The following is a 46,278-nucleotide window of genomic DNA, read 5'->3' on the forward strand; positions in this document are numbered from 1 at the left end:
TCGACTTCCACGGCACCGGCTACACCGTGGACGGCGCCTGCGCCTCCAGCCTGCTGGCGGTGATGACCGCCGCGCGGGCGCTGTGTACCGGCGAGTTGGACGTCGCGTTGGCCGGTGGTGTCGACCTCAGCCTGGATCCTCTGGAACTGGTGGGCTTTGCCCGGCTCGGCGCGTTGGCCGGCACCGAGATGCGGGTCTATGACGCTCACCCCACCGGCTTTCTGCCCGGTGAGGGATGCGGGGTGGTGGTGCTGGCCCGTGCGACCGACGCACACCGGCTGGGCCTGCGGGTCTATGCGTACCTGGCCGGCTGGGGCACCTCCTCCGACGGCTCGGGCGGGCTGACGCGCCCCGAGGTCGCCGGGCAGGCCGCCGCGTTGCGTCGGGCCTACCGCATGGCGGCGATGGACCCCTCGGCCATCACCCTGGTGGAGGGCCACGGCACCGGTACCGCCGTGGGCGACCAGGTGGAACTGGCCGCGCTGGCCGAGGTACGCGGGACCACCGCGCCCCGTGCCGCCCTGGGCAGCATCAAGGCGAACATCGGCCACACCAAGGCCGCCGCGGGCGTTGCCGGGCTGATCAAGGCCGCACTCGCCGTCCACCACCGCGTCCTTCCGCCCACCACCGGCTGCCAACAACCACACGAACTGCTGCTCCGGCCCGACACCCCACTCCGCGTGCTCGATGAGCCGCTGCCCTGGGACGACCACGTTCCTGCGGCAGCGGTGTCCGCCATGGGATTCGGCGGTATCAACACCCACGTCGTGCTCACCGGCGCGCCAGCCGCCGCCCGCACCACCCTGCCCGCGACCGCGTGTCGGTGGGGACAGCGTCCGCCCGCGCACGACATCGTGCTGGTGGAGGCCGACAACGCCGTGGAACTGGCCGCACAGTTACGCGCCATCGCGGAGCAGGCTGGCGCTCTCAGCCTGGCGGAGCTCCACGATCTGGCCTGCACCCGGCACCGCACCGCCACCGGAACAGCCGCCGTCCGTGCAGCACTGGTCGCCGACCGCCCCGAGGAGCTGGAGCGGGTCGCCGCGGCCGCCGCGCGGCGGCTCCCCGACGTCGGCGAACGCCTCGTGCTCGACGATGCGGGCGGCTTCGTGCTCGCCCACGGTGCCGCACGCCCGGTGGGACTGCTGTTTCCCGGCCAGGCCGCGTCGGTGCGAGCGCGGCTGAGCGCGTGGGCTGGCCGGATGGATGTTCCCGATCCACCGCCCGACCTCGAGGTACGGGACGGTGACACCAATACCGCCGTCGCGCAGGCGGCGATCGTCCGTCAGTCCCTCGCCGGGCTCGCGTGGTTGCAGGCACTGGGCTGCGAGCCGGTGGCCGCGGTGGGACACAGCCTCGGTGAAATCACCGCCCTGGTGTGGTCGGGCGCGCTGGATCCCGAATCGGGGCTGCGGCTCGCCGCCGAACGTGGTCGCGTGATGGCTCGACATGGCGACCGCGACTCCACGATGGCCAATGTGGACGCTGACGCGAACCGGGTTGCCGACCTGGTGGCCGGTACGTGTGCCGTGGTGGCCGGCCGCAACGCGGCGGATCGGACCGTCGTGTCCGGCCCCACCGCGGACGTGCGTCGGGTACTGGCAAAGGCGGCGAAGGCTGGAATCCCGGCGACACCGCTCCCGGTGTCGCACGGGTTCCACAGCGCCGCGATGCACCCGGCCCGGGACCCGCTGCGCGCGGTGTTGGCCCGCACCCGGTTCGGGGCACCCGGGCAGGTGGTGATCTCCACCGTCACCGGGCGGCCGTTGTCCGCGTCGGACGACCTGCGCCAGCTTCTGGTCGACCAGCTCACCGAGCAGGTGCTGTTCACCGATGCCCTGACCGAGCTCGCGCACCGCTGCGAGCTGCTGGTGGAGGTCGGCCCCGGAACCATCCTCACCGCCCTGGCCGCCCGGACCGCTCCCGACCTTCCCGCGGTGAGCCTGGACTGCGGTGGTTCGACCCGCCGACACGCCCTGGCCAGTGCGGCGCTCGCCGTGGCCGGTGGCGCGAGCCTGGAACCCTGGTTCGCCGGCCGTGCCTTCCGCCCACTACGGCTCACCGACCCGCTCGTCTTCCTCACCAGCCCCTGCCAGACGCGACCGGCCACCCGGTCCGAGCCGAACCCGGCCACCACACCCGTCGTGGCACCGGAACCAGTTCCCGAGGAGGTGGACTCGCCGGTGGCGGCACTGCGGGCACATCTGGCCCGCACCCTCGAACTACCGCTCGCCTCGATCCAGGCGGACAACACGCTGCTCGGCGACCTGCACCTCAACTCCCTGCAGGTGGTCCAGACGGTGGCGGCCGTAGCGAACAGCCTGGGCAAGACGTCGCCGGCCACGCCCCTGCCACTTGGTGACGTCACGGTCCAGCAAGCGGCGGACGTGCTCGCCGAGCTACCGGATGCCGCGCCGGCGGAGGACTGCGCCCAGGTTCCCGGTGTCCGCGACTGGGTGGCCATTTTCGCTCACGGATGGAAGCCCTACACCAAGCGGGCCAACGAAAAACCCGCGAACTGGCGAATCGATGCACCCGACGGACACTGGCTGCACGGGCTCGCTCCGGCCCGGGAGGACAACGCTCCGGCCGGGCTCGTCGTAGCCCTCACCGGCAACGACCCCGTAACAGCCGCTGAGCTGCTCCGACGCATTGACGAGGCACGCCCGGACCGGCTGCTGGTGGTGCACGAAAAGCACCCCGCGGCGGTGGCCATCGGGCGTAGCGTGGCGGCGGAACAGGATTCGTGCGCAGTCACCGTGGTTCAGCTCCCACCGGACGCGCAGTTCACCCTGTTCGATCTCGCGATCAACGAGGGCTACCTAGAACTCCGGATAACCCCCGATGGCACGATTGAAGAGGCCGTCACCGAGCACCGACCTCTCCGGAGCGGCACAGAGATCCCACTCGGCCCCGGAGACGTCTGCCTGGTGACAGGCGGGGCACGAGGCATCAGCGCACACTCGGCGGCCGCGCTGGCCGAGCGAACCGGCTGCATTCCGGTGATTCTCGGCCGTTCCGCAGAGTCCGACGACCACGTCATGGTGGGAATGCGTGACCTGCGGGAAAAGGCGCTCGCCCATTACCGGCAGTGCGACGTCACGAACATCGAGGACGTGCGGGAGGCGATCACCTTCGCGAGAACCCTCGGGGAAGTCCGTGGCCTGCTGCACGGTGCCGGCGTGAACGAACCCCAGCGCATGGGAACCGTCACGGATGTGTCCCTGCGTCGGACGCTCGCCCCGAAGGTCGACGGTCTGAGCACACTGCTCGGTGCGCTCGGCGATCAACTCCGGCTCGTCGTGGCATATGGCTCGGTTATTGGTCGGTGCGGTTTGGCCGGGCAGGCCGAGTACTGCGTCGCGAACGAGGTGATGCGCCTCGAACTGGAGCGGTGGGCAGCCGAACACCCCGAATGTCGAAGCCACGTACTGGAATGGTCGGTGTGGTCGGACATCGGGATGGGTGTCCGACTCGATGTGCTCGACAACCTCCGGCGGCTCGGTGTCCGGCCCATCACCCCGACGGAAGGGGTCACCGCCCTACTCGACATTCTCGGCGATCCCGAGGCACCGGTGACGCTCCTCGTCTCCTCACGCTACCCGGCGAACCGGACCCTGCCGCTCACCGGGGCAGCGCATCCGCTTCTGCGGTTCGTCGAGCACACTCGCGTGTACACCCCGGGCGTTGAGGCGGTCATCGATGTCGAGCTCTCCACCGGGACCGATCCCTACCTGATGGACCACCGCATCGATGACGTGGCGGTTCTGCCCGCCGTCATCGGGCTGGAAGCACTGGCACAGGCAGACAGTGTTGTCGCGGGCGAACGTGATGCGTGGGCATTCGCGGACGTGGACCTGCGCGCCCCGGTCACCGTGCCCGACCGAGCTCCGCGCACGCTGCGGTTAGCCGTGCTGCGGACCGGGGCACAGGATGTCGACGCGGTGCTGCGCGACGACTCCGACCGGTTCGCCTCGGACCACTTCTCCGCCCGGATCGGCCTCGCCGGGCGACCACCCACCCGGACGGAACCCCGTCTCCCCACGCCACCCCCTCGCACCGTCGACCACCCGTACTACGAGTCGATCTTTTTCCACAGTGGACGTTTCCGTCGTGTACTGAACTACGAGACCCTGACCGCATTCCGTGTCAGGGCACGGGTCGAGGCACGGCAGGAGCCGTGGTTCTCCGACTTTCACGAGCCACGGCTGCTCCTCGGCGATCCCGGAGCCCACGATGCTGCGATCCACGCCCTACTGGTGTGCGTGCCACACCGCAGGGCACTGCCGGTGAGTGCGGAACGAGTGACGATATGGCGCAAGCCGAACGGCATTCTCACCGTTGAAGCGGTGGAGCACAGCCACACCTCGGACGACTACCTCTTCGACGTCGACGTCCGCGGGCCGGATGGCGAACCCGTGGCACGGTGGGAGGGCCTGCGACTTCGCGCCGTCGGCGCCGCTCCCAAGACCGTGCCGCTACCGGCAGAACTCGTCGGACCCCTGTTGAGTCGCCGGCTGATCGAATGCAGCGTCGCCGACCACGTCGAGCTGGTCGTCACGCACAGCGCCGATGAATCGGACGACTCGCAACACCTGTCCGGACATGTGCTGCGAGTGCTCGGCGAACCAACCGTGGGAATCAACTGGGAGGGCGTTGACGGAAGTCGCGCGTGGCCGGTGTTGTTGGGTGACCACGGATGGCAACTCGCCCAGGAACTTGCGGACAAGGCGGACGAGGCCGGGGCCGAGTCGGCGTCCCGGGTTCACACCGCCCGAACTGCTCTCGGCACGCTCGGGTTCGACCCGAAACTGCCGCTGCAGATCGACCAGGTGGCCGAGGACGGCGTGGTCGTCCTGCGTGGTAGACATACGCAGGTCCTCACCGCGCGCCTGCGCCTGGACCTCGTTCCGGAACCGGTCACCGTCTCGATCGCCGGCCGGGGGTGAGTCATGCGTGTTTATCGCCACCGGCACGTCGTCACGTTCGCGGAGACCAATCTCGTCGGAAACGTCTACTTCGCGCATTACCTGCACTGGCAGGGCGAGTGCCGGGAACGGTTCCTCGCCGAGCACGCCCCCGGTGTGCTCGACGCGGTGCGGACCGGCACCCTCGCCCTGGCCACCGTGTCGTGCTCGATGAGCTACTACGCCGAGTGTTTCGCCCTGGACCAGGTCGAGGTCGTCATGACGCTGCGGGCCCGAGGTGCCGGCCGGATCGCCATGGACTTCGAGTTTCTGCGCAACGACCAAGTCGTGGCACGTGGTGATCAGGTGGTTGCCTGCCTTCGAAGGGACAATGGGGTCGCCCGACTGATAGCGATCCCACAGGAGCTGGACGCCGCACTGTCAGCGTTCGCCTGAGCACCCTTGCGGCGCTCCCGCGGCCGAGGAGGACCATGACCACCCTCGCTACGCCCGGCCTGGCCACCAGGATCACTTGGGTCGGCACACTCCTCGCGACCGGCGCCGCGCTCTTCGGTTTCATCCGCGAACTGTTGATGGCTGGCACGAGTATCTCCGACCACCACGCGATGTCATCGGCCACGAACCCACTGCACGGCATGCCGCTGGCCGACATGCCCGAGATGGTCGTGGCAGTGGCTGGAGTTCTGCTGGCACTCGTGGGTGGTGTGGCCGCGCAGGCGACCGGGCAGAGTGCCGTTGCACGATCCGGCTGGCAGCCGACGACCCGCGGTGCCCGGATCCTGGTGATCACCCTTCTGGCCGCGGCACTGACGATCGACGTCAGCAAAACCTCGACGCTCGGCTTCGTTATTCCGGGCATGCGGCAGGAATACGGGCTGGAGCCGCGCACTGCTTCCCTGCTAGCGGTTGCCGGGCTCACCGGAACCGCGACCGGCGCCCTGCTGTTCGGTGTACTCGCCGACCGACTCGGCCGCCGTCATGCCTACCTCATCGCGACTCTCGGCTTCACCGTGACGAGCATGTGCGGCTCGATGACCACCTTCACGGGCAATGTGGTGATGTGCCTGCTGATGGGCGTCTCGGTCGGAGGACTCGCGCCACTGCTCATCACCATGCTTGGCGAGTTCTCCGGCAACTCCGCCCGCGGTCCACTCACCACCGCGCTCTCGGTGGTCGCCACCGCCGTCGGCTACCTCGTTGCGGCGGGATCCGCGCTCTGGCTGGAGCCCATCTACGGCTGGCGGATCATGTGGCTCATCGGTGCACCTACCGGGGCGCTCCTCGTCCTGGCCACACCCCTGGTTCCGCAGCACTGCGTTACTCCCCCCGCGCCTGTGGCGAACCCGGCGCACATCGCCAGCCAACGGGCATTGAGCACCCCGGTTCAATGCGCTTACGCCATGCTCATCGGCGTGGTCACCTTCGGATTGACCACCTGGTTACCCACGATCGCGCGTGCCGGTGGGGTCTCGGCCGGTACAGCTAACCTCCTGCTCACCACGGCCGCGCTGGCGATGGTGCCGTTCGCGGTTCTCCTCGCGTTCACCTACCTCCGGCTCGGCCCGGTGGCACTGGCGGCGGGGCTCGCCTCGGCAACGGCCCTGGTCCTGCTCCTGCTGGCCGGGTCCGGTGCCGCCGCCCACCACGGTTGGCTGTGCGCGGTCGCGCTGCTCGCCGCGTTGTTCTCGGTCAACACCATGGCCGCCGTGTTCCTTCCCATCGCTGCCGATCTCGCGGATCCGGCACGACGCGGCCGCGTCACCGGCACCGTGTCCTTCTTCAACCGGCTCGGCGGACTGACCGGCCCCATCCTCCTGGCCGGCCTCGTTGCCTCGGTCACCGATGTCCTGGTCGCGATCGCCGCGCTGGCGACGGCATGTGCGGTGGCGTCCGCCGTGATTGGACGTCGGTACCGGGCGGCCGCACGGATGGCCGTACCGGCTACTCCAAACAGCAGTACCAACCAGTAGCCAGCCACCGTGACGCAAGCCTCGTGATCGGGTGTGGATGCGGTTCACGCCGTGCGTTTTACTATGTGACGGAACAGTGATCACGGTCATGGATGAGGCGCGATGGCCGACAAGCGGTACTACGGGCAGTTCTGCGGGCTCGCCGCCGCGCTGGACGTGGTGGGTGAACGGTGGACGCTGCTGATCGTGCGCGAACTGTTGCTCGGCCCAGCACGGTTCAGCGAGATGATGGAGAACCTCCCGGGGATCGGGCCGAACCTGCTGTCCGAACGGCTACGCGCGTTGACCGAGCAGGGAGTCGTCACGAGCGCACCGGTTCCCGGGGACGGCCGTGGTAAGCAGTACCGGCTGACCCCGCTCGGCGAGCAGCTACGCGGCCCCGTGCTGAACCTCGCCCGCTGGGGGATGGGTTTCCTCACCGAGGACACCGTCGGCACCAGCCGCGCCACCTGGGGATTCCTGGCTGTCCAGGCGATGATCCGGCAGAGCGAGGTACCCGAGGTCGACGAGACTTACGAGTTCGTCGTGGGCGGCGAGATCTTCCACATCGCCGTGCGGGACGGCGTCGCGCACGCCAGGCGCGGTCATGGCACCGACCCGGTACTGGTGATCGACACCGACACCGACACGTTCATCCGCGTGGGAGCCGAGCTGCTCAGCCCCTTCGAGGCATTGGCCACCGGCAAGCTCGCCATATCCGGCGACCACGAGGCGGTGCAGCGCTGCAGCCGGCTGTTGGGGCTGGCCGAACGGCGGACCCGCCCGGTCGGCTGAGCGGTGGCGCGGCAACCTCAAAGAAGCTGGTCCTGGCACACACCACTACTTTCTCGTATACCGATCCATCTGGATGCGGGGAGGACGTGCCAGTATGGCTATTGATCTTTGTAACAAGTCGCCCGCCGGCCTTGCCGAGCGCGATCCGGGGTCGTGGGAGCACGCGGTCGACGAGCCCGCGTTGCTGGAGGACCTCGGCTCGGAACAGCGGGACGCGTTGAACTTCGCGTACCGCACCACACTCAGCAACGTGGACCCCCGGTTCGTCGCGGGCGATCCGGCGGCCTGGTCCAGCGACTTCGGCTACGCCCTGGACAAGGTTGCCATCCGGCTGGACAACCGGCCGAACGACGTGCTGCGGGCGCAGGCGCTCAACCATCCGGACCCGGTGCTGCGGGAACAGGCGTTGTTCGAGTACGCCGACCGGGACCACTCCGACGCCATCGAGCTGCTGGTACAGGCCGCACGACAAGACTCGAACCGCGAGCTGCGATGGGACGCGTTGTGGGCGATCGAGAAGCTGGGTGGGCCCGAGGCCATCACCGCGCTGCGGAAGTTCCTCGCCGACGACGACCCGGAGATCGCCGAGTGGGCCAAGCTGTTCATCAGCGAGCTGCAGACCGGTGACCCCGCGTTCGACGCCCGGACCGGGCGCCACACGCCGGGCCGGACCTTCGACGAGACCATCTACCTGCTGATCCACTGCGACCTGTACGTGCGGTTGGACGACTCCAACCAACACTGGGGCAAGATCTCGCTGTCGCCACAGGGGCTCGCCCGCATCTACGGCCAGGCCCACGCCTGTCCCAACGTGGCCACCCGCGAGAAGCAGCTCGTGATCGCCAAGACGATCTCCGGCCTGCACGCCGACGGCTCGCCGCACTGCGACAACTACCTTTTCCGCGGGTTCACCGACCGCACGCGCCGGGATCGCGGCAACTTCTTCTTCGAGTCGCTGGTACCCAGGACGTTCTTCAAGTCCGGGCACGCCGACGACCCGAGCCAGGGCGTGCGACAGGCCAACATCGGCTTCGCCCGCTACGGCACGTGGCACCTCGAGCCGGCCTTCCAGGTGCACAACGAGCCCGCCATCCGCTACGTGCGCGGCCGGTTCCAGGGCTGGGGATACCTCAACCTGGCCCGGATCGCCGGGAAGCCGCTGGAAGAGGTCCTCACCCCGGGCAACGGCGTGCTGTCGACGTTGCACGACCCCGAGGTGGGCCCGATGACCAACGCGTTCATCCTGGGCACCTTCAAGGGCAAGCTCAACGACTGGGACGGGGACGGCGTCATCGACCTCAACTCGCGCGACGTCTACTCCACGGTGGACGGCGAGATCGACTCCGACCAGGACGGCGTGCCCGACGAGCCCGGCCTGACCTGCTGCGACTACCGGACCCAGGCGTTGATCTGACCCGCTGGCCAGCCGTACGACCGAAGGGAAGACCATGTCCGCACCAACACAGAATCCGTCGGTGCGCTACGGCCGGAAGGTCGAGACCGACGGCGTCCCGAACCTCTACGCGGGTACGAAGGTCACGCCGTGGACCCCACCGGAGCCCGGCATCGACAACCTCGGCATCAGCTCGGTGGACACCTTCGCCGTACCCGGGGTCGGCGAGTTCACCGTGCAGTTCGACGGTTACGTCCGGGTTGTGCGCTCGGCACCGACCGCCGGTGAGTGGGCACCCGCCGAGGTTTACACGAACCTCATCGAGATGAAGATGGTGGGGGAGTCGCCCGAACTGGGAACGATCACCGTTACGCTCAACCCGGAATGCCTGTCCGCCGGGCAGATCCGGACACCGTTCGACCCTTATGCGGGCGAGGGGCCCGCGGCCAAGGCATGCCGGATGGCCGTCGGCGCGATCTTCGACATGCCCAAGCTGGGCATGCAGCTGGTCAACCGGGAGCCCATCATCCTGACTATCGACGACGTGCGGACCATCCCGCCCGCCGGTGCGCCGGGCAAGGGCCAGATCTACCGCATGCTGCCACTGCACGACCGCAACAACCTCGAGGGCGAGCCGGTCGCCTACATCACCAGCCTCCGCTTCAACATGGGGGGCTACCTTGAGAAGAGTGTGATCAAGAACTAGCGCAGAACAGGACGATAGGACGGGCCGGGATGCAGCGATGCCCGGTCCGTCCCACACCCATGGTGATGTCCACGGCCGTGATCTGTTCCCGCGGCACAGGTTGAACGGCTCGGCAACCTTCCGGAGTCCGTGTGCGGAGCGGCTGCCCCCTGTTCGACGTCATCGGCTCGACAGTTGTTGCAGGTCTCGGACGTACCACGTTGCGGGACGGACTTCGGTTAGCGGTTCAGCGCTCGGCCACCGGGACCCGAAGACGTGTGTTCCCCAGCACGTCCATGGCCATCAGGAGCGGAACGGCAAGCACGATCGGAGGGTCGGTGGGTTGTGGTGCCCGCAGCCGCACCCCGACACTTTCCGGTGCCGATTGTCCGGCGGCCACATGGACGGGAGAGGAACCCGCACCGACGAGGACCGCCGGCCTTCCCTGCCCCCGTAGCATGTCCGCGACGGTGGCGGCGGGATCGAGAACAGTGGCGAGAACGTGGTAATGGCCTTCGGTCAGCCCGGTGAATGCCACGCTCTCCGGTGGCACAACAACTGCCGAGGTAGCCGGCTTACCTTGGGGCACACCGGAAGGAAACAGGCCGACGACAGCGGGTGCGGCGGGGTCAGGACCTCCGAGAACGGTCGCCACCACCTGCGGTTCGCCGCGCACGGAGCGTGGTGGTGGCACGGCCCGGTCCAACAGGGTGCCCATCAGCAGGTCGCCGAACGTGGTAACTGCGTGTCGGAACCGACTGGGGGGTGTTCCGACGAGCCGGGTGAACTGGGTCGTGAACGTGCCGAGACTCGAGTAACCCACCGAGAAGCAGACGTCCGTGATGTTCATGTCCGTTGTCACGAGCAGTGACCGCGCCTCGGCCATCCGTAGTGCGGTGAGGAAACGGGACGGCGTGGCGCCCGTGACCTGACGGAAGGTGCGGTGGAAGTGGAACGGGCTGAGTAACGCCACCTGTGCCAGCTCGGTAAGGGAATGCCGGTCGCCGAGCGCGTTGCGCATGCGACGAACGGCCCGCAGGACCGCGGCGAGCCGATCCTGGCTGGCCGGGCGGGAAAGGCACGAGCGGGTGGCCGCGCAGGCGTCGGCGGCTGGGCACAGCCCGTGCGGGCACGGGGATCGTCCACTGGTGGCACGCAGGTCGGCGATCACTCCGCGGAGCCTGCCTACGTGGTTCGACGGGAACGTCATCTGCACGGTCTCCTGCGACTGCGTGCGGGGACAACAGCGGGGCGAGCGGCGACTCCGGCCGGCGAAACGCGGAAGCGGGCGTGGCGGTCACCTCTCTGTCCGGGCCGTCGTCGGCAAATATAGCTTCAGAAAAATGGAGCGAACAATCGGCCGTGTCGGTGGTCGCCCTCCGTGTTCACCCAGGAAGAGTGGGCTGAGCAAGGTTCGAGAAGACGCCTTTCTGCGCAGACTACTACGTTTCTTCAGTACCGATCTGGCGCGGAGGATGCGATGACGACACAAGCATCAGGTTTCGGAAGTGCCCCGCTTGCCGGAGGCCCGTTCCCCGCCGCGCCGGGCCTGGCGAACGCCGACGTCGCGTTCCCACCGCTCGCCGCGAGCGCCTTCCCGGTTGTCGCCGACCGCTGGGAGCGCCTCGTCGCCATGGGAAGTACGACGTTTCCGGCCGACCAGGTATGGACGGCCCTGACCGAACCCGAACACGTTCGGCACTGGCTGGCCGTCTGCCGCGGCTCCTGGGCGAAACGGGACGCCGAGTCCATGTTGGACTTCGAGGACGGCGAGTTCTTCTGGTGCCGCACGCTCCACAGCACGCCACCCACCATGGCCCGTCCCGGAACGTTGCGTTATCTCTGGCGCTGGCTCGGTATCGGTCCCGCCACCGAGGTGACCTGGACGATCGCCCCCTCGGAGAGCGGAACCACCATCACCGTGGTGGAGGAGGCGCAGAACCCGGCGTCGGACTGGCGATCGTGGAACGGCATGGGCTGGCCGGGGATCATCGACCAGCTCTCCGGCTACCTACGTACCGGAGCCTCGTGGCGGTGGCCGTGGCGTCGGATGGGACCGTACGTCCAGATTCCGCTGCCGGCGGCGCCGTTCGAGGCGTGGGATGCGCTCACCAGCCCCGCCGCCGTCAAGCACTGGATGGGTCGGTCGGCCGGCTCGCTCAGCCCGGGGGACGAGATGACCCTGGTGATGGGCGACGCCAGCGGTACCGCGCTGCTCCGGGTGACCAGGGCCGTGGACGCCGGCCAGGAGTTCCCCTCCTACCTGCCCTACCTGGAGTTCGAGCTGCGGCGCCGGTCCTGGACGGCGGCGCTGGGCGGACGGATGTGGGTCGAGCCGGCCGGGCTCGGCGCCTGCGTGCTGCACGTCTTCCACCACAACTGGGAAGCCCTCGGCCTCGCCGACCCCCTCCCCGAGCGGCGCATCCTGACGAACTTCTGGGCTTCCGCGGCAGCGCGGGCCCAGCTGCTGTTCCGCCAGCAGGGGAGTCCCGGTGGACCGCACGGATGGTCCGTCGCGGCCGCCGACCCGGCCGAGCAGGGTGGCGCTGCGACACCGCAGGGAATGCCGGGGCACGGCGGAGCCGGCCCGGCGATCGATGTCCGGGCGGCGATGGCGTTCGCCGGACGGGTCATGGGAGATCTCAGCGGCGCCATGGTGAGCCTGATGGCCGTTCTTGGTGTCCGCCTCGGAATTTTCGCGGCGCTGGCCGGCGGGCCGGCCAACAGTGCGGAACTCGCCCGGCGGACCGGACTCGCCGAGCGGTACCTGCGGGAGTGGCTGTGGTGTCTACACAGCGCGAACTATCTCCAGGCCACGCCTGACGGCCGGTTCTCGCTGCCGCTCGAGCACGCCGGGGTGCTCGCCCGGACCGACTCACCCTTCTCACTCACCGGGGGCCACCGCCTGTTCGCGGCCATGGCCACCATGCTCGATCCGATTACCGAGGCGTTCCGCACGGGTGAAGGTGTTGCGCACGGGCGCTATCCGGAGGAGTTCGCCGCGGCCATGGAGCAGATGAGTGCGACCTGGGTCGACCACATGCTCGTGGACCAGTGGCTACCGGCGGTTGACGGCCTCACCGAGCGGCTCGCGGCGGGCGGGTTCGTCGCGGACGTCGGCTGCGGCAGCGGTCGCGCCCTGATCCGCATGGCAGAGCGGTTCCCGAGCGCCCGATTCGTCGGCTACGACCTTCACGAACCAAACCTGGAACGGGCGAGGGAGGCCGCCGACCGCTCCGGTGTCGCCGACCGGGTCCACTTCGAACGTGCCGACGCCGCCGAAGCTCTCGCGGCGCCGACCGACCTGGTGACGATGCTCGACGTGCTCCACGACGCACCGGACCCCGAGGCGACCCTGCGCGCGGCGCGGGTGGCGGTGGCCGAAAGCGGGGGAGTGGTGCTCGTTTTGGAGAGCAGCGGGGCGGACGACGCCCGGGACAACACCGGCGCGCCGGCCAGCATCCTCTACGCAACGAGCACCCTGTACTGCGTGCCGACCGCGTTGGCCGACGGTGCTCCCGCGCTCGGCACTTTTGGGCTGCCCGCGCGGGAGATGACCCGGCTCGCGGACCGCGCCGGCTTCCGCGAGGTCCGCGAGTTTCCCGTCCAGAGCCCCTTCAACGCCCTCTACGTCCTTCGTCTCTGATGAGCCGGGACACCGGCTCCGGTCCTCGCCGTCGTCGGCGGGATGTTGCAGCTCGGTCCCGGCTACCCGGGAGCCTGGTCAAGCTTCGCGGGGAGGTTGTCCGTTCGCTGGTGAGCGAACATCTGCCTCATCTGGTTGACTTGCAACTGACGGGGTACTGCGCTGATCAGTCGGTTACGGAGCCAGCAGGCCATCGGGTGACTCCACTGACCGAGCCTGCCCATCAGGTGCGCCTGTCTCGTCAGCGCATTGGCTCGCCTGCGTCGACGAGCCTCGTAGCGCAGTAGGGCTGCGGGGATGTCGGTCGACTCGTGTGCCAGGCAACTGGTGAGCGCGATCGCGTCCTCCAACGCCTGGCAGGTTCCCTGTCCCAGGGTCGGGGCGCTCGGATGCGCGGCGTCACCGACCAGGGTTGCCGCTCCCCGGCTCCAGCGTCGCAAGGGAGTACGGTCGACGATCTCGGACACGACCATCCGGTTCGGATCCGTAGCCGAGATCAGCCGGCCAACAGGTTCGTGCCAGGAGGAGAATCTCCCCAGGAGCCAGTCCTTGTCGATCGAAGAACGTGACGCCAGGTCTCCCCGTGAGCCGAACGCGGCGAACCAGTAGACCCGCCCGCCTGTCATGGGGAACATGCCGAACTGCTCGCCACAGCCCATCGACAGCTGTGCCGGGAGCTTGGGCCCGGCATACGGGGCTACACCACGGACAACGGCATAGCCGAGGTGACGGAGGTCGTCTCCGTCGAACAGCCCGCGACGGACAGTGGAACCAATTCCGTCGGCGCCGACGAGTAGGTCTCCTCCGAGCACGTCACCGTTCTCCAGGACAGCACCTACTGATACCCCTTCTTGCAGCACCTTTGTGCAGCGGCTGCCCAAGCACAGGTTGGCCCTAGCCCGGACCAGAAGTGGCCGCATCAGGTCACCACGCAACAGGGCACGGCCGTTGCCGCCGCACCGGCCCACCATCACCTCCTGCGGTACGAACTGCATGGTGTCGCCCGTCGCGGTCCGCATCGCCAGACCCGCTGCCGGCTCGCTCACCGCACGTACTTCGGCACCGGCATCAATGACGTCCAACGCCGTCAAAGCGTTCGGCCACAGCGTGAGGCCGTTGCCGCCACCAGGTCCGGCCGGGTCCCGATCCGCCACAACCACGTCCCAGTTGAGCCGTCGAAGCAGGACCGCCGTGGCGAGACCAGCAGGTCCTGCTCCCACAATGACCGCTCTCCGTCGGCGTCGCGAGTGGGTCATCGCACCCTCCCGGACCGGTCGGGGACCGGCCGAGGCGGATCGGCCGGCATGGAGAGGGGAGCGGACGGAGCGACTGTCGGCAGGTGCATGATGGCCCCCAGACCGGGTTCGGTCGTGGTCGACCGACGGAACGTCGCGCCAGCGTTGTCGCCGCTTCCGTGCTTGCTCGTCGCACGAGGTCGGCAACCCCGGTGCGGAGATCAGTAAGGAACGAAGCCGGCAAGAATCTGGCGGAGCGATGCCGAGCGTAGGGGAAGGCGACGGAACTGATCTTCTCTTCCCTTGCGCGAGACGCCGACAAGCATCCGCAGTGTAGGTTCGAGGGTCTCCCCGACCGCCCGGGCCGACGTTGTCAGGAGTCCTCGAAGAGCTCGGCGGCGCCAGGGCTGCGCGCCCACTGGTCGCCCCGCTCCTCCAACTCCGCGACGGACAGATTTTCGTTCTGCTGGGCCAGGGACCAGTGATGACCGAACGGGTCGCGGACGACCGCGTACCGATCGCCCCAGAACGCGTTCTGGGGCGCCACCAGCTCTTCCGCGCCTGCCGCCACCGCAGTGGCGAACGCCGCGTCGACGTCCTGCGTGTACAGGTGCAGGACCACGGGCGTTCCGCCGAGGGACACCGGGCTGAGGTTGCCGTGCTCCCGGAACTCGTCGTGCACGAGCAGTCTGCCGCCGGCGATCAGCAGCTCGCAGTGGATCACCCGTCCGTCCGGTCCGTGATTGCGCAGCAACTCGTCCGCACCGAACGCCGCCCGGTAGAACCGCACGGCGGCGTCGGTGTCGGACACGGTGAGCTGCGGGGTCACCCCGGGAAACTCGTCGTCCGCCCCGCTGCGGGACATTTAGTTATCCTTCCTGTCGGCGCGGAGCAATTTCCGTGCGGTGTCGCTGTCGACGAGGGTAGCGAGACGACGAGCTTCCTGGCGGACCGCTGCCAGCCCCGTCGGGGTGATCCGGTAGCTGCGGCGGCGTTCGGCCCTGCGGTCGGCACGCACGGCTTGCTCGTCGATCTCCACTTCCTCGACCAGCCCCTCCACCCGCAACCGTTGCAGGGTGCGGTACAGCGTGCCCGGACCGAGCACCAGGTGGCCGCCCGTGAGGTGTTCGACGTCGGCGATCAGGCCGTACCCGTGCCGATCCCCCTCGGTCAGCGCCAGCAGCAGGGCGAATGCCGCCGGGGTCAACGCGTTGGTCATGACGAGGTTGTGTCGCTCGTGGCCGCGTCACTCCTGGCTGACGATGAACTGGTGGCCGTCGGGGTCGGTGACGGTGAAGAAGGTCCCCCATGGTTGCGTCTGCGGCTCGGTGACCTGGACACCCATGTCCACCAGGGCCCTGTGCAGCGCCTGGACGTCCTTGCACCGCAGGGTCACGTCCGCCGAGTTGCCGACCCGGTCCTGCTTCTCGTACGTCGCCGCGTCGGCGAGCACGAACGCCGTTCCCGACCCCTTCGGAGCGACCTCGAGCCAGCGGCCCATCTCACCGGCGTCGGCGTCGGTGGTCACCTCGAACCCGAGTGCATCGACGTAGAACTGCTTCGCACGCTCCTGGTCGGTGACGTAGAGCGCGACTGTGTTCAGCTTGGTGATCATCACTGCGCCTCCGTACGGTCCCACTTCCGTGGCAAAGAATAGTCCACGCTGGATATAAGATGCCATACTGGTGCCCATGACAGCTGAGGTGGGTCTGGAGAAGTTACGAGCGTGGTGGTCACACCGGCAGGGCCTGGACGGGACGCTGGCCGGTGCCTCGGCCGCCGAGGTGCTGGCCCGCACCGGATGGGCGCGCTCCGTGGGTGGCTGCGGTCCATACCTGGGCCTGTTCGCCCGCGCCGGCCTGGACCGTCGGGCGGTGGACGAGGCCGTGGCGAACCTGGAGATCCACGAGCTGCCCTCCGCCCGCGGGTGCACCTACGTCCTGCCGAAACAGGACTTCGCCCTGGGCCTCACCGTCGGTGCCGGGGCGCCCGAGGGGGAGATCGCGGCGGCGGCCAAGCACCTCGACGTCACCCGAGCCGAGATCGACGAGCTGTGTGACGCGATCGTCGACGCCCTGCAGGCGGCCGCGGAACCGCTGGAGGCGGCCCAGATCAGGCAGGCCGTCGGTGACGCGGTCCGCAACCTGGGGGAGGCGGGCAAGAAGCGCGGCCAGACGACCACCCTCCCGATGGCCCTGGGCCTGCTGCAGGCACAGGGCAGGATCCGGCGGGTGCCGGTGAACGGACGGCTCGACCAGCAGCGGTTCGGCTACGTGGCGTGGTCCTCCTCACCACTGGTCGAGCCCGCGCCCGACACCGAGACGGCCCGGACCGAGCTGGCGAAGCGGTACTTCGCGTGGGCGGGGCCCGCATCTTTGAAACACTTCCGGTGGTTTTCCGGCTTCACCGCCGCCCAGGCCAAGAGCGCGGTCGCACCCCTGGACCTGCAGCCGGTGGAGGGTACCGACCTCCTGCTGCTCCCGGACCACGTCGCGAAGTTCGAGAGCTTCTCGGTACCACGCAAGCCCTCCTACTCCCTGGTCGCCGGTATCGACGGGATCCATCTGCTCCACCGCGAGATGAGCCGGCTGCTCGATCCGGCCGACGCTGCACGGCAGTCGCCCGGGGCCCGGGCCGGCCGCACGCTGGGGGGCGAGGCGGATCCACAGTCACCGATCATCGTCGACCGCGGACGCATCGTCGGCCTGTGGGAGTACGACCACGACACGGGCAAAATCGTGTACCAGTCGTTCGGCAAACCGGACAAGGCGCTGAGCGACGCGGTGGCCAGGACGGAGCAGTTCGTCCGCGACCAGCTCGGCGACGCCAGGATGACGAGCCTCGACTCGCCCAAGAGCCGCGCGCCACGTATCGCGGCGCTCCGCGGCTCGTAACCTCCCTGAAGGCCGTCTTGACCAGGAAGCTCGTGACCACCTGGTTTCCGGCGGGCGAGGTCGCGGACCGCTGCCCGACATCCCGTTGCGGAGCATGATCTGGACACCAGTGGCACGAGTTCCCGAGCAGACACCGAGTGCGATGCTGTTCCTCCAAGACGCGAGGCAGCAGCTGCTCGCGTGCTCTTCCGCGGAGGGGTCCAGGACATTGTGGACGATGGGGCGGATGTGCTCTCATCCCAGGCGCGTCGAGCACGAAAGCAGAGCACCATGATGGGTCCCGGGGCCGCGGTCAGCCGCCCCGGGACCCACAAAGCCCTCGTGCTGCCATCCCTTCAGTGTTGGTCCTCCTCGTTCCCCTCGGGGCGAAGGTAGTTCTCCGCGTCGGTACCGACTCGCGCGGCGTCCGCCTCGGTCATCTTGACCGCCCATGGCACCACCGGACGTTGCGGTTCGCCGGAATCGTCACGGCGTACGAAGGTGAGGTTGCTCCCGATCTCCTCCGCAGTGCGCAGGAAGTCGTAGATGCCCCAGTGCTCGGCGATCTTGCCGTCCCGAATCCGGACGACCTCCATGCCGGGGATGACCACCTCCCGCCCGGTCGGCGGGATCCCCATGAACTGGCCGTTGTGTTTGGCGTGCAGGTTGTACATGACACCGAGGAGGTCGCCCTCGCCGATGATCGCGATGTTGTCCTCCAGCGGGTCCTCGAAGGCCGACGCCCACGCGGAGAACCGCATCTGGACGCCCTCCAGGCCCGGCGGGTCGCCCGGCATGGCGGCGTGGTCGACGAAGTCCTCGGTGAGGTTCCGCCGCAACGTCTCGGCGCTCCAGTCGTTCGCGTTGAAGACCTCACGCTGGAAACGCAGCAGTACCTTCTTGTTCTCCTCGATGCGCGGAACGTCCAGCACCGCTTGGACAAGCTGTTCGATGCTGACGTCGACACCCAGCAACTCGCGAAGTCGGCTGGCCGCTCGCTCCACCTCGACCTGATGCCGATCCTGCGCAGCGGTGGCGGGTTTGCCGGAAGCCATCCTCTTCTCCTCATCCTGGACGAAAACTGGCCGAGCTAGCTCGGCGCGTCCTGCGCACTGGCGGGACGATGTCACTCCAGGCCATCGATGCCGTATCCGTGCTTCTGGTGGTGTTCGCAGTAGATCTCGCCCGGCGGTGCGATCATCGCGCAGCGACGGAGGGTGCCCTTGAGCAGGGTCTGACACTGCCGGCGCTTGAGCTCGATCAACGTCTTGAGCTCGGTCAGCTTATCCTCGGAGGCACCCGCGGCGAGCGCCGCCTCGTAGGCACGCTGCGCCATGCTGCTGTCGAAGCCCTGCTGTGCCCGGACCGCCATGACGTCCTCGGTGAGCGGCGCCATGATCTGATTGGCGAAGATGTCCTCGAACGGGTTGATGTGGCGGTGTTCCACGATCAGGTCGTCCCGCACCTTGATGGCGTGCAGGGTGGGGATCGCGATCTGATGGTCCTTGGGCGGCCGTCCCGCGAACTCCTCGTACTGCGTCCCACGGCCGGTGATGAGACCGACCACCGCTTCCTCGTCGGCCGAGATGATCTCGTTGATGACCATGAACCAGTCCGGGAACGCCCGGAACAGTCCCTTCAGCATACGGGTGTGCGCTCTCGGGCTGATCGGGTCGTTACCGAAGTAGGTCTTGCTGCGGAACTCCGTGGGATGGAAGAGCTTCTCCATGTTCTCGTAGTCGCGGGCGTTCTCGTACTCGATGTACCGGTAGAAGATGTCGATGTTCTTCTGCCGGAGATCTCCGTCGACCCGCGACTGGTACACGGTCATCGTGCCGTTGATCTGGCCGGAGACGGTGGCCAGGAAATGGTCGAACAACTGCTCCCGCGCCGACGGTGGCAGCCGGGTGATGAGCGACAGGTTCTCGCGCAGGGTTGTGTTCCACTCCTTCGGGTCGTCACGGTGGAGCGTGGCGACCTCGCTGGAGGGCCTCCCCGCGGTCGTCCCCGCACCGCTCGAGCTCCCTTCGCCCCTCTCGAACCAGCGGCCCTGAAGTTCCTGAAGCGCAACCTCGTCGAGCTGGTGCCCACCCTTCTCGATTCCACCGCTCATATCCGTCCTCCCGGAGTGCAGGATGGTGTGCGGCCGCTCCGCCCGCGCCGGCGACGGGAGAGCCGTCTGCCGGCGTGGCGGGAAATCTGGCCTCCTCGGTCCTGTGCCAAGGTGCAGAACGCTTCGCCAGCACCCTCGGAACCCACTCTTTCACTGGCGACCCGGGAGCACTTCTTCGTTGTTGCTGGGCATGCGGCAGCAGCACGACCGGCGGTCGGTGAACGAGCAGGTCCTTGGCTGGCGGGTCAGCCAAGGTCGACCATCCGGCGAACGTTGCCCAGAATTTCCACTGCTCGTACGGGTTCGCACCGGGATCGGACCAAGGCCGGCAGACCGTGCTTCGGTTGCGACACCATCAGGCCGCCCCGGTCGACACGTAGCCGCGGGTACAACACCAGTCGCCAGTGGTGGAGAAGAACGGCGAGGACGAGCTTCATCTCCATCATGGCGAGCCCCGAACCCAAGCACATGCGTGGTCCCGCCGAGAACGGCAGGTACTCGAACGGATCGCGGTTTCCAGTCAGCCAACGATCCGGATGGAACCGGTTGGGTCGCGGGTAGAGTTCGGGCCGGCGGTGGGTCACATAGGGGCTGAAGATCACGTGTGCGTCTTGCATCAGTCGGTAGGGGCCGAGCTCGGTGTCTTCCATGCTCACCTTGCTCCACCAGGCGACCGGAGGGAACAACCGCAAACTCTCCTTGATCACCCGCTCCAGGAGCGGTAGTGCCGGGAGCGTGGACGCGTCCGGTGTCCCGTGGCCCAGAACACCGTCCACCTCGTCCAGCACGTCGCGGAGAATGCCGGGATGTGTGGACAACAGGAGCAGAGTCCAAGCCAGCGAACTCGCGGTGGTGGCGTGGCCGGCCATGAACAAGAAGGTCGTCTGGCCAACCAACTCGTCGTCGGTGAGCGGTGCCTCATCCTCCTCGGCGTGCATCAGGCGGGATAGCGCGTCCGTGCCACCCGGCCCGCTGGAGCGACGCCGGGCAATGACAGCTCGGACATCGCGTTCCAGCTGTTCGGACAGCTCCAGTAGCCGACGGTACGGAAAATTGGGTAGGTTGACCGGGAACGAGATCGCCGGAACGGAGAAGACGGAGTCCATCCAGTCCTGCAGGAGGCGGCTCACCTGCGTTCCCGCACGATCCGGCTCGAGACCAAGAAGCGTCTTGATCGCGATCGCCATTGTGAGGGCCCGCATCTCGGTAAGGATGTCGATCCGGGCGTCAACCTTCCACCGAGCCACGTGCTGTTCGGCGAGTCTGACGATGTCCGTCGCATACTTTTCGACATGCCGGCGGCGGAGCGCCGCGGCCACGAGCTTGCGGTGCCGCCTGTGCCGGGCGCCGTTCATGTTGGTGAGGCCGGCATAGAGGCGGCTGAGCGAGCTACCCTCCGGCATCCGGAGCGGTGACGAGGCGGCGTCCAGGTTGCGGAACAGGTCGGAGTTGGCCAGGACGAGCTGGTTGTAGCGCGGCGAGAACACAACCACGTAGTCCGCAGTCCCACGGGCGAGTGATGCGACTTCTCCATAGCGTTCGTGCAACTGCTGGAGATAGCTGATGGCATCCCGCAGGAACATCGCGAGGTTGCCGCGGAACCCCAGCAGCGGCAGCGCCCGTGGTCCGGGGATGAGCTCCGAGGTCACCGGCCCACGCTGTCATCGGCCAACCTCCGCTGGCTTCTCTCCGGTTGCTGCTGCGGACAGGTTCCGAACCCGCTCAACCCGGTTGTCCGGCACGAAGCTCGTCAATGCATTCGGCAAGACCCGCCACGGTGGGGGACTCGACGAGCGTGAGCAGGGAGAGCTCTATGCCGAAGCGGTGGTTGATTCTCCGGATCACCTGCGTGACCATCATGGAGTTACCACCCAGCTCGAAGAAGTCGTCGTGGCGGGAGATATCAAGCGTACCAAGAACCTCCCGCCAGATTTCAGTCACCTGGTGCTCCGTCTCGCTCGGCTGCGGATCCCTACCGCGCACGGTGGACGCGTGACGCGCCGAAGAGCGGTGAGCTGGTATCCGGTGTCGCGCTCGGCGAACTTTCGAGCTGACTTTGGCCTTGCCGTTCCGCATTATCTCCCACAGCCGATGCCCGAGGAGGCGAGCTGACCCAACCGATGGCGCGCCATTTCCGTCCAACCAGTGTCGTTGTCGCTGGAAAGGGTAGGTGGGTAGCGGTACCCGATGTCGCCGTTCCTGAGCCCAGAACTCGGTCCAATCGATGTTGACGCCGGCCAGCCAGAGCTGGCCCAGCGTGTCGAGCAGGGATGCGAGGCTCGGCCCGGTGTGCGCCGACAGCGGGTATGAGGTCAGCGTCGGGTGCCTGTGCTCGTGACGGAAGTGGAACCGCACCAGGGTGCTCAGTGCGCGTCCCGGACCCACTTCGAGGAAGAGCCGGCCGGGGTGCTCCAGTAAGACCCCGATCGCGTCGCTGAGACGTACGGTGGAACGTAACTGCTGCGACCAGTATGCAGGGCTCGTCGCCTCCGCGGCCGTGATCCACGTTCCCGTCACGTTGGAGAGGAACGGTACCGACGGTGGTGTGAGCGTCAGGCCGGCGACATGTTTCTCGAAGGAGCGCAGAACCGGGTCGAGCAAGGATGAGTGGGCCGCGGCGCTGAGCGGGAGACGCAGCACCTCGGCGCCGTCCGAGACCAATCTCGCACCCAGCCTGTCGATCGCTGTTACCTCGCCGGACACCACGCAGGTGTCCGGCGCGTTGACGCTGGCAAGGTCGAGTTCGGCGTCGAGGAGCGGAACCAACTGCTTCTCAGGAAGGTTGACGCTCAGCATCGCGCCGGGCCCGACTGCCTCGAGCAGGCGGCCCCGGACGACTGCGATGCTCAGGGCGTCCGTGCGGCTCATCACGCCGGAAATACACGCGGCGGTGATCTCTCCCAGACTGTGCCCGACCATCGCCGAGGGCCGCACACCCCACGACATCCACAGAGCAGCGAGTGCCTGCTCGACGAGGAGGACTGCCGGAAGCTGGACCGAAGGGCGGGAGAACTGGTCGCGCTCGCCGTCCTCGTGGTCCAGCAACAATCTACGGAAGTTGGTTTTCGAGAGTTCCTGCAGCTCCGCGAGCCCGCGGTCCATCTCATCGCGAAACACCGGTTCGACGGCGTACAGTTCGGTGAGAGCGGGTATGTTCCGGCTTCCGCCACCCGGAAACATGAACACGACGCTCCTGGTTGTTGCTTCCCCGGACCGTACCCGTTTCGGTGGCAGAGTACCCAGGACTTCGGCAGCGTCCGCCGCATTGCGACACACCACTGCTCGTCGATGACGAAACCCTCTACGACCGAGTTGGAGCGTGTATGCGACGTCGGCGAGGCTCGCCGGAGGTGCGTGCCCGAGCCGGTCACTGAGGTTCCTGGTCGTGGTCTCGAGTGCGCTGGTCGTCCGAGCCGAGAGCAGGAGAAGCTGGAGCGGCCTGCTGGGGCCGGAGGCCATCGTGGATGGCGCCTCTTCCAGAACGACATGGGCGTTCGTGCCACCGATACCCAGCGAGCTGACCCCGGCCCGTAGGGGGAGCGGACCGTGCCAGTCGGTAAGACGTGTGTTGACGACGAACGGGGTGCGGCCGAAGTCGATCTCCGGGTTGGGGCTTTCGAAGTGGAGACTCGGCGGTATCTTCCTGTGTTGTAGGGCGAGTACGGTCTTGATCAGCCCCGCGACACCGGCCGCCGCGTCGAGGTGCCCGATGTTCGTTTTCACCGAACCGATCGCGCAGAACCCGTTACGGCGGGTACTGCGATTGAAGGCTTGGGTGAGCGCCGCGATTTCCACCGGGTCGCCGAGCGCCGTACCCGTCCCGTGCGCCTCCAGGTATGAGACGGTTTCCGGGTCCACACCGGCGTTGGCCAAGGCTTCGCTGACCACCTCGGCCTGGCCCGTCACACTGGGTGCCGCGTAGTCGACCTTGCCGGCACCGTCGTTGTTCACCGCCGAACCCTTGATGACCGCTCGCACGTGGTCACCGTCGGAAACCGCCTGGGCCAGCGGCTTCAACACAACCACCCCCACCCCGCTGCCGAACAGGGTTCCGGCCGCCCGCGCATCGAATGCGCGGCAGTGCCCGTCCGGTGATAGCACGCCGTCCGGCTCGTGGACGTACCCCTCCTTGTGGGGAACCTTCACCGCGACCCCTCCGCAAAGCGCCATGTCGCACTCACCGTTGAGCAGGCTCTGACAGGCGAGATGCACGGCGACCAACGAGGTCGAGCATGCGGTCTGCACCGTCATGCTCGGCCCCGTCAGGTTGAGCTTGTACGACACTCGTGAAGTGAGAAAGTCCTTGTCGTTGGCGACGAGACCGAACAGGTAGTTGTCCCTCATGGCGCGCTGTGCGGCAGTGGACAGCAGATAGGTGTTCATCGCGGCGCCGGCGAAGACACCGACCGCACCCTGGTACGCGCCGGGTTCGTAACCGGAGTCCTCCAGCGCGCTCCAGGAACATTCGAGAAAGACCCGCTGCTGGGGGTCGAGCAGGGCGGCTTCCCTGGGCGAGTAGCCGAAGAACGCCGCATCGAACCTGTCGTGATCGTCGATCACAGGGGCGGCACGCACGTAGTCGTGGCGCGACCAGGTATCCCGCCCGACACCGGACTCCCGTAGGTCGTCGTCGGTGAAAAAGGTGATCGACTCGACTCCGGCCACGAGGTTGTCCCAGAACCGGGCGGCGTCGGGAGCGCCGGGAAAGCGGCACGCCAGACCGATCACGGCGATGTCCTGGTCGTCAACCATCATCAGGTCGCCTCCGCCGCACACCACGTCCACCCGCTCGATGCACCGCACGTCGGCGCCGCCCACGGGCATGTCCGACCTCGCCCACTCGGTCGGAAGGGTCCTCGCCATCCCGCAGCATGCTTGCCATCGCCGCGACCGTGGGTCGCTGGAAAAGATCCGCAACCGGCATCGTCCTACCCACGCGGTCGCTCAGTTCGGACATGACCTGGACTGCGCGTAGCGAGGTGCCGCCGAGCTCGAAGAAGTTGTCGTCAACGCCGATCTCCTCGGTACCGAGAACGCGACGCCACAGGTTCACCAGCTCCTGCTCGACATCGTCACGAGGGACGGTGATGATGCGTCGCGTCGTCGGCTTACGCCGAGTTCGCCAGTTCTCGATCGCCGAGACGATGGAGTCCAGGTCACGGAGGTCATCTGCGATGTGTTGGTAGAGCGAGGACGGTAACCGGTACCCGCGAGCCGCCGTCGTAGCGGGCTCGGCCCGGTTGGTGTCCCGGGGCATTGCCGCTTCCGGCCGGAAGGTGAGGTGAGCCGCGGCGGAAGCGGCAACTATGAAGAGCGCCGTAGAACCGTCGTCGTGGAGTGTCTCGGCCGTGTCCTGGAAGAAGCGGCAAGCCGGTTCGTTCCGCCCGGAGTACTCGAAAGGGACCTCGACTTTGGCCAGTCCGCCCGCCAGAGCAAGCTCTCCCAGCTTGGAGAGCATCCGGTGCTCCACACCGCGGCCCAGTGCCCTGCAGCTGAGAAGGAACGTGTTGACCGTCAGCGTGTCGTCGACGGGCCGGTAGAGCATCGCGCCGACCAAACCGTAGTCACCGAACCGGTCGGTGACGCGCACGGCGAGACACTCGACGCCCGATGCGAGTAGGTGATGCAGGTCGGTCTCGCTATGTCGGACGGCTCGTGTCGTGAACTGGTTCGTGCGTAGCGTGAGCTGCGCGACACGCGGGTAGTCCTCGGGAGTACAGCGCCGGATCTCTACCCGTAGATCCAGGCTGGTGAGGAAACCCTCGAAAGTCAACGATGAGTTTCGAAGGGAGCTCCGCCGTTTCTCCGCCAGGTAGCGGGCGGCTCTCGTGCGGTCCTCATCCGTGACCCGGGGACGGTCGAAGGCCCAGACGTGCTCCAAAAAGTCTGGAACCTCCGCCGCCACGTCCGGAATGCGTAGCACCACAGCATCCGGGCAATTCGCCAGCACCTCAGCACATTCGACCGGATCGTCATCGAGCAGCACGAAGCTGTCCGAGCTCAGGTTGAGCTCGTTGGCCAGCGACACGATGTTGGTCGATTTCGGCTTCCAGTTGAGCCGATGTGCCGTTAGCCGCTGGAGAGTGAGGGGCATGTCCATTCGGTGTGCGAAGACGGACAGCACGTCGCGACTGTCGTTTTTGCTGCAGAGTACGAGTAACGTTCCTTGCTCTTGCTGCCGAATGGCGAATTCTTGTACCTTCCGCCTGGGTGTGTCGATCACCAGCTCAGCAGGGCTCTCCTCGCCACATGCGCCGGTCCACAATGTGTGGTCGCAGTCCAGCGCCAGGACCTTCACCGGGAGCTGGCGGGATGCAACGTACTTGCGTGCGATCACGGTGCCGAGTGCCGCAAAGTAGCGGACGGTGTAGGGGACGCGGCCGAGCTGGTCAGTGTACTCGTCATGCGGATTAGCCACCGGGTACAGGTCCTGTATCTGCTCCGGGGTGACCACGATGACGTCCGACTGGCTTTTGAGCCTGTCGACCATTTCCTGCTCCGCTATGCGGACCACCGCCTTGCGTCCGGGATCACTCGTGGGAACCGGCGACGATGGGCATACGACGACGATGCATGGTGCTGAGCTGAGCTGACGGTGGGTTCGCAGAGCTCGGACCAGATCTCGTGCGTTGCGTTCCATAAGCGTCGCCTCTGCGGAGCCACCGATGCGTGGTGGGGCTGCAGTGGGGCGCCGCGCGAAGACGTTGGTGAACCCCGTTCCCGTCAGTACGTCGTGCTGGTTGTCGACGACGACGTTGTATCCACGGTCAAGGAGCGTGGTACGTATCTGTTCGACATCCTCACGGCGATGTACCTCGATCACGATCTGGCGTATGAGTGGCCAGTGCTCGTCCTGGATCCCGGAGAGGATGGCGTTCTCGCTTCCCTCCGTGTCGATCTTGAGCAGATCGACGCATTCGATGCCGTACTGCGAGATCACGCTGGACAGCGTCCTCGTCTCTCGTAGCGAGACGTCGGCGTCGAGACGCTCCTGTGTGAGCTGCTCTACGAGGGGGGCGAGGTGGGGGGAGTGCTCTGGGAGGCGGGGGCGCAACATGTTTCGGACGATGGTCCGGATGGCAGCACCATCCCGTGACGGATCCGCGACAAAGCTCGAGAAAGCGGGTGAGTTGCGGTAGAAGGTGAACGGTCTTCTCTGTGCCCTGTCCGCGAGCCCGAAGTTGAAGACCTTGGTGCCCGGGCAGTGCGCCGACGTGTTCATGCGCAGCACCTCGTACACCGGGGGCGCCGGTTCGAAGGCGTACACCCAGGAGTTCGGATAGTGGGCGTGAACGAAAAGGGTGAAAAGTCCGATGTTCGCGCCGACGTCGAGTACGCAGCACCCCTCGTGAAGCTCAACCCCGTGCTGGAGGTAGGACCGCCGAGAAAAGATCTCGTCGTAGAGGAAGTCGGTTTCATGGGAGACGAGATGTGCGATCTCGCCGATTCCTGGCAAGGTTCGGCGGGGCCAGTGGGGGGGAAGGGGCTGCCGGGGCTCGGCGGCTGACGCGAGGGGAGTAGCTCCGTTCCGGAGCCAGTCCGTGGGGCGAACCAGGACGACATTGGCGCCGTCCGTGTTGGTGGACATCGGGCTACCCGGGTCCAGCAGCTGCTGGAAAACCTGGTTGTATCCGGCGAACTCGATGTCTGCGGGCGTGTCGAGGGCGTGGAACCAGAACGACAGCGGTTCCTCGAGGGGTTCGGCGGTGAAGGTGGCGGCGACGACGATCCTGGGGCGGACAGTGGCGGGAGGGTCGGCTCGTTTGGGCAGTGGCAGCAGGCGCAGTCGGAGACCGGACATCTCGACGAGCGGACGCCCGTTGTCGTCCGTGATCAGGACGTCACCCTCGAGTTCGTCCGAACCGGGGGCGTGGGTGCGGATCCGGGCGTAGGCCCTACCGGTGGCGCCCGGTGACCGGTGAAGGAGAAGCTGGTTGCAACCGACGAGCGCGAAGGTGCGATCGGCAACATCAGCCGCGGCGGCGAGCACGTGTGTTGCGCTGTCGAGAACCGTTGGATGAATCAGGTAGCGGTGCAGCTCCTCGGCAACCCGTGCTGGTGCGCGCAGAACGCCCATGGCGGCTCTGTCTCGGACGTAACAGCGGCTGACAACTCGGAATGCCGGTCCGTAGTGGTTCCCGGTCCCACGTAACCGGTCGTACATCGCGTCGCCGGTCAGCTCCACGCCCTGTGTCCAGTACGGTTGTGTTGGATCCAGGATTCCCGCTGTGTCCCCGCCCGTCCTCGTGGCAGGGCTACCGACCAGCGCTGTCGCGTGACGGACTCCGGTGCCACTGGAGATGACACACTCCCGTCCGTTCTCGATGGGGGTTGAGAGCTGGACACGGACTTCGCGTGTGCCATACGGGGGAACGATGAAGACGTGCTCGAATGAGATGTCGTTCACGACGGGCGGTGGTCGACGGTCGAGGTCGGTGGTGGCGGCCAGGGCCATCTCGAGATAGACGGAGCCGGGAAGCACCACCGCTTCCTGGAGCCGATGGTCCACGAGGTACGGAAAGCGATCGACGCCGATATCGAGGACCCAGGGGCCGTTCGGGGACGTTGACCGCCCGCGCAGTGGACTGGACAGCGTCATTGACGCGACTCCTTCAGACCCGCACAGACCGCCGGCACGAATACGCGGAAAATAGCCTTCATCCCCGTCCCCATGTTCGGGTTGACGGCAATATTGGGCAGACGTTGACTGAAGAAGACACCGAGCAGCGGCTCTTCGGAACGGAGTTCCATCCAGCAGTATGTCATCTTGCTGCCGAGATGTTCCAACGTGTCGCGGCCCTGTCCGTAGGGCGTGCCGGAGCGCCGGTAGCCGAACCCCAAGGTGTGACCGAAACCGTGGTCCTCGACGAGCAGCCGGACGATCTCCGGAGACAGCACCCTCCGGCTTCCCAGATAGCCGCCGTCGCGAAGCACCCGGAGAAAGGTCAGCAGGTCGGAGACGGTTGTATACATTCCCCCGTCCGGGAAGACGTAACGCCAGCCGCGACGGAACTTGTCCCAGCCACCGTTCGGCCCGGGAGCGACCTCCGGCGGCATCGCGCCGTCCCGGGTGATCAGCGTGACGTCGGCGATCCTGGACCGCTGGCTCGCCGAGACCCCCTCGTCGATCCGCTGGTCGAGCAGGACGTCACCGGTCTTCTGGGCCACGAAGAACGAATCGGTCATGCCGAGCGGGCCGAACAACCGCTCCTTCACGAAGAGGTTGACCGACTGTCCGGACAGCATCTCGACGATCCGTGCCGCCACTACATGGTTGATCGGGCTGTAGAGGTACTCTGTGCCCGGTGCGGTGAGCGGCTCGTAGTATTCCATGAAGTACCGGCTGACCTGCTCAACCGTCTGTGTTCGGGCGGGACAGCAACGACCATCGACAAAAACGTACTCGTTGGTGCCGCCCGGGTAACACGTCCACGCCGAGGTCGGACCGAGTTCTGTGCCGGCTTCCGGGCAGTGGGGTAGTGGTCCGTCCGGGTCGTTGCACGGTGTCCTGGGGCTCTTGGTGTAGTGCTGAATAGTGGGCAGGCCGGAGGTGTGCTGCAGAAGGTGCCGTACGCGGATCTGCCGCTTGACCGGACTCCATGCGTACGCCTCCATTCCGGGGAGCCGCCACACCTCGGCCTCGACGTCCAACCGTCCGCGCTCCTGCAGGGCCAGCAGGACCGCGGTGGCGGTGAACGCCTTGGACATGGTGCCGATCTCACAGATCTTGTCGGGGGGCCAGTCGCCGACCGTCCCGACCAGGGGACCGTCCGACCGGGTCTCGACGGCGAAGACCGCGCCGGGCAGGTTGGCCGGGTCGTTGCGATGCGCCGCCCGGACCTCGTCCACAACTCGGTCCCACCACACGGGTTCACCCATCCTGTCCTCCGAGACGTTCTCGCACTGTCGCGACCTCCCGGGACAGCCGGAACACCTGCTCGATTCGATCTGCCAGCTCCTCGACCGTCGGTGCTTCCACGAGTGCAAGCACGGGAAGATCGATCCCGAACGTGGTACTGAGCCGCCCTACGACGTCGGGAAGCATCACCGAGTGTCCACCGAGGTCGTAGAAGTTGTCCCGCACGCCGATCGGGACGTCTCCGAGAACGGCTCGCCACACCGCGGTAACGGCTGCTTCCGTGGGTGTTCGGGGTGATTGCGTGGCGACCCGCTGGTCCTCTGCCCGTTGATCGGGGGCGGGAGCAGGTTCGGGAGGTGAGGAATCGACGGCAGGTATCGCGGCGAGGCCGGCCGAACCGCCGGACTGGTACCAGAAGCGTCGATGCTCGAAGGGATAGGTGGGGAGCGGCACCCTGTTCCGGTGTTCGTCGGCGGTGAAAGCCGACCAGTCCACCTCGGCTCCCGCGAGCCAGAGCCTGCCCAGGGCACCGAGTACGTCGTCAAGTTCCGTCCGTCCGGACCGTGACTCGGGCAACGACGGCAGCACGCGGGACGAGATCCGCTGTTGCCGGGCGATCGAGGAAAGAACGTGGCCCGGCCCGACCTCCAGGAGAATGGACGGTCCCAGCTGTGTCAACGCCTGGAAGCCGTCGCGTAGCCGGACCGGATGCCGGAGTTGTTGTGCCCAGTAGTCGGGAGAGGTCGCGTCCGTCGGACGGATCCAGGTACCATGAACATTCGATACGAACGGAATTTCCGGCTCTCGCAGGGAAACTTGCCGAACCTGCTGCGCGAAGGGTTCGAGTACCGGGTCCATCATCGGCGAGTGGAAGGCCCGAGAGACAGCGAGCGGTTGAACGGGAACCGTGCGCTCGCGGAGAATTCGCTCCAGCCTGCGAACCGGGCCCGTTCCGCCGGAGACGACGCACTGGGACTCGCCGTTGACCGCCGCGAGCGTTACCTCACCGTCGAGGTGAGGTACCAGTTCCTCCGCCGGAAGCTGGACGGCGAGCATCGCCCCCGCAGGCTGTGCCTGCATCAGCCTGGCTCGTGCAGCGACCACCGACACGGCGTCCTCGAGTGAGAAGACCCCGGCCAGGCATGCGGCGGTCAGTTCGCCGACGCTGTGGCCGATCATCGCCACCGGACGTAGGTCCCAGCGGAGCCACAGACCGGCCAGCGCGTACTCCGTGGTGAACAGTGCAGGTTGGGCGAACAGGGTCTCGTCGAGTCGTCCGTCCTCGGAGTAGAGCACTTCTCGTAGATCAGCTGAGAGGTAGGGCTCAAAAAGCTCGGCACATCGGTCCACCCTGCGGCGGAACTCCCGCTCGAAGCGGTACAGGTCCCGACCCATCGCGGTGCGCTGGGCGCCTTGGCCGGGAAACATGAAGACCACGTTCGGGGTTTGTGCCGGACACATCTCCGTCCATACGCCCTGCGAGTTGGGATCACGCAGCTTTCGCCCCGCGTCGTCGCGGTCGCATACGACGGCACGGCGGTATGAGAGCGGTGTCCTACCGGAGCGCAGGGTGTGAGCGACATCGGCAAGGTTTCCCTGCGGGTTTCGGGAGATGTGGTCGGCGAGCGCGACACTGGACGCGTGGAGAGCGGTAGCGGTGCGTGCGGAAAGCAGCAGCAGTTGACGCGGTCGCGACGGACTCGACGAACGAAGCCGCGGTGGTTCCTCGAGAACCACGTGGGCGTTGGTCCCACCGACCCCGAGCGCGTTGACAGCAGCCCGCCGGCGAGCGTTCCCGGCAGGCCAGGGCGACAGCTTGTCGTTCACCTGGAAGGGTGTGCTGTCGAAGTCGATCTCCGGGTTGGGCCGGTGGAAGTGCAGGGTTGCGGGAATCTCGCCGTGCCGCAGCGCGAGGATCGTCTTCAGCAGCCCGGCCACACCCGCAGCGGCATCCAGGTGGCCGACGTTCGACTTGACGGATCCGATGGCGCAGAAGCCGCTGTCCGGGGTGAACATTCGGTAGGCACGTGTCAATGCAGCTACCTCGACAGGGTCACCCACGGCCGTCCCGGTTCCGTGTGCCTCGATGTATGAGATGGTGCGTGGGTCCACGCCGGCGTCACCGAGGGCCTCCACCACGGCGGCCGCCTGGCGTTCGACACTCGGCGCTGCGTAGCTGACCTTCATCGAGCCGTCGTTGTTGACCGCCGAGCCCTTGATGACCGCGTGGATCGTGTCCCCGTCAGCCACCGCGTCGTCGAGTCGCTTGAGGACGACGAGACCAACGCCGCTGCCGAAGATCGTTCCTCCTGCCGCCGCGTCGAAGGGGCGGCAGTGCCCGTCCGGACTGAGGATCCCTCCCCTGTCGTGCAGGTATCCGGCGCGGTGCGGGACACGTACCGACACCCCCCCGGCCAAGGCCATGTCGCATTCCCCGTACAGCAGGCTTTGTACGGCGAGATGCACGGCGACCAGGGAGGTGGAGCATGCGGTCTGCACCGCGAGGCTGGGACCGGTTAACCCGAGCTTGTACGACACGCGGGTGGTGAGGAAGTCCTTGTCGCTACTCGCCAGCATCATTACGTAGTCGTCGACGAAGCGAGGTTGCAGACCACTGTGCATCAGGTAGGTGTTGAAGGCGGCACCACCATAGACACCAGTGCGGACATTCTGTTGGCCGGGGGTGTAGCCGGCGTTTTCGAGCGCGGTCCATGCACACTCGAGGAACAACCGGTGCTGCGGATCGATGAGTTCTGCTTCCTTCGGGGTGTAGCCGAAGAAGGCGGCATCGAAGAGCGATGGATCGTCGAGAACAGGTGCGGCACGTACATAGTCGGGGTGTGCGAGGAGTGTCGGGTCGACGCCGGCGCTGGCCAGGTCCTTGGTGCTGAAGAAGGAGATCGACTCGACGCCCGACCTCAGGTTGGCCCAGTACCGGTCCAGGTCGCTGGCGCCGGGGAAGCGTCCGGCCATCCCGACAACTGCGACCTCGGGGTGTCCGTCTTGCGGCGGTTCGGGGTGGCGGCGGGTCGCGCGTTTCCGCGCCCGCCGCCTCTCGCCGAAATGTTGTTCCGCCACGAGTGGCTGGGACGCCTTGTTCTCACCGGTGAGCGCCGTGCTCAGTGCGCGCACGGTCGGCCGGTCGAACAGTCGGACGAGTGGGAAGTCAGGGTCGAGGACGCGGCGCAGCTCCGCGACGAGCTGGGCTGCCTTCAACGAGTTGCCACCGATTTCGAAGAAATTGTCGGACGGGTCCACGTCCGGTAGGTCGAGCACCCGTTTCCAGATGTCGCTGACGATCTCCTCGACCCTGGAACGGGTGATCGGTTGTGGACCTTCCGGAACCGGAACGGGCTCGGGTAGCGCCCGGTGATCCACCTTGCCGTTCGGGGTCAACGGAAGCTGTTCCAAAATGACGAACGAGGACGGAACCAGGTAGTCGGGCAGTATCTCCCGAAGCCGACGGCGAAGCTGTGGCCCCAGCACCCGCGCGGCTTCGGCGGCGCCCGGGTTGCTGGTGTAGCCAGGGGGGAAGAGCCTGCGGCCTCCCTGCATGGGCAGCGGACACCGCACCGAAACGGACCCGTCGTGGAAGACGACGTCGTATCTGTCCAAGTCGCTGCCCCAGCTGATTTCCGTGGCCAGGGAAAGGCGGTCACCAAGGAGCCAGAACTCCTCGGCATCGGCACCGGTGACAGCACAGTGCCGGCTTTGCGCCTTCAGCTGTCCGACGGTGGCTGACTTCCTTTCCGTGACCAGTTGACGGGCGCGGACTAATGAGCGGACGCGCTCGTTCGGTACGCCACGGATTCCCAAAGGGTGTTGGCCTGCGGCCAAGATGTGCTCGAGCCGGGCTAGGTCCAGATCCGCGGACCAGTCGTGCCAGGCGGGCTCGGCCTCGGGGGCAGCCTTGCTGCCGGAACGGAGCATCACGTCGTAGCGGAAGCATGTGAGTTCGTTGACGTAACACCCGCGCTTGAGCTGCACGCTGATGTTCCGGATGTCGGGTATCCGTGTTGGCAGCGCGCGGAACAGGTCCGGGTCGACAACCAGTTCCTGCTCCCGGTTCATCCGCCCGGCGACCCGGCGACACAGCTGCTCGACAGGGAGCGAGTCGGGTGCCCGCTCCAGTTCCACCGACAGATGGAAGACCTCGAGTAACGGAAGGCTCCGGACGTCTCCGATGAAGATCGAACCGCCGGGACATAGCAGACGGACGGCTTGGTCCAGCACGTCGACGAGGTACTCGGCGCTGGGAAAATGCTGGGCAACCGAGTTGAGGATGACCGTGTCGAACGTTCCTGGTTCCAGCCCGGAGAAGTCGTGTGCCGGCCGCTGGAGCAGTCTCACGTGGGGCAACGAAGGCTCGTGCGCTTCCAGTAGGCTCCGAAGATGACCGATCGCTACCGACGAGAAATCGGTCCCGTGGTAGAGGTCGCAGTGGGGAGCGACACGGAAAAGCAGCAGACCGGTACCGCACCCGATCTCCAGTACCCGGCGAGGCCGTAGGGCAAGGATGCGACGGACCGTGTGGTCGACCTGTTCCCGCATCTCTTCGGGTGGGAATGGACGCCGGGTGTAACTGTTGACCCAGCCGGTGATGTTGAACGACGGGTCCTTCCGCGCGTGGGGGTCGTCGTCGATTCCCCGGTAGATCACGTCCTCGTACAGGTCCCGCCAGCGGCCGAGGACATGCCGGTCCTGGGCGGTTCGTCGGTCCCGCTCCGGCACGACGTAGGCGACCAGTTGCTTCTCTCCCGACGGCTGCTCCCGGACCAGGACGACGCTCTGCCGCACCTCGGGAAGCCCGTGCAGGGCGGCCTCGACCTCGCCCGGTTCAACGCGGAACCCGTGCAGCTTGACCTGCCGGTCCCGCCTCCCCAGGAACTCCAGGACCCCGTCCGTGCGGTACCGTGCAAGGTCTCCGCTGCGGAACAGACGGGCATCAGGAACATGGCTGAACGGGTTCGGGACGAAGCGCTCCCGGGTCAGCTCCGGCCGGTTCAGGTAGCCCAGCGCCAAGCCGTCACCGCCAAGGTACAGCTCACCCGTCTCGCCGACGTCCACCGGTCGCAGTTGCTCGTCGAGCAGGTAGACCTGCGTGTTGGAGACCGGGCGCCCGATAGGAACGGTTGTGTCACCCTCGGGAACCTCTCGCACCAGCTGCCAGGTGGAGAACGTCGTGTTCTCCGTGGGCCCGTATGCATTGAGGAAACGGCGAGGTGGGCCGGACACCAGCACCCGCCGCACCCACCGGGCATCCAGGGACTCACCTCCGACGAGTAGATGGGTGACCGTGGCGAAGGCGTCCGGTACTGCAGCGGCAATGACGTTGAACAGCGCGGAAGTCAGCCACAATACGCTGATCCGCAGCTCGCGAATACGGGAGGCGAACTCCTGGGGTGCGAGGAGCCAGTCGGGTGGGATGATGACGAGGCTGGCACCGTTGGACAGGGCACCCCAAATCTCGAACGTGGCCGCATCGAAGGACACGTTCGACGCGTGCGCGACGCGGTCCCTGGGGTTGATCTGGATGTAGTTCGTCTCCCGGACCAGACGGACAATCGCCCGATGGGGTATCAAGCTTCCATTCGGACACCCGGTTGACCCCGAGGTGTACATGACGCACGCGACATCATCCGCACGTGCGCTCTCATCCGGATCATTGGTGACAGTGTCCCCACCGTTGGTGTTTGCTTGGTCGACGCACACGACCTCACCGGCGAAAGGGGGAAGCAGGTCGGCAAGGTCACTTCTACTCAAGACCAGTGAGATCCCGGCGTCCTTGAGCAGGAATCCCAGGCGTCGCTGTGGTGCTGTGGGGTCGAGCGGTACGTAGGCCCCGCCCGCGCGCAGTATGCCCAGCATGGCGGTCACCAGGTCGATGGACCGTTCGATACAGATGCCCACGGGCGTACCGTGCTCCACGCCGTGACGGCGTAAGCGATGTGCCAGAAGGTCCGCACGACTGTTCAGATCCTGGTAGGTGGTGCGGGTACCGCTCTTCGCGTCGATTATTGCCGCAGCATCTGGCCGACGTACCGCTTGCTCAGCGACGAGCTCTTGAACACCGGCGTTTCTCGAGTATTCGGTCCGGGTGTCGTTCCACGACGCCGGCACGGGAAAGTGTGCCTCGAACTGTGGCGTCACCGCTGACTCCCGCACGCAAGAGGTACGAAGTGGCGGAATATGACGCGCAGGCCGTCAACCATGTTGTTGTTGACGACCGCGTTGGCCAGACGCTGGCTCAGGAAGACGCCCAGCATTGGCTCGTCCCGGCTGGGGTCATACCAGAAGTAGGTCATGATGTTGCCGAGATGGTCTAACGTCCCGGGCCCCTGGCCATAAGGGGTGGTGGACGCACGGAAGCCGAAGCCCATAGTGTGGGAGAAGCCGTGATCCGTCACGAGAAGCTTGATCACTGCTGGCGAGAGGACTTGGGCGTCCCCGCGTAGTCCACCGTCCCGAATCACCCGCAGATAGGCGAGGAGATCACCGGCGGTGGTGTACATCCCACCGTCCGGATAGATGAACCTCCACCCACGCCGCAACTTGTCCCACGTGCCGTCGGGACTCGGGGCCACCTCCGCCGGCCATCCTCCGTCCCGTGTGATCAGCGAGACCTCGGCAACACGATCGCGTTGCTCGTCGACGACTCCCTCATCGATGCGCGCGTCGAGTGCTGCGTCGCCGGTCGGTTGCGCGACGAAGAAGGAATCCCGCATATCGAGCGGGTCGAACAGCTTCTCCTTCAGGTACAGATTCGGTGACCGTCCGGTGAGCTGCTCCACGATCCGGCCGGCCACGATGTAGTTCGCGGAGCTGTAGGAGTACCGGGTGCCGGGCTCGTGGACCAACGGGTAGGTTCGCATGATGTGGTCGCTGACCTCGTCGAGTGTCGCCAACCTGCCGGGTCGGCACGTCCCGGTGACCGGCACGGGCTCGTTGGTGTATCCGGGTGACCCGATCCAGGGCACGGTTGGGCCGACCAACTCGGCCCCGGGGAGGTCGGGCGGTGGCTTCGTCGGGTCGAGGCAGGGTGATGCGGGTGCTTCCGCGTAGGGGAGAAAAACCGGCATACCGCTGGTGTGCTGCAGGAGATGACGCACCCTGATCCGGCGCTTCGTCGGGTCCTCTTCATAGGTGGTCATGCCCGGGAGCGCCGTCACCGGAAGATCGATGTCCAGGGCACCCGTTTCCTCGAGCGCCATCAGCAGGGCCGTCGCCGTGAACGTCTTGGTCATCGAGCCGATGTTGCAGATCGTCCCGGGTGACCAGTCCTCGCCCACGCAGCTGACCAGCGGGCCCTCCGACGGTGTCTCCACCGCGAAGACCGCGCCCGGCAGGTTGGCCGGGTGCGTTCGCTGGAAGTCGACCATCTCGGCGACGACGCGTCGCCACCAGCTGCCGCCGTTCATCGTGATGCCCCAGACCCAGCAGACCTACCGAGGTTTTTTGTCGATGAGGTGACCCTTGTCGCCGTACATCAGGCGCCGCACCATCCCGCTGGCGAGGAAGTCGTGGGGGAAGCCGAGCTTGATGCGACTGACCTCGGACAGCCGGGCGAGCTGTTCGTCGGAGAGTTCCACCTGGAAGCAGGCGACGTTCTCCTTCACCTGGACCACGGAGGTGGCACCGAAGATCGGGATGGTGCCGCGGGACCTGAGCCAGTTGAGCGCCACATGCGCGGGAGAACAACCGACCTCGTCGGCGATCGAGCAGACCTCCTCGGCGATCGTACAGTTGCGTTCCGTACGGGGGAGGAAGCGCGTCATGACCGGATCGTCCAACCGGCGCGGTGGGCCGCCGGGAGCAGGACCGTGCCCCTGGCGGTACTTTCCGGTGAGCCAACCGCTCGCGAGTGGTGTCCATGACGCGATGGCGAGACCGAGGCTGTCCGCCATGGGGATGAGCTCGCGGTCGGGTTCGCGCTCGACCAGGCTGTACTCCACCTGGATCGCGCAGAACGGGGTACGGTCGCAAAGGTCGGCGAGAGTGTTGAACCGCGCCACCGCCCATGCCGGCGCGTTCGCAACACCCAGGTGGAGCACCTTGCCCGTACGGACGAGGTCGTCAGTGGCACGAAGGAGTTCGTCGATCGGCGTGAGGTTGTCCCACGCGTGTAGCCACAGCAAGTCGATGTAGTCGGTCTTGAGCCGTCGCAGGCTGTTCTCTACCGAGCGGATCATGCTCTTGCGATGGGCTCCGGACGCGTTCACGTCATCATGCGCGAGTGTTCCACCGTACTTCGTCGCAACAACCACACGATCCCGGTGGCCGCTCATGTACTCACCGAGGTAGTCCTCCGTCGGCCCGTACGTATGCGTGTCGACGAAGTTTCCACCCTCGTCGAGGAAGGCCTCGAAGATCCTCCGGCCTTCCTCCTTGGAGACGCACCAGCCTTGGCCCTCCTCATCGAAGGTCATCGTCCCCAGACACAGGCCCGACACCCGGAGCCCACTCCTGCCCAACACCACGTACCGCACGTTGCCTGCCTTGGCTCGAAGATGCAGTCGACAACGGTCCCGCCAGAACCACCCGGTACTACTGTCCCGCTGGTTTGCGAACACACCAGGCCGCGAGGTACCGCGCAGAGAACCACCGAGGTGTCCTCGTACCGCGCTCCAGCTGAGCCGGCGTCCGGTATGACACAGTGAGGAACGGCGGCGATACGTCTGCGCGTGGCCAGCTCACCGGCTGAACGGGCGCGAGCACCAGTCCTTCCCAGCAGCTTGTCGTCGTAGGCAGGACAACGTTGCGCCGGCCCGGTGGCTCCGGGTGCTCTTCCGGGGTACTTGCCCCGCTCTCCCATGGGGTCAGGTACCCCGGGGAGCTGTTACTGCTGGTCCTCGGGTCGCCAGTCGGCCGGGCGGTCCGTCCCCGGTCCGGTGGCGAAGCGGACCGGCGGCCGTCGTAAATCGGTCATCTGGGACGCGGTGATCTGCCAACGGCCGTTGCGGAAGGTGAAGCTGTGCATGGTTCGGTAGGAGAATTCCCGAACCTCCTCGGTGATCTCTCCGGTGGCCTCGTGCTCGGTGAGCCACTTGCCCTTCATACGGAAGGTGCCCACGGAAACCGCGGTGTTCCCGTGCACCTGGAGCGTGTCCTCGGTGGTCTCGAACCCGTCGGGGCCGAGCGACTGGGGCCTGATCGCCCCGTGCAACATCCGGTTGATGCACTTCTCCTTCCCGACGATCTCCCCGTGCGGTGCCACCAACCGGTACTCGTCCGCAACGATGCGGTTCAGTACCGCGCGGTCGGCACTGAACTCCTCGGGATCCACCAACTCCTCGAAACTTCTGCCGGACTTCTTGGCGAAGTCCTTGATCTTGATGTACTTGTCGCTGATGGTCGCCGCCTTGGCAACCAGCTTCTTGATCGCCTGGCGGACCTCGGCGACCTGCTCGGCGGTCACGCCCGAGTCGGGCGTGACCCCGGAGTCGACGGTGAAGTCGCCGATGGCCCGCTCGAGTGCCTCACTACTTAGGCTCGTCCATTCGGTGTCCCGGTGCTGTTGCTTGCGCTCCACTGGCATGACCGGCTCCTTCGTCAGCCCGCATGCGTCAATCCCTCCATCCGCAGTGTCTACCGCCTCGTGCCCGCCTGCTTCTTCGGCATTGCTGAGGGCGGGGTTGTTGGGCCGGCAAGGAGGAAGAAGCCTTCCTCCGCACGGGTAGGGAACATTTGCGGTGGCAGATGGGGCCGTACCGCTCCCCGAAGCGGGGCAGGGGTGCTCGGGAGCACGAGGAAGGCGACGCACGATGTCGGTTGAGGCGAACAAGGAGCTGGTCCGGCGCTACATCGCGACCTGGAACAGCGGAGATCTCCAGGGCATGGCCCGGTTCTGGGCGTCGGACATGGTCCACCACACCCGGAGCGGTAGCCATGGGTTCGAATCCGTGGTGAACATCGTCTCCAACTTCATGAAGGCGTTCCCCGATCTGCACTTCGAGATCGAGGACATGGTCGCCGAGGGGGACCGGGTCGCGACCCGGATGACGGCCACGGCCACGCACACGGGGGAGTACATGGGCGCGGCGCCCACGAGGAAGCGGGTCGCCTGCTCGGTGTTCGGCATCGCCCGGATCGCCGATGGCAAGCTCGTCGAGCACTGGGGTGTGACGGACGAGCTCCACCTGATGGAGCAGGTCGGGTTGGTGGCCGAGGAGTACCTCGCCGCGATGGCCTGAGCGGGACGCCGGCGCAACGGAGTGGTGGTGGGACACCGCTCCGTTGCGCCATGTTTCGGGTAACCGCTTAACCCGCCGGGGCGGATCCACCCCCCGGTGAGGAAGATTGAAGAACAACAGCGACCACAGAGGACCCTCACCATCTGAAGCCCCTCCGTCTCGCCCGGCAAGGGAGCGGTGGAGGGCCACGCTTGGCGTCACGATCGGCGCCGACGGTAGCGGATGACGCACGGAGAGCGCGGCCGGGTTACCCCCAGCTCGAAGTCCGGCTTGGGCTCGCTGGCAAGAGGAGCCAGGTCGTATCTGGAGAGCAGCGCGCCGAGCAGGATCTTGACCTCGTTGGTCCCGAACGCTTGACCGGGACAACGGTAAAAACCACCGCTGAAACCGATAAGAGCATGTGGATGCTGCTTGTCCTCGGCCCGTTTCGGGCTGAACCGTTCCGGATCGTACCGTTCGGGATCAGTGAACACTTCGGGCAACCGATGGGCAACCCCGGGGCAGAGCATGGTGGTCCATCCGCGCGGTACGTGGAACCCGTCGATCTCGTAGTCTCGGGCGTTGACCCTGGCGTAGTGACCCATGACCGGACGTAGGCGCAGCGACTCCTTGAAGGCCCACCCGAGACTGTGCATGCGGCTCAGCGAGGCGTTTGGGTCCGTATGCAGATCGATGTGACCTTCGGCGAGTTCGTCGACCACGGACGTGAGGTGCCGCGGATGCCGTAGCAGCTGTACCAGTGTCCAGCACGCCTGTGCCGCTGTGGTGATGTATCCGGTGAAGATGGTGCACAGCGCCATGCCGATCTGCACCTCGGTTCCCTCGGCGCGAAGGCTTTCGTGGTCGACAAGGGTCTGGAGAAAGTCGGAGTGGCGGCCATGTCCACGGCGCCGTTCGTCGAGCACCGGGCGCAGCATCTCGCTGAGCTGCCGACGTGCCCGGTCCCTGCGGAAGAACTTCGGCAGCGGGAGGTTCGGTGGTAGGACGAACTCCATCCCACGCGCAAGATCCGTCAACAGTGGACGGAACTGGTCCACGCGCGTCCGGATCTCTGGACCCAGCAGGGCGCTCGCGGCGATGCGCATGACCAGTGGTTCGATTGCGTCCCAGAGCTCGAACTGGCCGCTGTCCCCGAGCGTGTCGAGCCAGCTGTCGACCTCCTTGACCATGGTTTCGGTGTAGTGCGCGAGCTGACCACCCTGGAATGCCGACTGCAGCAATGCCACGTGGCGTCGTCGGCGTTGCTGATCAGCAGCCGCCATCATGACGTCACCGAACATGGGAATGACGAAGCGATACAGCTGGGGAACCAGGAGGGTGCGGTCGACCTCCCGGAAGTAGAAGTCGTGGTACCTGGGTCCGATCAGCACAACGCCCTTCATGGGACCGAGTCGGATGCCGAAGATGGGACCGTGTTGTCGGTAGGCACGCAGGAAGACGCCGAGATGGTCGCGTCGCCACGCCAGCATGCTCCCCACGAAGGGCAGCCCCTTCACCATCGGGGGAGTGCGTAGCGTTCCCTTCGCTACCTGGCCCATGTGCGTCTCCAAGGTTCTTTGTGACGGCCTGCCGCCCCACTCGGCCTCCCGAACGGCACATCGGCGAGCCTGGTCGGTCAGACGGGCAGGAGCGTCTCCCCGCGGAGGTGTCAGGCAATGTGGACTGCCGTCGTTCCTCCATGCCGTGACCATCCGGACCACAACCTGTTGAGCGTCCGAGGGATCGAAAGAGCAGCGTGATCGGCTTGCGTACGCCCAGTCAGAAACACGCTAGGTGAGTTAATACGCGCTGTGCTTCTCAAGGATTGTCGAGAAAGGCACCGCTCATGCGTCCGGTGGAAGCTGTCACCGGACCACCGACGGCGCACGGGAGAACCGACGTTCCTCAGGAGTGCGGGCCTCGGTTACTGGTTGTCGTACTCGGCAACCAGCAACGGTAGCGCGAGGACCAATGGCGAGTCGATCGGCCTGCGCCGCCGCAGCAGCACCGTGAACGTCGATCCGGACACCACCCTGCCGGCTCTGATCCGGACCACTACCGGACTCGCCCCGACCAGACAACGGTCGGGAACGTTGCTCACGGCTTCGCTAAACGTGATCGAAGGCGCGAAACGCACCGCCAGTGGGTGGTACGTACCATCATGATCAGTCTCCTCACCCCGTCGCTGTTCGACGTGAGCCAACCGCCGTGTGGGTGAGCCATCCAGCTTTGCTGAACGTCTCCGCTCCCGCGCATCGTTTGCTCGATGGGGTCGTCCACCACGTAATGCAGCAGTGAGCGCGGCACTCGTCGCTGCTGTCGGTGGGAACGAAGACCCAACATTGGGAGCGCGACCGAGCGCGGGGACGCGGGGCGCCCGGCGCTGTGCGACGTGTTGTCGCAACTTCCGGCAATTATTCGACCGAGCAAGCTCGGAGAAGCGCCGGTGAGTATCCAGTGTCGTGTGCGGAAGGATCGGAGATCAAATTCCTGCAAAGGGATCTTGTGTGCGTGGTGACGTCGTCAGTAGGTTGGCTCGCCGGTGGGTGTCGGCCGGGCCACCCGTCACCCGGGTGGCCCAAGACCTGGGAGCAAGCCGTGGATTCGAGCTCCGATTTCGCGATAGAGACCAGCAAACTGGTGAAGACATTCGGCGACACACGGGCGGTCGACGGCGTCGATCTACTGGTAGGGACCGGAGTGGTGTACGGCCTGCTCGGTCCCAACGGTGCCGGCAAGACCACCACGATTCGTATGCTGGCGACCCTGCTGCGGCCCGATTCCGGAACGGCGCGGGTGTTCGGGCAGGACGTCGTCCGCGACGCCGCCGCCGTGCGGAACAGGATCAGCCTGACGGGACAGTTCGTGTCGATTGACGAGGGGATCAGTGGCCACGAGAACCTCGTCCTCATTGGGAGGCTGCTCGGGCACTCCCCGGCTGCGGCGAGAAGCCGCGCGAGCGAGTTGTTGGAAGCGTTCGATCTGGCCGAGTCTGTCGGCAAGCCAGCCGGTCAGTACTCGGGCGGGATGCGACGTCGGCTCGACATCGCGGCGAGCATCATCGTGACCCCGGACCTCATCTTCCTCGACGAGCCCACGGCGGGCCTCGACCCGCGCAGCCGGAACCACGTCTGGAACATCGTGCGAGCGTTGGTGGCCGAGGGCACCACCGTCCTGCTGACCACCCAGTACCTCGACGAGGCCGACCAGCTCGCGAACCGGATCGCGGTGATCGACCACGGCAGGATCATCGCCGAGGGTACGAGCCCCGAACTGAAGTCCTCGGTTGGCTACGGTGCGTTGCGGGTCCGGCTGCGTGACCACGAGCGCCGGTCGGAGGCCGAACAGCTACTGTCGCAGGCGCTCGCGGTGCCGGTGCGTGGTGCGGGTGACCCGGCTGTGCTGTTCGCCCGGGTGCCCAACCCGGACCAGGTGGGCCGGGCGTTGGCGGCGTTGTCCGACGCCGATGTCGGGGTTGTGGAGTTCACGCTCGGTCAGCCCAGCCTCGACGAGGTCTTCCTGGCGTTGACCGGACATCCGGTGGCCGAAGACTCCCGGAAGGAGGAGGTGGCATGACCTCGTCACCGGCCACGCCGTCGCAGAGTGGCGTCGACGAGAACCTGCGTAAGGCGCTTGCGGCGCACAGCCGGCCGTCGCAACCGAACCCGCTGTACGCCTCGCGCACCTTCGTCTGGCGGGCCATGATCGGCTTCAAGCACGCCCCAGAGCAGGTGGGGGAAGCCATCGTGATGCCGTTCATGTTCGTCCTGATGTTCACCTACCTGTTCGGTGGCGCGATCGCCGGTTCGACCGGGGAGTACCTGCACTACTTCCTGCCGGGAATCCTGGTGATGACCGTGCTGATCATGACGGTGAACACCGGGGCAGCGCTCAACAGCGAGATCGCCAAGGGTGTCTTCGACCGTTTTCGGACCTTGCCGTTCTGGCAGCCTGCGACGATCGTCGGCGCCCTGGTCGGGGACGCCGTTCGCTACACGTTCGCCATCGTGATGACCATCGGCTTGGGAATGGTGCTGGGCTTCCGTCCCGACGGCGGTGTGGGGGGTGCGTTGCTGGCACTGGTGATCCTGCTGGTCTTCGCGTTCAGCGTGGGATGGATTTTCACCACGCTCGGCATGGTGGTGCGGAAACCCGAGTCGATCTCGAACACCAGCATGATGTTGCTGTTCCCGTTGAGCTTCATCAGCAACATCTTCACCAAGCCGGAAACCATGCCGGGATGGCTCGAGGCAGTGGCGAGGGTGAACCCCGTCAGCCATGCCGCCACCGCCGTCCGCGGCCTGCTCCACGGCACGGCAACCGCGAGCCAGATCGGCTTGGTCCTGTTGGTGTCCGCACTGCTCACCGCCATCTTTGCGCCACTGACGATGTACCTGTACCGGCGTAAGCAGTAGAGCGGGGACCGGGCTCCGCTCACGCGACATCTTGTGTCACGTGCAACACCTGTCGCAAAGATGGGAGCATGTGAACAGCATTGCGCCCAGCGATGGTTCATCGCCTGGGCCCGGTCATTCGGGTTGGGCTAGTCCTCTTGGGTGCCCCGGATACTTGTTTCCTTGCCCTCGTCGCAGCTCGAGGCTCGGATTTCCGCGCCGTGACGCCCGGCTGTCAGCTGGCTGTGCGGACTACCTGGCCCTACAGTCCCATCATCCGGGCGAAGCCGTGGATCTTCGGGACGAACGGAGGGTTGACGCCCGGTCAGTGCCCGGACAGGGTGCCAGCGAGTCTGCCGGAGAGCTCGGGGAGAGCGAATGAGAACAGTCCCTGCCGCGTTGCTCGCCGCCGTCGTGGCATTACCCCTGACCGGAAACGTCGCCGTCGCCGCGCCGCCGCGACCCGTCTTCGCCGATGGTCAGGCACAGCCCGTGTTCGATCCCGCCGACGTCGTGCGCGAGCACGTATGGGTGCGGGCGCCGGTCGACAGCGACGGCGACGGTCGCGACGACGAGGTGCACGTCCAGGTGGTGCGGCCGCGTGCCACCGAGCAGGGGATGAAGGCACCGGTGGTCTACCAGGCCAGCCCCTACTACGCCGGGGGCAACGACGTGACCAACCACAACGTGGACGTCGAGTTGTACGTGCCGGAAGGCAAGCGCGGCGGCCCCCGGCGCGGTGCGGCCACGGACGAGCGTATGGCCGCCGCGCTCGGCTCCGCGGGTCCGAACGCGGAGCCGATCAGCTGGCGTTACGAGTCCTTCTTCACCTCCCGCGGCTACGCCGTCGTCTACGGCGAGTCGCTGGGTACCGGGAAGTCCACCGGGTGCCCCACTTCGGGCGGGCGCAACGAAACCATCGGCGCCAAGGCGGTGGTGGACTGGCTGAACGGCCGGGCCTCCGCCCGCACTGCGCAGGGCAGGCCGGTGCAGGCCGGCTGGACCACGGGTAAGACCGGCATGATGGGCGTGTCGTACAACGGCACGCTGCCCAACGCCGTCGCCTCCACCGGGGTGCAGGGGCTGGAAGCGATCGTGCCGATCGCCGCCATCTCGAGCTGGTACGACTACTACCGCGCGAACGGCGCAATCGTCGCGCCCGGCGGCTATCAGGGCGAGGATACCGACGTGCTCGCCGAGTACGTCTACACCCGCGGCAATCGTGCGATCTGCAAGCCCGTCATCGACCGTCTGACCAAGGAGCAGGACCGGGTCACCGGTGACTACAGCTCCTTCTGGGACGAGCGGAACTACCTCAACGACGTGCGCCGGGTGCATGCCGCGACGCTAGCCGTACACGGCCTCAACGACTGGAACGTCAAGACGAAACACGTTGCCCAGTGGTACGAGGCGCTGCGGAAGCAGGGTGTGCACCACAAGATATGGCTGCACCAATCGGGTCACGTCGACCCCTACAGCCTGCGTCGTGACGAGTGGCTGCGCACCCTGAACCGTTGGTTCACCCGTTATCTCTTCGGCAAGAACAACGGCGTGGAGAACGAGCCGAGGGCCACGATCCAGCGCGAGAACAGGTCCTGGGTCGACGAGGCCGAGTGGCCGAATCCCGGTGCCTCGACCGCGGTGCTTCGGTTGCGCCCGGGTGGATCCACAGCGGGCGGGCTGACCCCGCACGGCCGCATGTTCGGCCGTCCGGTGATCGAGAAGCTCACCGACGACGCCCGGAAGCATGCCGAGGATCTGGCCAACGCGGCCAGTTCTCCACACCGCCTGACCTATGTCACCGAGCCGGCCCGTACGGCGATGCGGGTCAGTGGCGCGACGCGGGTTGACGCCCGGCTCTCCTTCGACCGGCCGGCCGCCAACGTGACCGCGCTCTTGGTGGACCGCGCGCCGGACGGGAAGACCCGCATCATCACCCGTGGCTGGACGGATCCGCAGAATCGGGAGGACCCGACCCGGACGAAACCGATCCGGCCTGGCCAGTCGTACCGGATCAGCGTGGAGATGCAGCCGCACGACTACGTGCTGCCGAAGGGACACCGGTTGGGGCTGGTGTTCCTGTCCAGCGACCACGACTACACGTTGCGCCCGAAGCCGGGTGCCGGCGTGAGCGTGGACGTGAGCGCGACCAGGCTGCTGCTGCCCGTGGTCGGCGGTTTCGGGACGGCGTTCCGCGCCGTCGGATGACGTTGTTCAACGCTGTGGCGGCGGGCGGGTG

At 66.6% G+C, this 46,278-nt stretch carries 29 protein-coding genes; 12 read left to right on the forward strand and 17 right to left on the reverse strand.

Annotated elements, in window-relative coordinates:
- The 6 genes from IEY55_RS13175 to IEY55_RS13200 all read left to right on the forward strand — a co-directional run.
- A partial coding sequence (locus IEY55_RS13175) for a type I polyketide synthase (RefSeq protein ID WP_189057543.1) occupies positions 1–4,949 on the forward strand: 4,949 nt, incomplete at its 5' end.
- 3 nt (positions 4,950–4,952) lie between these two features.
- A complete protein-coding gene (locus tag IEY55_RS13180) occupies positions 4,953–5,363 on the forward strand; it encodes an acyl-CoA thioesterase (RefSeq protein ID WP_189057545.1) in 411 nt (136 codons plus the stop codon).
- A 35-nt stretch (positions 5,364–5,398) separates the two neighbouring features.
- Positions 5,399–6,898: an MFS transporter gene (locus IEY55_RS13185; RefSeq protein ID WP_189057548.1), complete on the forward strand. Its 1,500-nt coding sequence runs from the start codon at positions 5,399–5,401 to the stop codon at positions 6,896–6,898.
- Positions 6,899–7,000: 102 nt separating this feature from the next.
- Positions 7,001–7,672, forward strand: a complete 672-nt coding sequence (locus tag IEY55_RS13190) for a winged helix-turn-helix transcriptional regulator (protein ID WP_189057549.1) — start codon at positions 7,001–7,003, stop codon at positions 7,670–7,672.
- A 94-nt stretch (positions 7,673–7,766) separates the two neighbouring features.
- On the forward strand, positions 7,767–9,086 hold the full coding sequence (locus tag IEY55_RS13195) for a HEAT repeat domain-containing protein (protein WP_189057551.1): 1,320 nt from the start codon (positions 7,767–7,769) through the stop codon (positions 9,084–9,086).
- A gap of 34 nt (positions 9,087–9,120) precedes the next feature.
- The gene (locus IEY55_RS13200; RefSeq protein WP_189057553.1) at positions 9,121–9,771 is read left to right on the forward strand and encodes a DUF6073 family protein; all 651 of its coding nucleotides are present in this window, start codon (positions 9,121–9,123) and stop codon (positions 9,769–9,771) included.
- Positions 9,772–9,997: 226 nt separating this feature from the next.
- On the opposite strand, the gene IEY55_RS13205 is transcribed toward IEY55_RS13200, so the two are convergent.
- A complete protein-coding gene (locus tag IEY55_RS13205; protein WP_189057555.1) occupies positions 9,998–10,960 on the reverse strand; it encodes a helix-turn-helix domain-containing protein in 963 nt (320 codons plus the stop codon).
- A 270-nt stretch (positions 10,961–11,230) separates the two neighbouring features.
- Between IEY55_RS13205 and IEY55_RS13210 the strand changes: the two genes are divergently transcribed.
- Positions 11,231–13,396 carry a methyltransferase gene (locus tag IEY55_RS13210; protein WP_189057557.1) on the forward strand — a complete coding sequence of 722 codons (2,166 nt, stop codon included), beginning with the start codon at positions 11,231–11,233 and terminating at the stop codon, positions 13,394–13,396.
- Between the two features lie 62 nt (positions 13,397–13,458).
- Here the strand turns inward: IEY55_RS13210 and IEY55_RS13215 are convergent, their stop codons facing one another.
- From IEY55_RS13215 to IEY55_RS13230, 4 genes are all read right to left on the reverse strand, one after another.
- Positions 13,459–14,616: an FAD-dependent monooxygenase gene (locus tag IEY55_RS13215; protein ID WP_189057559.1), complete on the reverse strand. Its 1,158-nt coding sequence runs from the start codon at positions 14,614–14,616 to the stop codon at positions 13,459–13,461.
- Positions 14,617–15,004: 388 nt separating this feature from the next.
- The gene (locus tag IEY55_RS13220) at positions 15,005–15,496 is read right to left on the reverse strand and encodes a VOC family protein (RefSeq protein WP_189057561.1); all 492 of its coding nucleotides are present in this window, start codon (positions 15,494–15,496) and stop codon (positions 15,005–15,007) included.
- Complete coding sequence (locus IEY55_RS13225; protein WP_189057562.1) at positions 15,497–15,850, reverse strand: PadR family transcriptional regulator; 354 nt, start codon at positions 15,848–15,850, stop codon at positions 15,497–15,499.
- A 27-nt stretch (positions 15,851–15,877) separates the two neighbouring features.
- Positions 15,878–16,246: a VOC family protein gene (locus IEY55_RS13230; RefSeq protein WP_189057564.1), complete on the reverse strand. Its 369-nt coding sequence runs from the start codon at positions 16,244–16,246 to the stop codon at positions 15,878–15,880.
- Positions 16,247–16,322: 76 nt separating this feature from the next.
- Between IEY55_RS13230 and IEY55_RS13235 the strand changes: the two genes are divergently transcribed.
- Positions 16,323–17,525, forward strand: a complete 1,203-nt coding sequence (locus tag IEY55_RS13235; protein WP_189057566.1) for a DNA glycosylase AlkZ-like family protein — start codon at positions 16,323–16,325, stop codon at positions 17,523–17,525.
- A gap of 335 nt (positions 17,526–17,860) precedes the next feature.
- On the opposite strand, the gene IEY55_RS13240 is transcribed toward IEY55_RS13235, so the two are convergent.
- The 10 genes from IEY55_RS13240 to IEY55_RS13285 form a co-directional block, all read right to left on the reverse strand.
- Positions 17,861–18,559, reverse strand: coding sequence for an ester cyclase (locus IEY55_RS13240; protein WP_189057568.1), 699 nt, complete (start codon positions 18,557–18,559; stop codon positions 17,861–17,863).
- 71 nt (positions 18,560–18,630) lie between these two features.
- A complete protein-coding gene (locus tag IEY55_RS13245) occupies positions 18,631–19,617 on the reverse strand; it encodes an ester cyclase (RefSeq protein WP_189057570.1) in 987 nt (328 codons plus the stop codon).
- Between the two features lie 245 nt (positions 19,618–19,862).
- Positions 19,863–21,266, reverse strand: coding sequence for a cytochrome P450 (locus tag IEY55_RS13250; RefSeq protein ID WP_189057572.1), 1,404 nt, complete (start codon positions 21,264–21,266; stop codon positions 19,863–19,865).
- A gap of 73 nt (positions 21,267–21,339) precedes the next feature.
- Positions 21,340–24,441, reverse strand: a complete 3,102-nt coding sequence (locus IEY55_RS13255; RefSeq protein WP_189057574.1) for a type I polyketide synthase — start codon at positions 24,439–24,441, stop codon at positions 21,340–21,342.
- The gene (locus IEY55_RS13260; protein WP_189057576.1) at positions 24,362–28,216 is read right to left on the reverse strand and encodes an FkbM family methyltransferase; all 3,855 of its coding nucleotides are present in this window, start codon (positions 28,214–28,216) and stop codon (positions 24,362–24,364) included. The genes IEY55_RS13255 and IEY55_RS13260 overlap by 80 nt, the downstream gene beginning before the upstream one ends.
- A complete protein-coding gene (locus IEY55_RS13265) occupies positions 28,213–29,496 on the reverse strand; it encodes a serine hydrolase domain-containing protein (RefSeq protein WP_189057578.1) in 1,284 nt (427 codons plus the stop codon). Before IEY55_RS13265 ends, IEY55_RS13260 begins: the two co-directional genes overlap by 4 nt.
- Positions 29,489–35,641: a polyketide synthase gene (locus IEY55_RS13270; protein WP_308424757.1), complete on the reverse strand. Its 6,153-nt coding sequence runs from the start codon at positions 35,639–35,641 to the stop codon at positions 29,489–29,491. The genes IEY55_RS13265 and IEY55_RS13270 overlap by 8 nt, the downstream gene beginning before the upstream one ends.
- Positions 35,623–36,894, reverse strand: a complete 1,272-nt coding sequence (locus IEY55_RS13275) for a serine hydrolase domain-containing protein (protein ID WP_189057582.1) — start codon at positions 36,892–36,894, stop codon at positions 35,623–35,625. The genes IEY55_RS13270 and IEY55_RS13275 overlap by 19 nt, the downstream gene beginning before the upstream one ends.
- A 24-nt stretch (positions 36,895–36,918) precedes the next feature.
- Complete coding sequence (locus IEY55_RS13280) at positions 36,919–37,962, reverse strand: aldo/keto reductase (RefSeq protein ID WP_189057584.1); 1,044 nt, start codon at positions 37,960–37,962, stop codon at positions 36,919–36,921.
- A 350-nt stretch (positions 37,963–38,312) separates the two neighbouring features.
- Complete coding sequence (locus tag IEY55_RS13285) at positions 38,313–39,011, reverse strand: nuclear transport factor 2 family protein (protein WP_189057586.1); 699 nt, start codon at positions 39,009–39,011, stop codon at positions 38,313–38,315.
- Between the two features lie 226 nt (positions 39,012–39,237).
- Here IEY55_RS13285 and IEY55_RS13290 point away from each other — a divergent pair, with 226 nt between their 5' ends.
- Positions 39,238–39,666 (forward strand): ester cyclase, encoded by a 429-nt coding sequence (locus tag IEY55_RS13290; RefSeq protein WP_189057588.1) that lies wholly within the window; start codon positions 39,238–39,240, stop codon positions 39,664–39,666.
- A 197-nt stretch (positions 39,667–39,863) separates the two neighbouring features.
- On the opposite strand, the gene IEY55_RS13295 is transcribed toward IEY55_RS13290, so the two are convergent.
- Together IEY55_RS13295 and IEY55_RS13300 are read right to left on the reverse strand one after the other, a co-directional pair.
- The gene (locus IEY55_RS13295) at positions 39,864–41,204 is read right to left on the reverse strand and encodes a cytochrome P450 (RefSeq protein WP_189057590.1); all 1,341 of its coding nucleotides are present in this window, start codon (positions 41,202–41,204) and stop codon (positions 39,864–39,866) included.
- A 365-nt stretch (positions 41,205–41,569) separates the two neighbouring features.
- Positions 41,570–41,746, reverse strand: a complete 177-nt coding sequence (locus IEY55_RS13300) for a hypothetical protein (protein ID WP_189057592.1) — start codon at positions 41,744–41,746, stop codon at positions 41,570–41,572.
- 497 nt (positions 41,747–42,243) lie between these two features.
- Here IEY55_RS13300 and IEY55_RS13305 point away from each other — a divergent pair, with 497 nt between their 5' ends.
- The 3 genes from IEY55_RS13305 to IEY55_RS13315 all read left to right on the forward strand — a co-directional run bounded on the left by IEY55_RS13305 (position 42,244) and on the right by IEY55_RS13315 (position 46,247).
- The gene (locus IEY55_RS13305) at positions 42,244–43,221 is read left to right on the forward strand and encodes an ATP-binding cassette domain-containing protein (protein WP_189057593.1); all 978 of its coding nucleotides are present in this window, start codon (positions 42,244–42,246) and stop codon (positions 43,219–43,221) included.
- On the forward strand, positions 43,218–44,060 hold the full coding sequence (locus tag IEY55_RS13310; RefSeq protein ID WP_189057595.1) for an ABC transporter permease: 843 nt from the start codon (positions 43,218–43,220) through the stop codon (positions 44,058–44,060). Before IEY55_RS13305 ends, IEY55_RS13310 begins: the two co-directional genes overlap by 4 nt.
- Positions 44,061–44,417: 357 nt before the next feature.
- Positions 44,418–46,247, forward strand: a complete 1,830-nt coding sequence (locus tag IEY55_RS13315; protein ID WP_189057597.1) for a Xaa-Pro dipeptidyl-peptidase — start codon at positions 44,418–44,420, stop codon at positions 46,245–46,247.
- Positions 46,248–46,278 lie beyond the last annotated feature (31 nt).

The sequence above is a fragment of the Longimycelium tulufanense genome (genome assembly GCF_014645795.1).
In the GTDB taxonomy this organism is placed as follows: domain Bacteria; phylum Actinomycetota; class Actinomycetes; order Mycobacteriales; family Pseudonocardiaceae; genus Longimycelium; species Longimycelium tulufanense.

Bases quoted from the DNA above. Each gene is read 5' to 3' on its own strand.
- IEY55_RS13180 (WP_189057545.1), top strand. From the start codon at position 4,953: ATGCGTGTTTATCGCCACCGGCACGTCGTCACGTTCGCGGAGACCAAT.
- IEY55_RS13185 (WP_189057548.1), top strand. From the start codon at position 5,399: ATGACCACCCTCGCTACGCCCGGCCTGGCCACCAGGATCACTTGGGTC.
- IEY55_RS13190 (WP_189057549.1), top strand. From the start codon at position 7,001: ATGGCCGACAAGCGGTACTACGGGCAGTTCTGCGGGCTCGCCGCCGCG.
- IEY55_RS13195 (WP_189057551.1), top strand. From the start codon at position 7,767: ATGGCTATTGATCTTTGTAACAAGTCGCCCGCCGGCCTTGCCGAGCGC.
- IEY55_RS13200 (WP_189057553.1), top strand. From the start codon at position 9,121: ATGTCCGCACCAACACAGAATCCGTCGGTGCGCTACGGCCGGAAGGTC.
- IEY55_RS13205 (WP_189057555.1), bottom strand. From the start codon at position 10,960: ATGACGTTCCCGTCGAACCACGTAGGCAGGCTCCGCGGAGTGATCGCC.
- IEY55_RS13210 (WP_189057557.1), top strand. From the start codon at position 11,231: ATGACGACACAAGCATCAGGTTTCGGAAGTGCCCCGCTTGCCGGAGGC.
- IEY55_RS13220 (WP_189057561.1), bottom strand. From the start codon at position 15,496: ATGTCCCGCAGCGGGGCGGACGACGAGTTTCCCGGGGTGACCCCGCAG.
- IEY55_RS13225 (WP_189057562.1), bottom strand. From the start codon at position 15,850: ATGACCAACGCGTTGACCCCGGCGGCATTCGCCCTGCTGCTGGCGCTG.
- IEY55_RS13230 (WP_189057564.1), bottom strand. From the start codon at position 16,246: ATGATCACCAAGCTGAACACAGTCGCGCTCTACGTCACCGACCAGGAG.
- IEY55_RS13235 (WP_189057566.1), top strand. From the start codon at position 16,323: ATGACAGCTGAGGTGGGTCTGGAGAAGTTACGAGCGTGGTGGTCACAC.
- IEY55_RS13240 (WP_189057568.1), bottom strand. From the start codon at position 18,559: ATGGCTTCCGGCAAACCCGCCACCGCTGCGCAGGATCGGCATCAGGTC.
- IEY55_RS13245 (WP_189057570.1), bottom strand. From the start codon at position 19,617: ATGAGCGGTGGAATCGAGAAGGGTGGGCACCAGCTCGACGAGGTTGCG.
- IEY55_RS13255 (WP_189057574.1), bottom strand. From the start codon at position 24,441: ATGCCCGTGGGCGGCGCCGACGTGCGGTGCATCGAGCGGGTGGACGTG.
- IEY55_RS13260 (WP_189057576.1), bottom strand. From the start codon at position 28,216: ATGACGCTGTCCAGTCCACTGCGCGGGCGGTCAACGTCCCCGAACGGC.
- IEY55_RS13265 (WP_189057578.1), bottom strand. From the start codon at position 29,496: ATGGGTGAACCCGTGTGGTGGGACCGAGTTGTGGACGAGGTCCGGGCG.
- IEY55_RS13275 (WP_189057582.1), bottom strand. From the start codon at position 36,894: ATGAACGGCGGCAGCTGGTGGCGACGCGTCGTCGCCGAGATGGTCGAC.
- IEY55_RS13285 (WP_189057586.1), bottom strand. From the start codon at position 39,011: ATGCCAGTGGAGCGCAAGCAACAGCACCGGGACACCGAATGGACGAGC.
- IEY55_RS13290 (WP_189057588.1), top strand. From the start codon at position 39,238: ATGTCGGTTGAGGCGAACAAGGAGCTGGTCCGGCGCTACATCGCGACC.
- IEY55_RS13295 (WP_189057590.1), bottom strand. From the start codon at position 41,204: ATGGGCCAGGTAGCGAAGGGAACGCTACGCACTCCCCCGATGGTGAAG.
- IEY55_RS13310 (WP_189057595.1), top strand. From the start codon at position 43,218: ATGACCTCGTCACCGGCCACGCCGTCGCAGAGTGGCGTCGACGAGAAC.
- IEY55_RS13315 (WP_189057597.1), top strand. From the start codon at position 44,418: ATGAGAACAGTCCCTGCCGCGTTGCTCGCCGCCGTCGTGGCATTACCC.